Below are 57,671 nucleotides of genomic sequence, written 5' to 3' on the forward strand. Positions count from 1 at the left end.
TGAACCATATAATGCTATCCCCTGTATTTCATTCTGCTCTAACCTTTCAATATATAGCTCTTTCTCTAATGCTTTTCCGAATTCTTTTTTCTTATGCTCAAAATATTTCGCGAGCTCTATTACAGCAGCGTATCTGCACTTCTGATTTTGCGAGCAGGACAGTTTTTCCCAAAGCGGCACTGCATCTTCCAAGCGGTTTTGTTTTTTGTACAGGAGCGATAAATCCAGTCGTGCACTGTCCTGATCCTCAAACGGTTTTTCTATAAGCCTTTCCAGCTGTTTGATCGCTTGATCCGTCTCTTTATGAGCCATAAACCATTTGGCCATGGCATAAGCTTCACTGTGTTCTTTTGGCGCATGTGATTCTGAAAGGATTTTTTTAGACATATGAATATACAATGAAATAAGCGATAGCACATCCATTTCATTATGCTGCAGGACGCCTTTTAGAAGATCCGGCTCTTGCGCCTTGATAAAATGAAAATAAAGCATCGGCGCCAAGTAGCCTGGTGTGTCTTCTAGTCTGCGGATGCCGAGCTCTTCTTTTTCAACCGTATCGAGGGATACACGGTCCATTTTATGTTTCCACAGGCGTCTAGCTCCATGTAAAAGGTCAAAGTGGCCGAATTCCGGAAGCTTCGGAAGTCTGTCACGGATCAAGGTATGCCTTGTTTTCACCTGAGGCCAATCAAAGGCTTTGCCGTTGTAGGTCACAAGTGATGTAATGTCAACCTCGCTTAAAAAGCTTTGATACAAGGCGACTTCGTTCCCCGGCTTAGGCAAAAGATGCTGTTTGACTGTCACTCGGTCTTCATACACTCTCGCATGGCCAAGCAAAAAAATGGTATTCCCAGCTCCGCCTCCAAGACCGGTTGTTTCTGTATCAAAGAAAAAGAGATTGTTTTTGTTATACCCTTTTGCTGACAACGTATGAGACAGGCTGCTTTGGTTCCATAATTTGATCACATCCTCAAGCTCAGAAAAATGGTATAACCCATGGCGGTGAGAAAGCGGATATTCTACTTCTCTGATGAGGCAGTATTCATCTTCGAAAAAGAAAGGCTCCATGCCAAAAGCCTCCCACTCTTCTAAAAACGGGATGTCATCAAAGTGGTTTTCTTGTTTGCCAGCTTCTATTTTTTGTTCTCCTTCGTCGAGCACCATGTGCTTTTTCATACGCTGGAGTTTCCCTTTTAATGACATATCCAACCTCCCTCCTTACGACATCTGATCCAACATGCGCAAAATTCTTTCTTTTGCTTTTATCCCTTCTATTTCGGTACCTATACAAGACGGACAGCCGTCATCACAAGGACAATATGTAATCAGCTGTTTCGCCGCTTCATTAATGTCTGAAAAACGTTTAAAGACTTCCTCCGCCAAACCGATACCGCCCGGATAATGATCGTATAAAAATATGGTTGGCAATCCGGTATGGGCTGCTTTGATTTGAGAAACGACATGCACATCGTTTCGGTCACACATGATATACACAGGGACAATATGCTGCAGCACATTCGAAATGCCAAGAAGCAGCTGTTCCAGCGTCTTTTCCCCGATGTCTTCGTCTGCTGTTTTGATTTCGAGCCAAGCTGCACTTGTATGCAGTTCTTCTTCCGGCAAATGAATAGGACCAGAGCCAATATTTTCGAAAGTGGTCATTTTTATTTTTTTAAAAATGGTCGGCAGGGCATTGACAGTGACGTCACCATAGTGCAGTGACGTACGGCTGTTTTCTGTCGTTTTATCAACTTCTAATACTTTTAGCTGAACTGCCAAGTTGGCATCCGTATAATATTCAACATCGACTTTCCTGACATAAGCCTTTTTATGGTCCCAATCGAGTTTTTCTACTTGATACTGAACACCTTCATGCAAATAAATAGCTTCATCATGCAAAAGCGTCATCGCACTAAAACGGTCCATTTCACCGATAATCCTGACATTTGCAATATCCGACTGATCAACTATGACGACATTTTCCTGTGATGCGGAACGCAAACTGATGTTTGAAGCAGGGAACGACTCACTTGCCCAATGATACCGTTCGCCGTTGCGGTGAAGAACGGCCTCTTCCTGAAGATACTCAAGAATATCACTTACATCCATGGGCCCAAATTCTTCATCAGCTCTAAATGGAAGCTCATAAGCAGCACACTTTAAGTGGTCTACTAAAATAATCAAATTCTCCGGATTGATTCTTGCAGATTCCGGCGAACGATTAAAGAAGTATTCAGGATGCCGTACAATATATTGGTCGATCGGCGTCGAATTGGCTACCATGATGATTAAAGATTCACCGTGTCTTCTGCCGGCTCGTCCCGCCTGCTGCCAAGCACTTGCGACACTTCCGGGATAACCCGTCATCACACACACCTGCAGCTGGCCGATATCAACACCAAGCTCTAAGGCATTGGTACTGACCACTCCTAAAATGTCGCCTTCTCTCAGGCCTCTTTCGATTTCTCTCCGCTCTTTCGGAAGATAGCCTCCCCGATAGCCTCTGATTGACTTTGTCCCGATCTCTTTTTTCACAAGCTCCTGAATATGGCTTAAAATAATTTCCACCCGGACCCTGCTTCTGGCAAAAACAATGGTCTGCACTTTGTTTTTAAGAAACTCTTTCGCCAGTTCATTCACTTCTGCAGTTGCGCTCCTTCTAATATTCAGCGGTTTGTTTACAATTGGCGGATTATAAAATACGAAATGCTTGCGTCCGCTCGGGGCACCGTTGTCATCGACCAGCCGCATCGGTTTGCCTGTCAGCTGCTCTCCCAATTCCTTCGGGTTGGCAATCGTTGCAGAAGTGCAAATGAAAACCGGATCACTTCCATAAAACCGGCAGATCCGCTTCAGCCGACGGATCACATTTGCCACATGACTTCCGAACACCCCCCGATAAGTATGAAGCTCATCAATGACGATATACTTAAGGTTTTCAAACAAACTGACCCATTTCGTATGATGCGGAAGAATGGCAGAGTGCAGCATATCGGGATTTGTAATGACAATGTGACCTGCTTTTCTCACCTTTTGCCTGATTGCCGGAGACGTATCCCCGTCATATGTAAAGCTTTTAATGTCAATTCCCATTTCATCGATGATTTCATTTAGCTCGCTCTTTTGGTCCTGTGCCAGCGCTTTAGTCGGAAATAAATATAACGCCCGATTTGTTTCATCCTGGGCGATGGACTGCAGGACTGGGAGGTTGTAGCATAACGTTTTTCCTGACGCGGTTGGCGTAACGGTAACAATGCTTTCTCCTTTTTGCACATAATAAAAAGCGGAATATTGGTGGGTATATAGTTCATCAATGCCCCTTTTCGTAAGGGCAGCTTTGATCCTCTCATCTATACTTTCAGGCATGGGCCTTGTTTTTGCTTCACGAGGCTCAATTTCATGCCAATTCACAACGTTTTCATTTCCTTTAAAATCGGAAATGAGTTCAGTCAGTGATTTCTTTTTCATTCTTTACACCTCTTTGTCAAGTACAGTTTACCGAATATTTGTTTGCATGGCTAGGTGCAAATTTTATACAGTTGAATAAAAAAAGCAAGGCATACGCCCTGCTTATTTCGCTTTGATTGTAAGGAGCTTTGATTCGCCTTTACGGGCAGCCTTTTCGCCTGCCGGCACAATTGATCCTACAGCCTCACCATTCATAATAACGATCGGGATGACTGTGCTGCTCGCTTTTTCTTTTATTAATTCCAAATCACATGTAATCAGCGGGTCACCGACCTTCACTTTATCCCCTTCTTTAATGTGGGCAGTAAATCCTTCTCCGTTCATATTGACTGTCTCCAGCCCGACATGAATTAACAGCTCAATTCCCGAGCGAGTCCGAATGCCAACGGCGTGTTTGGTGTGGAAAATCTGAATGACTTCACCTTCAGCGGGAGAAACGATTTCACCGTTAGAGGGCTCCACCGCTATTCCTTCTCCCATCATTTTCTGTGAAAAAACTGGATCCGGCACATCTGACAGGTCCATTACTGTACCGTCTGCCGGAGAATAAATAACCTCTTCTGTCACTTTTTCTTGAGTTTTGCCCATTCCGAATAATTTTTTCAGCAATGTGTTTTCTCCCTTCTCATTCACTTCAACCGTTATCCCTTCATTCACCACTATTTAACCACACTTTCAATTTTGCTTCAATTTATAACAACATCTGGCATAGACGCATAATCTGGTTAAAAAAAGGCGGTGGCTAAAAGTGGAATTCTATGATGACAAAAAGAACGAACTGCAAAAGAAAGAGGAAATCATAACGGAGGCAATAGACACTCTTTTTCAATCCTCAGCATTCGGCAACCTTATAAACGGATTTCAGAACCTGATCAATTCGAGTTTAAAGGATGTGCAGACGACCATACATGTCAGAGAAAGAGATACTGGGCTTTATGTCGATATTACCATTCCGGCGACGTTTCGAGATGGCGAAATCATCGTTGATGTCAAATCGAGGTATCTCCATGTCACACTCCAAGAAAAACAGAAACACCAAAATGAGGCTACCTTTACAAGCATGACAAGAACGGTGCAGCTTCCTTATGAAGTTCGCCAAGAAGAGATGGAAACATCTTGGAACGAGCAGACAATGACACTATTCTTTCCAAAAAAATAAGCATGAATGAACGATTTATTCATGCTTCTATCATTTAAAAAAGCTGGTAAATCCCTTTATTAAAGATCCGACCTGATTCATTGCACTCATCACTTGACCTGTCGTATCCATCATTTTATTAAAATCAAATTGCCCATTGGCTTTTTTGAACTGCGACATAATGCTTTGAAATTGCGAAGGCTGCTGTTGATTAGGCCTTGGAATAGGATAAGGGTTGGAAAATACAGGCGGCTGCATAGGCATAGGCTGGATCGGAGCATAGGGCTGATAGTAATCCTGCTGTCCATAATGCTGCTGAGGCAGATGTTGCTCCAAATAACCGGGTGCAGCCTGCTGATAATATCCTTGCATTTGCTGAGGATCATAATAGCCCATTTGCCGAGGATAGCTTCGAGAGCTCCTGTTCATTGCGATTCCCCCTAAACTCAACATATTTCTCTTCTATATATGTATGAATGACTTCTATTGTTTGTGTCACGAGTAAAGATTAGTGTTTGTCAAATTGTGTCGAAAGTTTAAATTTTTTAAAAACAGAAAAAAGTCGAATCATTATGGTACCATATTTTCAATACAGATGAGAGGGGATGCACCATAATGAACGTATCATACTTAAGCAAACGTTTTGCAGAAATGAAGAAATATGAAACAGACTGTATGAATAAACTGATGGACTTTGCCAAGTTCCTCTATATTCAAGGACATCTCAGCATAACTGAGTTTCGTAACAGTATGAAGGTTCTCGAAGCAAATGGAGCAGAAAGCCCGGCATATGAGATGAATTAACGTCCGGCCCCCTATAACGAATTTAAAAGAAGACAGCCTTTACCGGCTGTCTTCTCTTGCAATTTCATCCTTTACTGCATGCAATGTATAAAGGACTGACTCAGTGATGTCCTTGAATCGTTTTTTATGAATATGATGAACATATGATTGAAGGACCAATTCCAGGAAATTATCTTTTGCGGTCTCAATTTGCTCTTTATGCACATATTTAGGGCGACGGGCTTTTATCAATTCAAGAGCACCCTCCGCCCAGCGAGCCGCCAGCTCATCATTCTCTTCAACTGCAGGCTTTATCGTCTCAAAAAAATCATAAGAATGATTACTGCTTTTTCCTTCCTGATACCGATCAGCGCCTTTTTCAGCAACTTCAATCATTTTCTCGGTCATTTCCAGCAATGTTTGTGATAGCAATACCTTTCACCTCAATGCCTATCGTACCAAATTTCACTCGTAAATTCAGCCGATGCGGTATACCTTCTCAAACGCATACCTGTGTTCAGGCGATTGATACAGCTCATTTATACAAATATGAAGATCTATGATTTCTTCTTCCAGCACACTCAGGCGATCGTTTTCCGCTTCCCGCATCTCAGCCTCTAATGCATTTACAGAATGATTCAGACTTTGTTCAGCTCGCGTTAATTCATCTTCTATATCAGAAAGCATACGGAGAATATCTGTCTTGCTTACATAACCGGACATTCGTGTACCTCCCTTTCCTCGTCTCTCCGGTTAACATTCTTTGCTCCCCAGGCTCTTTCCTTCTTCATGACAAAACTAGAAGCAAATCGCCAAACAAACAGGTATTCCACGAAAAGCTGAAGTTTTCGACAAAAACACCCGCAAAAATTGTATGATCCTCCTCCTTAATGCAAACGATACTTGTGAGGAGGTGCCGTATGAAAACTAGACCGAAAAAAGCCGGCCAACAAAAAAAGACTGAATCAAAAGCAATCGATTCTTTAGATAAAAAATTAGGCGGCCCGAACCGCCCTTCTACGTAAGAAGCAAGGAATTCCCTTGCTTCTTTATTTTTTCAGCCAATGTTCCACCGCAAAAAGCGCATGAAGCTGACGCTTTTTATGTAAATACCAGTCTGTCACTTCAATCTGCTTCGGCAATTCCTCGCGCCTAAAGAACGTTTTCTTTATCTTTCCATGAAACCAATCTGTTTTCGTTCCGTCTAATGAGTGGATTACCTCAGGGTAGCATGTCCTTAGCATAGGAGATGTTCTCTTTGTAATCCCGATCATCTTTTCCATATCAAAACGGGAACCTGTGTGCGGCACTGTGTGCAAAAAGTGATAAAAAGCGGAAAACAATTCTGGCTTGAACAGCAATTCAGACAGCTGCTTTCCCAGCCTTATCCTTTCCTCCGCCTTTGAAAAGCGTTTCACTGAAATGCCGTAAAGGAACCCGTCTGAGGAAGGAAAAATAACGGTGTTAAAATGAAACCAGTCACTTAAATAAAAAGGAATCGTGTCAAAAACATTCTTTTTAAACGAAGGATTTTGTATAATAGGTGTTTGGATAGTGTTTTGTTCATTTATAATGAGGGCATACATTAGCCGCTCTGTGTTTCGCTCATGCCAAAAACGGTCCCATTCTTCCGACATAAATTGTGAGACGCCAAACACATGCAGAAGATGAAACAGCGGTTTCCCGACTTTTTTTGACCAGTGGTACAAAAGAAGCTGCGGATAGGCATCCGAAAAAATAAGCCAGTTCGCTCTTTCGTAGGCTAAAAAGAACCATTCTTGCTGTCTCTCACGGAGTCCAAGCTGAAACAGACTGCCTTTTAAGTCAGTCATTGACCAGCCGGCATTACGAGAAACGAAAGAAGCCAAGAGTGACCATTTGATTTCCGGATGACGGTCATAAAATGCTTTATAAGCGTTCGTTCTTGAAATGTTATCCGCGTTTTTTGTTTTTGTTTGCTGCTCAATCCGGCTCAGAAGCTTACTGATGGTCTGTTGTTCTTGCACGTTCAATCACTTCCGTTATGAATAGTTTAATAAGGAGGATGAGAAAGTGATTCGGTATCCTAACGGAAAAACATTTCAGCCGAAACATTCGGTTTCATCCCAAAGCAGTCAGAAAAGGGCCCCGTCATACAGTAATCGCGGAATGACCCTCGAAGATGACTTAAACGAAACGAATAAGTATTATCTGACAAACCAAATTGCCGTTATACACAAAAAGCCGACACCTGTTCAAATTGTAAATGTCCATTATCCAAAAAGAAGTGCCGCAGTGATTAAAGAAGCTTATTTTAAACAATCATCGACAACAGACTACAATGGGATTTACAAAGGACGGTATATTGATTTTGAGGCGAAAGAAACGAAAAACAAGACCTCTTTCCCCCTGCAGAATTTCCATGACCATCAAATCGAACATATGAAGCAGGTAAAGGCTCAAGACGGTATTTGTTTTGTTATTATATCCGCTTTCGACCAGGTTTATTTTTTGGAAGCCGATAAGCTGTTTTATTTCTGGGACAGAAAAGAAAAAAACGGCAGAAAATCAATTCGAAAAGATGAGTTGGAAGAAGCGGCTTATCCGATTTCTCTTGGATACGCACCTAGAATTGATTATATTAGTATTATTGAACAGCTTTATTTTTCGCCATCATCTGGTGCGAAAGGTTGATTAACGAAAGGTTGAGATGTTATGTCAGATCAATTTAACAGCCGTGAAGCTCGACGAAAAGCGAACAGCAAGTCGAGTCCTTCACCAAAAAAAGGAAAAAAACGGAAAAAGGGCGGATTGTTTAAAAAGACCCTTCTCACTTTACTCATTCTGTTTGTTTTAGGCGTTGTCGGCGGTGCCGTTACATTTGCCGTCATGGTTTCAGATGCGCCAAAACTGGATGAAAGTAAATTGAAGACGCCTTATTCATCAACAATATACGATAAAAACGGAAAAGAAATCGCTGAAGTCGGCGCTGAAAAACGGACCTACGTGCCGATAGATCAAATACCCGATGTTGTGAAAGAAGCCTTTATCGCGACAGAAGACGCTCGTTTTTATGAGCACCACGGGATTGACCCTGTCCGTATCGGCGGCGCCTTAGTTGCCAACTTTACAGACGGCTTCGGAGCTGAAGGCGGAAGTACGATCACCCAGCAGGTCGTTAAAAACTCCCTTCTTTCACATCAGAAGACGTTAAAACGGAAGGTGCAGGAAGTTTGGCTTTCAATTCAGCTGGAGCGCAATTACTCTAAAGATGAAATTTTAGAAATGTATTTAAACCGGATTTATTTTTCTCCTAGAGCATACGGAATCGGAAAAGCGGCGGAAGAGTTTTTCGGCGTCACAGATTTAAGCAAATTGACTGTCGAACAGGCTGCCACACTGGCGGGCATGCCGCAGAGCCCAACAGCGTACAACCCGGTTAAAAACCCGGATAAAGCGGAAAAAAGACGGAACATCGTCCTCAGTCTGATGAAAAAACAAGGATTCATTTCTGATTCTCAATACAACAAAGCGAAAAAAGTGGCAGTGAAAGACGAAGGCATTGTGTCACAGAAGGAATATGAAAAAACAAACTCAAATAAATACAGCGCGTTTGTTGAAGAAGTCATGAAAGAAATTGATGAAAAATCTGATGTCGATCCATCTGCTGACGGATTAAAGATTTATACAACATTAGATACAAAAGCACAAGATAAACTAGATGAATTAATGGACGGAGACACTGTCGGATTTACTGAAGGTATGCAGGGCGGCGTGACGCTTCTCGATACAAAAACCGGAGAAGTCCGCGCGATTGGTGCGGGAAGAAATTCTACGGTTGGAGGCTACAATTACGCGACCCAAGCTAAGCGACAGCCTGGATCTACCATTAAACCTATTCTCGACTACGGTCCAGTTATTGAAAATAAAAAATGGTCAACTTATGAGCAAATTGATGACTCAGCTTACACGTATTCAGATGGAACACCTATTCGAGACTTTGACCGCAGATATAAAGGACCAATGTCTATGCGTGAAGCACTGGCACAATCTCGTAATATTCCAGCTTTAAAAGCATTCCAAGCAGTCGGAAAAGATACAGCGGTAGACTTTGCCAATGGACTTGGGCTGGGATTAGATAAAGATACTGTATATGAATCCTACTCTATTGGAGGATTCGGAGAAGGGAATGTCGGTGTCTCTTCACTTACAATGGCAGGAGCATACAGCGCCTTCGGAAATAACGGAACATATAATGAACCGCATTTTGTAAAGTCTATTGAATTTAACGATGGCACAAAGCTTGATTTAACACCAAAATCAAAGTCAGCCATGAGCGATTATACTGCGTTTATGATTACAGATATGCTGAAAACAGCTGTTAAGACAGGTACTGGACAGCTCGCCCAAGTTCCGGGAGTGGAAGTTGCAGGTAAAACAGGTACAACAAACTTTGATGAAACGGATATGCAAAAATACAATATCGCACAAGGCGGTGTACCAGATTCATGGTTTGTAGGATATACACCTCAATATACCGCTGCTGTTTGGACAGGTGTAGATTCTCAAAATAAGATAGGGAAAAAATCTTTAAATAAAACAGAGCAACAGATTGCAAAGCGCATCTTCGCCCAACTCATCGCCGATGTCGATGACGGAAGCGGATCATTTGAGAAGCCTGACAGTGTAGTGGAAGCCACTGTAGAAAAAGGCTCTAATCCGGCAAAACTGGCAGGGCCAAATACGCCAAGCGATAAGAAGCTCACAGAGTACTTTGTTAAAGGCACAGCTCCTTCTACTGTTTCTAAAACATATGAGAAAGAAGAAAAAGAGGAAACAGCTAAATTGTCTGGTTTAAACGTGAAATACGATAAAGACAATCAATCTCTAACGTTAAGCTGGAATTACGACGGAGATGCGACCTTTGCTGTTAAGCAATCTGTTGATGGCGGCAGCTACTCGGAAATTCAAAACAGCTCTGCAAAAGAAGCAGTCATTTCGGGTGTGCAGCCAGGATCTGTGTACAAATTCGAAGTAACAGCCGTCAGTGATGATGGCAAAAGCACAGCTTCCACATCCTATGAGGTGCCAAAAGCTGAAGACGATGAAGATAAAAAAGACCAGCAACAAACGGATGATGAAAAACAAGATGATGAGAAGACTCAGGATGATACACAAACTGATGATTCTCAAAAAGATGACGGTCAGACGGATCAAGATCAGACAGATGATTCAACAAACGATCAAGACAATAAACAAGACAACACGAACACCAATCCGTCCGACAACAGTAACCAAGACCAATCAAACGATAACGACAACAGTAACAACCAGGATACATCGGATGGTGATTCGAACTCTGGTAAAAATGATTCATCAGGTTCTGACACGAATAAAAATAAAACAGACACATCTAATAAAGCACAAACAAACTCATCATCAACTCAAAAAACAAATTAAACAAAAAAGCCGTCACCCTTCGGGTGATGGCTTTTTTTGTTCATAAATAAACCTCCCCTTTTAAGAGAAGGTTTTATCGATTCATCGCATGATATTTATAAAAATGCTTTTTCATTTCAGTAAACAGCTCATCCAGCTGAATAAAGCAATGATATTGAGTCGGCTTGAGGAGGATAAATTCCACTCGTTCGGCCCAATTGATCGGCATTACGGGGAATGATTTCTCCGTCAGTTCTGCCCAATCAAGAGATTTCACCCGCTCACCTGCTGTCCAATGAAACGAAGCAAGCAAACACACAATGCCCTTCAGCATGTCATTTTGATCGCATCTCGATTTTCGTGTTTGAAAGACAGGCAGAAGTGATTCTTTAATGTCTTCCCACACATTAAATAAAAGCGGAACATACTTACCTCTGTCCTCCCATGGCAAAACACCTTGAGATTCCGTGCTGAAATCAAAATACACAGGGCTAACCAGCAAGACATCTTTCATATCCGGGGAGATCACCGGGCCAAGACTGCGCAAGTATTCCTCATAGGAAGCCAACACTTCTTTCGCTTGCGTCATCGTTTCACCAGTCCTTTTTTATCTCTCTTCTGCCCTTCTCTGCATAAAGAAAGCAGCGGACATTCCGCACAGCGCGGAGATTGGGCTTTACAGTGATATCTGCCGAAGAAAATAAGGCGGTGATGCGTAACGGACCAGTCTTCTTTTGGAACCTTGCGCATCAGCGTCTTTTCAACTTCCAGCACTGAGTCCTTCCACCGGCAGATACCCAACCGTTTGCTGACCCTCTCCACATGGGTATCTACGGCGATGGCCGGCACACCAAAGGCAACCGATACCACTACGTTAGCAGTCTTTCTTCCGACCCCTGGCAGCTTAACAAGCTCATCACGGTCCCTCGGCACTTCTCCGCCGTACTCTTCAATAATCATTTTACTCAGTTTTTGAATATTTTTCGCTTTATTACGATATAAACCGATTGATTTAATATCTTGCTGAAGCTCTTCCAGCGGGACAGCCAAATAGTCTTCCGGCCGTTTATATTTTTGAAATAATGTTTTGGTCACTCTGTTTACAAGTGCATCTGTACATTGAGCAGATAAAGCGACAGCCACCACTAATTCAAAAGGATTGGAATGAACCAGTTCACACTCCGCATGAGGAAACATGTCACCTATCTTGTCCAAACAGAATTCAATTTGTTTTAGATTTAACACGATTGTCACCTTTTCACTTTATTGTTCAAGCCAATTGTAAAAAGGAACCTGCCTTTTATACTCTTTTTGCGGTTCATTCTGCTTTGCTTGTACCCGCCGGAATTTTTGGCTGTGTATTTTTGCCTGCTCCACAGTTTTCAGCCCGTTTTTCTTCCATTCAAACAAAATCCGGTCAATGTAGCGGAAACTGAGTTTTCCTGACAGTACAGCTTCTTTTAACGCGTGTTTGATCAGTTGTGCGTCATGCTGATCCTGGTCCTGCCAGATCGCCAGCGTTTCACACTCTAAAGGTGATAAGGGCCTTGCGAACTCTTCCTCAAAAATGGTATAAAGGCTTTTTTGTTCCCCTTCTGCTTTTCTTTCCTGTGTTTGATTCTGTACAAGCTGAATATACTCGTACAGCTTGCCCCATAAAGGCTGGAGAGAATACTTCTCAAATTTGATGCCGTTTTGATCCTCGCATTCTTCAATGAACAGAAAGCCTTTTTGAATAAACATGCGCAATCTGTTTGTACATTCCTCGACAGAAATTGACATACCTTCCTGCAGCTGATTCGGTGTAGGAAAATATGATCCTTTTTCTAAATGCATTTTAATTTTTAACAGCAGAATAAGTTCTGTTTCATTAAGCCCAAGCTGTTTATAATGCGTGAGCAGAAGATTGGGGATTGTTGATGTTCCATGCTCCTGCATATCAATAAATTGCTGTTTTTTCATCGTCACACCTCTTACTGTAAAGGATTGTGATTTCCCCTTTACTGTAAAAAGTCTCCCTTGCAGGAGACTCTTTTTTGTTTCATTTGAATGTATTACGGATACAGACGGTTTAACAGTCTTGGGAACGGGATCGTTTCACGAACGTGAGGCGCTCCGCTAATCCAAGCTACTGTCCGCTCTAATCCAAGACCGAAGCCTGAATGAGGAACTGATCCATATTTTCTAAGTTCAGCATACCATTTATATGCGTCAGAATCCAGTCCATGTTCTGTAAGACGCGATTCCAAAAGTTCCATATCGTGAATCCGTTCAGATCCGCCAATGATTTCTCCATAGCCTTCCGGTGCAATCAAGTCAGCGCAAAGCACGACGTCCTCACGGTCAGAAGCCGGCTGCATATAGAACGGTTTTAAAGACGTCGGATAGCGAGTGATGAATACCGGTTTGTCATAGTGTTCAGCAATTGCTGTTTCATGAGGCGCTCCGAAATCATCTCCCCACTCGATATCGTCAAAGCCTTTTTCTTTCAGAAATTCAATCGCTTCATCATACGTGATTCTTGGGAAAGGAGCTTTGATTTGCTCAAGTTTTGACGTGTCTCTTCCCAATGTGTTTAATTCAATTTTGCAATTCTTAAGAACGGATTGCACGATGAAAGAAACGTAATTTTCCTGTACTTGAAGGTTTTCTTCAAACTCTACAAACGCCATTTCCGGTTCAATCATCCAGAATTCGATTAAGTGGCGTTTTGTTTTAGACTTTTCCGCTCTGAATGTCGGTCCGAAAGAGAATACTTTTCCTAAAGCCATTGCCGCAGCTTCCATGTAAAGCTGGCCGCTTTGAGACAGATACGCATCTTCATCAAAGTACTTTGTCGCAAAGAGCTCTGTTGTTCCTTCAGGTGCACTTCCAGTCAGAATCGGCGGATCCACTTTTACAAAGCCTTCGTTATTAAAGAATTCGTAAGTCGCGCGAATGATTTCATTACGGATTTTCATGATCGCATGCTGGCGCTTTGAACGAAGCCATAAATGTCTGTGATCCATCAAAAATTCCGTACCATGTTCTTTTGGTGTAATTGGATAATCAGTCGCTTCGTGAATGACTTCAATATCTGTCACAGCTAGTTCATATCCAAGCGGGGAACGCTCGTCCTCTTTGACAATCCCTTTTATATAGAGTGACGTTTCTTGAGTCACTGATTTAGCTGTTTGGAAAATGCTTTCTTCCACTTCCGCTTTTACTACGACACCTTGAATAAAACCAGTACCGTCCCGAAGCTGTAAAAATGCAATTTTCCCGCTTGAACGCTTATTAGCGACCCAAGCTCCGATCGTTACTTCCTCACCTACGTGCTTGTACACTTGGTTGATTGTTGTTTTCAACATATTTCCCTCCAAAACAAGAAAGACATTCGGAAGCTTATTGCCCCGCGAACTCTTTTATCATCACTTTATTATACCCGCTCTTAACTAACCGGGTCAATGCAGATAAAAAGCGGCTTTCTGTCAGCCGCTTTTTTATCTATTAGCTATGTTTTTCGACAAAACGTTTGATTCTTTCAATCGCTTTTTCAAGAAGATCTAGCGAGGTGGCATAAGAAAGACGGACATTTTCAGGAGAGCCGAATCCGGATCCAGGAACAATCGCAACTTTTTCCTCCTCGAGAAGCGCTTTAACAAATTCATCTACATCTTTGAAACCGCAAGATTGAGCCGCTTCTTTTGCATTCGGGAACAAGTAAAAAGCACCCTCCGGCTTCACACAGCTGAACCCAGGGATTTCTACGAGCTTTGCATAGATCGTGTTTAATCTATGTTCAAAGGCTTCTCTCATTTCTTCCAATGGCTCAGAAGGTCCGTTATAAGCAGCAATCGCTCCGTACTGTGCGATTGATGTCGGATTTGATGTGCTGTGGCTAGCAAGGTTCGTCATTGCTTTTATAATGTCTTCAGCTCCAGCTGCATAGCCAATTCGCCAGCCCGTCATGCTGTGTGACTTCGATACGCCGTTTATAATGACCGTTTGCTCTTTCAGTCTGTCAGACAGCTGTGCAATGGAAACATGTTTCTTTCCGCCGTATGTAAGTTTTTCATAAATTTCGTCAGACACAATTAGGATGTCATGTTCAAGGCATACTTCACCAAGCGCAGACAGTTCTTCTTCCGTATACATGACTCCAGTCGGATTGCTTGGAGAGTTAATAACGATTGCTTTTGTTTTTTCCGTAATCGCATTTTTTAGCTGCTCAGGCGAAATTTTGAAGTGATTTTCTTCAAGCCCTTGTACATAAACAGGCTTTCCGCCAGCGAGTTTCACCTGCTCTGGATAGCTTACCCAGTAAGGCGTCGGAATAATGACTTCATCTTCTTCATCCAAAATCACTTGGAAAAGGGTGTACAGAGCATGTTTGGCACCAGTGCAGACAATAATTTGAGACGGTTTGTATTCAATATTCTGGTCACGTTTAAATTTCTCTGCAATGCTGTTTTTCAGTTCAGCCAAGCCACCTGAAGGCGTGTATTTCGTATGGCCCTCGTTCATCGAACGCACAGCGGCATCAATAATGTGCTGCGGTGTATTGAAGTCCGGCTCGCCTGCGCCTAAACCGATGACATCATGGCCCGCGGCTTTCAGTTCTTTCGCTTTCGCTGTGATTGCCAGTGTGGTTGATGGTGTTAATGCGGATACTCTTTTTGCCAGTTTCAACTTGAACTCCCCCTAATTCGTCTTAAGGCGTGATATTTTTAAGAATCTTTCCAGTTGTAAAGTCCACATAACTTAAACTGTATTGCCCTTCTTTGTCTAAGTACGTCACTTCCCATAGCAGAACGTTACCTTCTCTTGCCAGATGAACCTCTTTTTGTTTTGAAACCAGCCCTTCATCCTGTATGATTTTCGCCGCTTTGTCTTCCGAGATTCCCTCTTTTGCTTCTTTTGAGAGAATTTTTGCTTTTTTATTAGCAGGAACCCAGACATATAAGGCAGTGCCTTTTTTATCCGTACCCTTGACAACATAATATTTTTCTTTTCCGACAAATGTTTCGACTTGATCAACATTGGCGAGATCGGTTTCTTTTTTAGCTTCAGCAGCTGCTGCTTCGTGCCCCTCTTCCTTTTGTGCCATGGCTGATTTATAAATGCTTGCCGAGACAAGAAGTACTGCTAAAAAAATAATACCAAAAATGGCGGTAAATATTAATGCTTTTTTTCTCATCTTCTCACCTACGTACGATAAATGGTAAAAACGGCTTGGTTTTTGTTTTCTTCATCAAGTGCAAGACCGAACATCAGATTGTCTCTTTTCAGTGTCCGATTCAGTGTGTCCACAATTTTATACAAATCATCAGAATGCTCTACATTAATTGTTGAAAGAATCTCAATTTTACTTTCCATTTTTTCACCCTCCAGTTTGAACAAATATTGTTAGTCATACTCCATTTCAGGACACGCCATACTAGTATCACAGAGCGGGAATAACCGCTTTTAAATAAAACATCATCCTACTCCCACACCGCAAAAGCCGCTTTATGCGGCTTTTATTTATTTTTCCCTGCAACATAAGCTTCAAGCTCGCTGTCAGTCATTTCGAATACTGAGGTTGTCGGCAAGGCATCAAGAAACAGCCGGCCGTATCCAGCGGTTTTAATCCGTCTGTCCAATATCATAATCGTTCCTTTGTCTCCCGCAGTACGCAGCAAGCGTCCGACTCCTTGCCTGAAGGTCAGTACAGCCTCCGGTAATGACACTGTTTGAAATGGATTTTTTCCTTTTTTGCGGGCAAGCTCACATTTTGCAGCATGAAGCGGGTGATCTGGGGATCGGAATGGGAGCCTCACGATCATTACTGTTGTCAGCTCATCACCAGGGAAATCAACGCCTTCCCAAAAATGATTTGTTCCAAGCAGGATCGCCTGATTGGATGTTTTAAAAGTTTTCATAAGTTTGCCGGGACTTCCGCCTGTAATCCCTTGTGCCAAGAGCTGAATGCCGGAAGCACTCATGATATGCTTAAGCTCCTGGTGGACCTTTTTCAGCATCTCATGGGATGTAAACAGCACAAGGATTTTGGGCTGTTTTTCCTTTGCCATCAGTTCGATATAACGAGCCGTATCCTGAATAAATTCAGTTTGTCCTGTATCCTGAATTGACTTCATTTCCTTTGGAATCATCACCTGCATGCGCTCATCATAAGAAAAGGGCGACTCAATTCTCATTGTCCTCGGGAAAAAGTCACTCAGTCCCAGTCGTTCAATCATAAATTGAAAAGAGCCTTCGACTGTAAGGGTTGCTGATGTCAGCACCACACTATTTTTGCGCGCGAAAAACTGATCAGCCAGTAGTTCCCCCGGTTCAAGGGGCTGTGCGTAAATGGCCACTGCATTTTTTGCACCTTTAGCATCAATTTCAATCCAAACCGCTTCATCGTCATCGCACCCAAAGAACAGCTTCTGCAACGTCTGACAATAATACTGCAAACCTTTCATGCTTTTTTGGTATTCATCGGCCAAAAAGACGTTTTTGCTCTTCATACCCTTCAGATGTTTTTCTATCAGGGACGACTGTGCCTCAAAAAGCTGCTGCAGGTGTGTCAGCATGGAACAAAGCCTCTCCGCACCATCCGTTAAGATCGACCAGCTTTTATCCTGGCTTTCTTTGTTCACCTTAAAAACTAGACGGTTTAAGTCCTCTTTAGGTTTTCTTCGTTTGACAAAAGAATGAACAGAGCTGAAGAAAGCATCACTTTCTGCTTGAATGTGCTGAAGCCACTCTTCCAATTCGAAAAATGAATCAACCGGCAGGCTGTTTCGCTGGAATAGCTGTCTCATTTTTTTTAGAAGTCCCTGCTCCTTCAGAGTGCCGATTCTGCTCAATTTCGTATGCAATTCTATGTACGTGGCTCTTTTTCCTAAATGTTCACTTGCCGCTCGTTCAAAGTGATGTGCTTCATCAATAATAAATGTGCCGCTTTCGGGGAGCCTTTTTTTCTGGCTGCCTTCATCGGTCAGCAAAAGGGAATGATTGGTGATCACCAAATCGGAACGCATAGCGATCTGTTTGGCCCGCTCGTAAAAGCCGGTCACATGCTCATTGCGGCTTCTTTTATAGGAGTCATCGTCATAAGCCAATCTGTCCCACAGCAACTTTCCGCCTGAAGGCAAATTCAGTTCCGCTACATCCCCTGTATTTGTCTCTGTCAGCCAAACGAGAAGCTGTGCCTTTGTCAGTACCGCATCATAATTATCATCTTCTTCATGAAGCACCTGCTCGAATTTATACAGGCATAAATAATGCGATTGCCCTTTTAAAATCGCCGCTGTTACCGGAAATGGAAACAGTTCTTGGACAATCGGCAAATCCTTTGTTAGAATCTGCTGCTGTAAAAGCGTCGAATACGTGCTGATAATGACTGGCTTTTTTGATTTCTTGGCAAAAAGCGCAGCCGGAATAAGATAGCCAATCGTTTTTCCGATTCCCGGAGGAGCTTCAATCAGCGCATGCTCACGATTGGCAAACGCTTCAGCCACCTCTTTCATCATCATCATTTGGCCGTCTCTTTTTTCATACCCGGGCATTAACTCTGACAGCGCTTTTTCATTTTCCGCTTCCCATCGTTCGATCTCAAATGAAAAGTTCCCGTCCTCATTCATACGAACATCGATCGATTCAGGTTCTCTGACAGAAAAGGAAGAAAAGCGTGTATAGCCCGGTATCTCGGTTTGTCTGTTTTCATTAATGAACATATCCAACAAATGCGTCAGATCACTGATGAAATGCTGCGAAAGCCTTCTTAACTGCTTTAATGTCGGATAAGGAAGCTGCCGCAGCTTTTCAAGGATTTCCAAAAAAATAAGCCCTGTCACTTCAGCATCGCTGTCAGCCCGGTGCGGCTGATCATGCCGCAGCTGAAGCTCTTCGCTTAATTCCGTCAGCTTATACCCTTCCAATCCCGGAAAAACAATCCGTGAAAGTTCGACAGTATCCAGCACTTCACAATCTGGGAGCTGAAACCCCGCCTTATGCAGCTCATACTTGACAAATCCAAGGTCAAAATGAATATTGTGAGCGACAAAATAAGCGCCCTCAAGCAATTGGAAGACTTCTTCAGCGACTGCTTCAAATGGCTGTTCATTCTCTACCATTTGACTAGAGATCCCAGTAAGCTGCTCAATAAAAGCAGGGATTGGTTTATTTGGATTAATGTATTTTGAAAACCGCTCAGTAATTTGTCCATTTTCAATTACAACCGCTGCGATTTGTATGATTTTATCGCCTTTCTTCGGCGAATTCCCTGTTGTCTCTACGTCTATTACAACGAACCGTTGCTTATTCATTAAAATGGACACCTCAATTCTTGCATACGACAAAAGTGTAACACGTTTTGTACGGAAATGGAGCGGCAAAACCGTTTTACTCTCAAAATCTTAAAAGAAAACCCCCGATAAAGGGGGCTTTTCTTCTACAAAATTGTACGGGCTGGTTCGTTCCCCAGCATTTGTTCAATTTTGTTTTGATCATTGAGAACAGCCACTTTTGGCTCGTGGCTTTCCGCTTCTTGATCAGACATCATTTTGTAGGAAATAATAATAACCTTATCTCCTTCCTGCACAAGGCGTGCGGCTGCACCGTTTAAGCATATGACGCCGCTTCCCCGTTTACCAGGAATAATATACGTTTCAAGACGTGCTCCATTATTATTATTCACAATTTGTACTTTTTCATTAGGAAGCATTCCCACCGCATCAATGAGATCTTCATCAATTGTAATGCTTCCCACATAGTTCAGGTTTGCTTCCGTAACAGTTGCCCTGTGAAGCTTGCCGCTCATCATTGTTCGATACATATTATATTCTCTCCATTTCTCGAATATCAATAATGATATTATCTATTAAACGCGCTTTTGAAAAAGCAACTGCAACAGCGAGAATCATTTTTCCGGCAATTTCATTTACAGGTTCGAGTTCCGGATAGGAATAAAGCCCTATATAATCTATCGCTCCGCTTGTCGTTTCAATGATTTCTTTTGCAGCTTTTATCACCGCTTCCGGGTCTCTTTCACCGGCTTGGATCAGCTCCGCACTGGTTTGCAGGGCCCGATACAGCTTAGGCGCTTCCTTTCTTTCCTCAGCTGTTAAGTATACATTGCGGGAGCTTTTGGCTAAGCCGTCTTCCTCTCTGACCGTATCGACTGCAACCAATTCAATATCCATGAAAAAGTCGCTGATTAAGCCATCAACAACAGCTACCTGCTGCGCATCCTTTAAACCGAAATAGGCACGGGTCGGCTGAACAAGATTGAACAGCTTCGTCAGTACGATCGCAACACCGTCAAAATGTCCCTCTCTTGAGCGCCCGCATAACACGTCTGTGCGTCTTTCTACATGAATCGTGACATTCCTTTCACCGGGATACATATCATGAGCATCAGGCGTAAAAAGAATATCGACTCCCGCGTTTTCCGCAAGAGCTGCATCCCGCTCAATATCGCGTGGATATGCTTCAAAATCTTCATTAGGGCCGAATTGTGCAGGATTGACAAAAATACTCATAATAACAGTGTCGTTTTCTTGTCTAGCTTTGTCTGCTAAGGTTAAATGCCCCTCATGCAGAAACCCCATCGTCGGAACAAATCCGATTGACCTGCCCTCTGATTGGTATTGTTTTATCGCTTCTTTCAGCTGTGAAATATCAGTAATCTGTCTCATCTTATTTTCCCCCGTACAAGCCGTCCAGAACTGTCTGGTTCATTTGAAAGGAATGCTTTTGTTCAGGGAAAGCACGATGTCGTACATCCTGAACATATCCGCTGATTGCTGTTTCGATGGTTTCGTCAATGCGCGTATATTGCTTTACGAATTTAGGTGTTCTCTCAACACCGTGGCCGATTATATCATGATAAACGAGAACTTGTCCGTCCGCTTTCACACCAGCCCCGATTCCGATGACCGGGATGTTTAGCGTCTCGGCAATTTTGGCTGTGAGTTCCGCCGGTACACATTCCAGCACAAGCATCATAGCTCCTGCCTCTTCGCATTTTATACTGTCTTCTATTAATTTTTTGGCGCTTTGTTCATCTTTGCCCTGTACTTTATATCCACCCAATACGCCGACTGACTGCGGAGTTAAACCTAAGTGACTGACTACTGGAATGCCTCCAAGCGTCAATGCGCGAATGGATTCAAATACGCCTTCTCCGCCTTCAAGCTTTAGTGCGTCTGCTCCGCTTTCCTGAACGATAGCCGCTGCATTTTTCAGCGTATCTTCCTTGGAAAGATGATAAGACATAAAAGGCATATCTGTCACAATAAAGGTATTCGGCGCTCCCCTTTTAACGGCTTTTGTATGATGAATCATGTCCGCTACTGTCACACCGACAGTTGAATCAAGGCCGAGAACGACCATTCCGAGTGAATCACCAACTAAAATCATGTCAACTCCCGCTTGTTCAGCAAGCTTAGCTGCCGGATAATCATAAGCGGTCAGCATGACGATCGGTTCTTCAGACTCCTTCATTTTTAGAAAATCCAGTTTTGTTTTCATGTTTTCTCCTCCTCATGTTTAGAGGAGATGAGCTGCCGTTTTCTTCTGCAAGCCAAAAAACCTTCCGTTACAACGAGAAGGATCCTTCACTTTCTAAAGTTCGGCGAGTTTCATCCCTCTGTCCCAGTCCTTTTTTGGATCAAGGCAGACTGCTGCAATGTCTATCTATTTTAATAATAGGTGCAGTTCGCAGGCGATACTGCCCAATGGAAGTATACCAAAATCAACGGGCTTGTACCAACACATTAGCCCAATTCAATATCGGCAGAATAGATTTTTTTCATGCCTTCATTCGTTTCTAAAAGCAGAACGCCTTCATCATCTATACCTAACGCCTTCCCGTAAAAGGTTCCGTTTAACGTTCTGGCTCTCATATTAGCGCCAATTCCGAGCGCATAGCTTTCCCACAAAAGCTTAATCGGCGTAAATCCGTGTGTCATATAATCCCGGTACCGTTTCTCAAAGCAAAGTAAAATTTGCTGGATGACGCCAGCCCGATCGACTTTTTCTCCAGCGGCTTGGCTGAGGCTTGTCGCGATGTCCTTCAATTCATCTGGAAAATCATCGGGCTGCTGGTTAACGTTAATGCCGATTCCAATGATCACTGAACGTACGCGGTCTTCTTCAGCCTGCATTTCTGTTAGGATGCCGACTGTTTTTTTTCCGTTAATTAAAATATCATTAGGCCATTTAATATCCGTTTGGATGCCTGCTGCCTCTTCTATTCCCTGCACAACAGCTACTGCAGCAAGCAGTGTGAGCTGGGGTGTTTTTTGGAGCGGGATATCTGGACGCAAAATCAGGCTCATCCAAATGCCGTTCCCTTCTTGAGAATGCCATACCCTAGACATTCGGCCCCTTCCGGCTGTTTGTTTGTCAGCCACCACGAGGGTGCCTTCCGGTGCATTATTATTCGCAAGCTCATGAGCCGATTTTTGCGTGCTTGAAAGAACGTCATGATAAATAAGATGCTGCCCCATCATGTCCGTTTTTAATCCAAAGCGAATTTCGCTTTCACTGAGTTTCCCGGGCTTTTTGATGAGCCGATATCCTTTTCTTCTTACGGCTTCTACTTCATAGCCCTCTTTTCGAAGCTCTTCTATATGCTTCCATACAGCAGTTCTAGAACAGCCGAGTGCATCACTGATTTTTTGGCCGGAAATAAATTCTTTGCCGGCCTGAGCAAATAATTCAATAAGGTCTTTTCTTAATGTTGACCGCATGTCTTCAGCCACTCCTCTATGTGTTTCTTTTGATTGGAGAGCTTTCCTGTCACAACAGCCTGCTCGATCCTCTGTAATTCTTCCGACACCCATTTTCCGGCCGGCCGGTTTCGAAGCGCAAGCAAATCCTTACCCGTGAGATCAAGATCCTTAAGGCTTTTGATCGGCAGGTTTTGATAAGCGTATTGAATGTCCTTCAGTTTTTTTTCATCCAGTGTTTTGTTTTGCCGCAGCTGCGATATTTTGGCCGCTGAGAGCAGTGATTTTTCCCCAGCTCTGTACATTGACATTGCGTCAAGGCTCTGGCCAAACGTATCGGCAATGTGAATGGCTTCCTTCATCACTTTTCCCGGGAGCTTCCAGGCTTTCAGGAAAAGAGGCGCGTCTTTCAAGACGATGTCGAGGTCAATTAAAAGAGCTGCCCAAAGCTCCTCACGTGATGTTAAAGAGAAGAACGGAAACTCACTCGCTGAAATCAAGTTTTCTCGTTTATGATACAAACCAGGCAGCTCTTCATACAGCCTCGTTTGAATAAGCGTTTGAAGCGCCTGGCGGGAAGCTCTTCCCTGCAGCAATTTCTCGAACTCTATTGTTTTTCGTTCGACTGAAACATGGGAGAGGAGAGATTTTTCTATCGAAATGGCTTTTTCTGTTTCCGGTGAAAGCGTAAAGCCAAGCTGGCTCATAAAGCGTACGGCTCTCAGCATACGAAGCGCATCTTCTTGAAATCTGTCCTCGGGCTTTCCAACGGTTCGAATCACTTTCTGATCAATATCTTTCCTGCCGCCAAAATAATCAAGCACCTTCCCGTCCGCTGTCATGGCCATCGCATTGATCGTCAAATCTCTGCGTTTTAAATCCTCTTCTAATGATGAGATAAATTGCACTTCTGACGGTCTTCTGTAATCCACGTAATCAGACTCAGTCCGGAATGTCGTGACTTCATAGGTTTCATCTTCCCAGAGCACAATGATGGTCCCGTGCTCTTTGCCTACATCAACAGTCCGCTGAAACAGCCGTTCTACTTGATCAGGTGCCGCATCTGTCGCGATATCGACATCTCCGATCGTTCGTTTCATATAACTGTCACGAACTGCGCCCCCGACAAAATAAGCCTGATGGCCCGCTTCGATTAAGGTGCGGAGCACGGGAAGTGCTTTGATAAAAACTTTTTCCATGTGATCACTCCGGTTCTGCTAAATCGGCATAAATCTGTTCATACTGGCTGACAATTTTCTTGGAGGAAAATTCATTTTCAAGCATCTCTATTGCCGCCTTTGTAAAACGACTGCTTAGCTGTTCATCTTCTAAAATGCTCATCGCGCGGGCTGTTGCGCCTGCAACATCACCGACATCCACCAAAAATCCGCTCACATTGTTTTTAATAACCTCCGGGATACCGCCAATGTTCGTTCCGATACAAGGCACCCCGCAAGCCATCGCTTCCAGAAGGACAAGGCCAAAACTTTCTTTTTCAGACAGCAGCAGCTTCAAATCGCTAATAGAATAAAGTTCTTCAACACGGTCTTGATTACCAAGCATTAAGACTTGGTCTTCCAAGCCATATTTTCTGATAAGCTCGCAGGCTGTCGATTTTTCCGGACCGTCTCCGACTAAAAGCAGCTTCGCTTTCGTTTTACCGGCGATATTACGGAACACACGAATGACATCCTGCACGCGTTTGACCTTTCTGAAGTTGGACACATGGATGACGACTTTTTCATCTGGTAAGATTCCATGTTTCTCTTTAATTGTTGCTGTGTTTTTCTTCAGATACACGCGCTCGTCTATAAAGTTATAAATCGTTTCGATTTTTTTCTCCGGTTTAATTAAATCATATGTTTCAGCTGCAAGCGCTGAAGAGACGGCAGTTACCCTGTCTGATGACTCGATGGCAAAACGGATCAGATCTTTTAGAGACGGGTCATAACCTAATACCGTGATATCCGTGCCGTGCAAAGTTGTGACGATGCCGATATTGCGTTTCAGCATCTGTTTTGCAAGATAGGCGCAAACAGCATGCGGGAGAGCATAGTGAGCATGGATAATGTCTAAATTCTCCCGCTCCGCCACCTCAGCGATTTTGCTTGCCAATGTCAAATCATACGGAGGATACTTGAAAACAGCATATTGATTAACCTCAACTTCATGAAAATGAATATTGGGATGATATGTATTCAGTCTAAACGGAATGCTTGATGTGATGAAATGGATTTCATGTCCCTTTTCAGCAAGCTGCTTCCCCAGTTCTGTCGCAATGATACCTGAGCCTCCGACGCTCGGATAGCATGTGATCCCTATTTTTAGTTTTTTCATTGTTCGCCCCCAAGAACATCATGATCTAGCATCAGCATCCGTTTGGAAAAGAAACCTTCGGCATACTCCACGCCCGCTTCTTTACCGTAAAGCTTTTCTCTCGCTTCGACGATCTCGATATAACCATTCGTCAGTGGAGTAGAAACTGAATCCTTTGACGGGATAAACTGGCTTTTATAGGCATTGAGGCTTTGTTTTTTTGCCTCTATTGTATCCGAGATATCAATGACAAAATCCGGCTGATGAAAACCATTTATCATATAATAGTAAACCTTGCTGACTTTATGCGCCGGAAGGCTTTTTTCGTCTTTATATTTATGGATTCCAGCGGAAAAGATCGCTTCTTCCACCAGTGCAGCCGCATTGCCGTGATCCGGATGGCGATCCTTTTTATACGGCATAAAAACCGCTTTTGGCCGGTTGGTTCTGATCACTGTAACAATCGACCGAATTGCCTGATCGCTCATCATTAGGCCGCGGTCCGGAAGCGTCAGCTGAATTCTTTTATCTGCGCCTAATATGCGTGCTGCTTCAGCTGCTTCTTCTCTACGCAAACTGATCGTACCGTTAGAAGAGAGTTCCGCTTCTGTCAAATCGCATATCATTACTTTTTTTCCCTGTTTGACAAACTTCGCTATTGTGCCGCCCATTCCGATCTCGACATCATCACTGTGGGCGCCGAAAGCAAGAACGTCAGCATTATACATTCGGCTCTTCTCCCCGAAGAAGGTCGCGGAATTCGAAAACACCTTCATCAAGTGTCCGGACAAGAATTTCCGCAGTACCCATATTTGTGGCGAGCGGAATGGAATACACATCACACAACCGGATTAATGCCGAGACATCCGGTTCATGCGGCTGCGCGGTCAGCGGGTCGCGCAAAAAAATGACAAGATCGAGTGCATTAGCCGCGATCAATGCTCCGATTTGCTGGTCTCCCCCTAGAGGACCGGATTGAAAACGTTCAATTTGAAGGCCTGTCGCCTCTTGAATTTTCAACCCTGTGGTTCCGGTCGCGTACAGATCATGATGCTTCAAAATATCCCGATAGGCAGTCGTAAATTGAACCATATCCTGTTTTTTCTTGTCATGCGCGATTAAAGCAATTTTCATCGTTTCTCCCCCCGTCTAATCAATGATATTTTCTAGTCCGTACACAAGCTGATCAATCTTCATGACTTGTTCGACTGACAGCTTAACACCTGACATGAAAGAAGCGCGATTATAAGAATCGTGTCGGATCTGAAGCGTTTGGCCATCCATGCCGAACATGACCTCTTGATGTGCGATCAGCCCCGGAAGACGGACGCTGTGCAAGCGAATACCGTTTTGCTCCGCTCCTCTAGCTCCTGGGAGAATTTCTTTTTCATCTGGATGTCCTTGCTGCTTTTCTTTACGGACTTCTGAAATCATTTCCGCTGTTTTAAGCGCAGTTCCGCTTGGTGCGTCAAGCTTCTGGTCATGATGAAGCTCAATAATCTCTACATCTTCAAAATAGTTGGCAGCCATTTTTGAAAATTTCATCATCAGCACCGCGCCAAGCGCAAAGTTTGGAGCAATGATGGCTCCGATCCCCTTTTCTTCTGTTAAGGACGTGAGCTCTTTTAAATCAGCTTCTGAGAAACCGGTTGTTCCGACAACTGGACGGACGCCGTGCTCTAATGCAATTTTTGTATGTACTTTTCCGATTTCGGGCGTTGTTAAATCAATCAAGACATCCGGTTGTGTTTCTGTAAAGCAGGCATGGATATCTGTGTAAATTAAAGCATCTGACTCAACAGGCATCACATCAGATAATTTTTGCTGATCGTATGTATGGTCTATAGCACCGACTAGGTCAAAATGAGGTGTTCGTTCTGCCAATTTAACAGCTTCCTGCCCCATTCTTCCACGCGGTCCTGCAATGACTACTTTAATTGTTTCGTTTGACATCTTGATCTCCTCTACTTTCCTTCTTCTTTTCTGGTCCAGCGATCTTTATCTCTTGTATTAAATTTATGCATGACTCGGTCGTGGGCTTCCTCTAAAGAGATATCAAGAGAGTTGGCTAAACAAACCAATACAAATAGCACATCGCCCATTTCCTCTTCCATGCTTTTATCGTCTTCAGTCGCTTTTTTTGGTTTTTCTCCGTAGCGGTGATTGACTTCTCTGGCAAGCTCGCCCAGTTCTTCAGTCAGCCTTGCCACCATGGCTAGCGGGCTGAAATATCCTTCTTTAAACTGGCCGATGTAACGGTCTACTTCAGCCTGTATGTCTTTCATTGTTTTATCACTCACTGAAACGAAACCTCCTATCATCCTCTTACATGTTAGCTAATTCAGATACGTTTGACAAATGTTTAAGCACGTTTGCTGTTTTCTTTTTCATCCACTATAATATAAACGCTATCTAATGGAAGGAAAAGGGGTTTTGTGTGATGCTTGGAGAAATTAGATTAAAAAACATATTTTTCATTTTAATCGGAGCGGCAATTTTTTCATTTGGCTTGGTTCATTTCAATATGCAGAACAATCTGGCTGAGGGCGGTTTTACAGGTATTACACTTTTGCTTTATGCTCTTTTCCACATCAGCCCCTCTATCTCGAACCTGGTGTTAAACATTCCGATTTTTTTTATTGGCTGGCGTTTGCTCGGCAGGACAATGTTTGTTTATACCTTTGTCGGCACTGTGGCCTTGTCTTTGTTCCTCAGCATCTTTCAGCGATATGAAATCCATATGCCCCTTCAGCACGACTTAGCGCTCGCCGCTTTATTTGCCGGCGTATTCATTGGAGCCGGACTGGGAATTATTTTCAAGTTCGGCGGTACGACAGGCGGTGTTGATATCATCGCACGTTTAGTGAATAAGTATTTTGGAATCCCGATGGGCAGAACGATGTTTGCTTTCGATGCCTGCGTCATCATTTTGTCTTTGCTTACTTATCTCTCCTATAAAGAAGCGATGTATACGCTGGTAGCTGTATTTGTAGCGGCAAGATTAATCGATTTTATTCAGGAAGGCGGCTACGCTGCTAAAGGCGCTACGATCATCTCTTCGAAAAACGACCTGATTCAGAAAAAGATCCTTGAAGAAATGGAACGGGGCGTCACTATTTTGAAAGGACAAGGTTCCTACACAAAAGAGGATATAGATGTACTTTATTGTGTGGTGCCGAAAAACGAATTGGTGATGCTGAAAAGCGTGATTAACTCCATTGACCCTCATGCCTTTGTAGCCGTAAGCGATGTCCACGATGTGCTCGGAGAAGGATTTACGCTTGATGAAAATAAAAATCCGCTTCCACGCTGACATGTAATAGAAAAAAGGCGGCTGACGCCGCCCCTCATCCTTATTTAGGGTAGTCCCGTTTTTTCAGCTTGTTTTTTTCCGCCTTGTACTTTCTGTAGCCGACATAGGTGAGGGCTGTAATGATGATACTGCCGGTTGTAATCATCACCCAGAGTAAAGACGGATCGGCATCATCCTCCTCCGCCCTGTCAAACAAATTTTTCAGGTCATGCTGAAGAAGGGAAAGCCGTTCAAGCTTCGTGCTCTCTGTCATTTGTTGAAATTCCCCTTGTTCAATAACATCTATATGTTTTCCGACTGTTTCAAGCTTTTCCTCTGATACATCGATTGTAAGACTTGGGTAAATCAAATCATATAAACTGATAAATTCATTCCATTTTTCATGGAAGCTAGTGCTTTCATTCTTTTGGACATCTCGCTTCAGCTCAGTAAAGGCTTCCATAATCGGTTTTTCCAGTGAACCCCAAAGCGGGTCAGACCGGTTGTCAACCGCATCCATCAGCATTCTGAACTGCGCGGCTGCTCTGAGTTTTTGCGTGTCTGATGTATCAGCCTGCTTTAAACTTCGAACCATATCATTATAGCCCAGTGTGATTTGACGGATTTGGGCTCCTGTTAGCATGGAATCTTGCTGTTTTTTCTCAGCGGATTTTAATGTTTTCTCAAAATAACCCAAGACTTGCAGCGCCTCTTCATATTTCGACTGACGGGTCATTTGAAAGACCGTATCGGATAAATCATTCAATTCCTCGAGGCTTCCCCGCTCTGCAGCCTTGGCATTTCCATTATAAAAAATAAGAGCAATCAACAAACAGATCGTCAGCTTTCGTTTCATGCAGGTCCCTCCCACTCTCTCTCCTTACAGAATATGAAGAAAGGGACAAGGATAGACCAACATTGTCTTTACATCAGCTTAAGCTTCGTTTGCTTTTTCGAGATCACAAGGAAGTAAGCAAGCCCGATTGAAAAGATGCTTAGCCAAAATGTTCCGTACCCTATTTCAGTCATATAATTAGAAAGCATAGAGTACTGCGGCATCATATCAAACAAGTAGTCAATGACATCGTTATGCAGTGTCCAGACTGCAGCAATTGCAAGATGCCAAAATGAAAAACGAAAATACGGACTGTATAATACGCCTTGCACTGCCATTGCAAAATGCGAAGCAATTAGCATGTAGCCCTCCCAAGGCAAGTCACCAGTTACTGCAAGCACAAGAAAATTCATAGCGACCGCCCATAGGCCATACTTTACGAGAGTAACTAGCGCAAGCGCTTCAAAGAGCGGAGCATTCCGTTTCATGATAAAGGCAAGCAGCACAAACAGAAAGAAAAACGTTGCTGTCGGACTATCTGGAACAAAAACCAGGAAACGGGCCGGTGTCTCTAGGAGCTGCGGCAAGTACCAATAGTAGCCGTAAACCGTTCCCAGAAAATTAATGGCTAAGACAAGAATAAGCATCGGCCGCTGTCCTAATACATATTGAAACCATTTCACATCAAATCAACTCTCAGTCTGTAAAAATAATGTGTCCATATAAAAAAGCTGACGCCGGGTCAGCTTTTGATAATAAAAGTATATCCTTCCATTTGACAATTCACAATACGTTATTTTGCGGTTGTTTCAGAAATAAATTTCGCAAGTTCTTCGAGCTGCTTATCATTTCCTTTGAACACACCCGCCGGCATTTTGCCTTTCCCTTCTACTGCGATCTTTTTGATTTCTTCCGGTTTCAGCCCGCTGTCAACCAATGAAGGTCCAGCCGCTCCTCCCTGAAGGTTATCCCCATGGCAAGAAATACAGCCTTGTTCCTTAAAAATCTTATATCCTTCTGTATTGGTGTCAATGTCGGCCTCTTTTGTGATTTTCCCCTGTTCCTCTGCCTTGGCCCAGTCATGAGTAGCCACTGACTGCCACGTCAAAAATACAGCTGCGGAAATGGCCAGAAGCATCATACCGACAGCGACCGGACGCTTCCACGGCCTTCTTTCTGCCCCTCTGTCTAAGAATGGAGCCAAAAGCAGGGCTCCAAAAGCGAGACCTGGCATAATCATGGCGCCGACCACTGTAAAGCTTCCGGCGGCGTATTCATACTTCAACAGCTGGTATAAGAAAAGAAAATACCAATCCGGCAGCGGAATATAACCAGTATCAGTCGGGTCAGCCATCCGCTCTAAAGGCGGCTGATGCACAATCGTCAAAACAAGAAAACCGATGAGAAAGACAGCTCCAACCATCCATTCCTTTAACAAGAAATTTGGCCAGAAAGCCTCTGTTTTACCGGGATACTCCGAATAATCCTTCGGTATATTCGGCTTTTTTTCAGCCGGTATCCTTGAGTCGCCTACAAATTTCATCCCTTTGCCCCGGTGCATGTCATTCCCTCCCTTTTATTCGCAGATCAAGAGTTTAAAGCGGTCCTGAAATCCCCTGCTTCCGGATCATAATAAAATGTGCTGCCATCAGCCCGAACAATGCGGCAGGAAGAAAGAATACATGGATCGCAAAAAATCTAGTCAGCGTTTGGGCGCCTACAATATCCGGATGCCCTGCAAGGAGCGTTTTAACTTGCGTCCCGATCAAAGGTGTGGCTTCGGCGATCTGCAGCCCGACTTTTGTTGCAAACAGTGCCTTCATATCCCAAGGAAGCAAGTAGCCTGTAAAACCAAGACCGAGCATGACAAAAAAGATCAGCACACCGACAATCCAGTTCAGCTCGCGCGGCTTTTTGTACGCACCTTGGAAAAAGACCCTCAGCGTATGTAAAAACATCATCACAATGACCAAGCTCGCACCCCAATGGTGCATCCCCCTGACAATCTGGCCGAAAGCCACTTCATTTTGCAAATAATATACCGATTCCCAGGCATTTTTGATATCAGGCACATAATACATCGTTAAAAACATTCCAGATAATACTTGGATAACGGTTACAAAAAACGTCAGTCCCCCAAAGCAATACACAAACGCAGAGAAATGATGGGCGGGATTCACATGTTCCGGTACTTCGTGATCGGCAATATCCCTCCACATCGGTGTAATATCAAGCCGCTCATCTACCCAGTCATAAATTTTGTTCAGCATGTCACCCTTCCCCCTTAGGCTTTGCTTTTCCAAGATACAGGAAGCCGTCTTTTACTTCTTGCTCGTAATGATCAAGAGGCGAAAGCGGCGGCGTGCCAGGGACATTGGTGCCGTCCTTTTCATAGAGTCCGTAATGGCATGGACAAAAGAATTTATTCGGGTTTTTAGGATCACTATTCCAGTTCACCGTACACCCTAAATGTTTACAAATTGGCGAAAGTGCTACAATTTCATCCCCGTTTTTGAAGACCCAGGCTGATCTTGACTCTTCGGACTCATACCAGGCATCGACTTGATTAATTTTGAAATCAAAGCGCTGCGGCTCTTTTGTCAACTCATCAACGCTGACAACCTGAACCATGTCCTGCTTCCCTGTCGATTTTAATACCGGGTCGAGTGCAAAGCGAACCATAGGCATGAGCATACTAGCCGCCATAAAACCTCCTACGCCTGTGAGCGTATAATTCAAAAATTGACGTCTGGATATATCATGTTTTCCGCCCATCTCTTCTCCCCCCTCTAGGTCACCCCTGCAAACTGACTAAAATAGAAAATATTGCAATAACTCTAGACACCCTCATAATATATGAATCTCTCAGCAAGGTCAATATAGCCAAAATATTGTTTATGAGGAAATGTAAGTGTTTTTATGAAGTGCTCCATAACTGTAACAAAACGTTCAAAATTTCAGCAGTGCGTTCATCCAATATTTTTCTTTTTAAAGAGTCATTTAAATGCTCTAATGGAACAGACGGTGTTACAATCATTTTGCCTAACGTATCCTCAGTTCTCCAATTTTCGTCAGATGTGAGCAGGACAACATGCGAAAATTCCGTTAGCAGCTCTTCCCGCAAATCCTTAAGCCCTTGAACGGTTATGTCATTTCTATCAACATATGTATAAGGAGGCAGTAAATATACCCGTCCCTTTAACTGCCTTTCCAATTCCTCTGAGAGAAGCTGTGTAAACTCGCCTTTCTCCGCCGCCATTTTAAAATGGTTATCCACCTTTATGTTAATTAATGGAATAACAGCGGTATCAATGTAATCCTTAGCTTGTAAATAGTCCTTGGCATCAGTGATTCTCCACCTCATTGTTCTCCCCCTTTACGGCAACAAGCCTTGCAATACGCTGCAAGGCTGGTCATATTATGTGAGCTGATTCAATTGGCGCGATAATTGTTCAAATGCTTCTTTATCATGACGATCTAACGCGTCGTCAATGTCTTTTAATAATTTTTCTCTTTGGAAGGTGGAAATGGCGTGCTCCAAAATCTGTTCCGCCAACCCCTGGTCTTTTTTATTCTCAAAAAGATCTTTCGGCATATGCGGATTGGACTCCAGCACCGCCGCATACTCAGGTGAGCTGTAGGCCGAACGGAAATTAAGCTGGATAAACAAATCCTGCTGTTTATTTAATCTAATATCATGAAAAGATTTTTCCGCGTCGGTAGTCATGACATTCTCTTTATAGAACCGAAACGGAACTTCTTCAACACAATGTGTTGACATTATAATGCCTCTCGGGCAAAATTCAGCCTGCTCCACAAAATGAACCTTTTCCATGAGAGAATCATGGCTCATTAAGTAGTTCAAGATCCAAACGCACTCTCGGCGCTTTAACTGATAATGGTTTAAAAACCAACGGATAAAATCCTTTTTCTCATTGACAGAAACAGGGGTCTGCATGTAATTCCCTCCTCTATCGTTCGTATAATCTATATACTTATATGTTCCACATGAACGGTTAATATTCCTGCTTATCTCGAAAATTCATCCTCGATTCGCAAAATCGTTTCTTCCAGCTCTTCATTGGCTCCGTCCATTTCAAGAACCTTTTTCAAAAGCGGCAGCGCTTCTTTTTGAAGGCCTTCTTCTAATAGGAAGCTTGCGTATTCATATAAGAAATCTCTATCCTCCCGGTAATGAAGATAGGCAGCCTCAAAGGATTGTTTTGCTTCCTCGTATTGCTCTAATTCAGTATATGCGCTTGCAAGATACCAATTGTATTTCGGATCTTCTTCACCGTAGCTGCGAACCTCTTGAATAAGATCAATGATCTGTTCATAATCCTCTTCTTTATGATACACGGCAAGAAGTGTATGAAGCGCTTCGACGAATCCCGGATCAAGCGCAAGCGCCTCCTGAAGCAGCTTTTTCCCCTCTTCTGACTTCCCGATTTTCAGGGCCATTTTGGCGGCATAAAGGAAAAGTTCTTTGTTATATTCATCATATCTGATACCCTCTTTTGCCGTTTTTAATGCCTCTTCATACATTCCTTCAGCTTCATAGCTTTTTGAGAGCGGCATATATAGTGAAGAATAAGATGGATCAAGCTCCTTTAAATCAGACAGCTGCTTAATAGCCGTTTTTACAAGCCCCGCCTGTAAGGCTGTAAACCCATAGCCGAAAATCGTATTAGGATCAGGACTCTCATCAACAGCTTTCTCGTACCATGGAATGGCATCCTCAAATTCACCTGAGGCACTTAACGATTCTGCCAGTCTTTGATGGACATTAACGCCTCCGATCTCATTCTTCTCCTCAGCCGTTGTTTTAAAATATTGAACCGCTTTTGCATAGGCTCCCTGAGTAAAGTAAAGTTCCCCCAGTGCAAAATCAATAACGGGTTCATTGGCCAGAATGAACTTTGCCTGTAAAAGCTTTTGTTCACTGACTTCGAATAATCCCTGCATCTGATAAAGATCCGCCATAAGCAGCAAACTTTCCGGATATGATGGATCTGTTTCCGGAATAGTCTCCAGCACAGCAAGAGCTTTTTCTTCTTCGTCAATATCTATTAAAAGTTCAGCGTAGAAATTCGTCAGTTCTGTTTCATTTGGGTATAAATCATGTAAATCACTAATCAGTGAAATGGCTTTTTCTACATCGCCCCACTCGTAATAAAGCTGGGCTGCAATCGCTTTATCTTCATCATGCAGCTGTTTTTCGGCTTTCGAGAGCGTATTGAGACCTTTTTCTGTTTCACCTGCTTCAACTAATTTTATGGCTTCTTGAATTAATGTATTCAAATCGGACCGGTCCTTTCTTTTCCTATACAACATCAACCATACAAAAAAGCTTTATTTGTTCGGGTTAATCTTATCATAATTCAGACGAATGCCCCCGGCAAATAAGATGCTTGCTGTACGGAAGGGAATTATTGAGTCTTATTAGTTTACCAAAAGATCTTGAGATAGAAAATGAAAAAAAGGAAGATCGCCCTCTGTACAGTAAAGCAGCTCTTTGACCTGCCGGCTTGTCAGTAAAGCGCATCCCCCCTTTTCGTTTTTCTTTCCTCTCTATAAGACAAGCTATGTTTTTTTGCCTCGAATTATGATTCTTCCAGTCAATCTGCAAAAAAAATCCTGAAGTAAAACTTCAGGATTTTTTGGAAAGCTTATTTAAATGTTCGAAGAAGGTTGGATAAGAAACGTGAATGGCATCCGTGTGCTCGATGTCAATCGGCTCCTCTGTTATACAGGAAGCAATACCAAGCATCATTCCGATTCGATGATCTCCGTGGCTGGACACTGCTGCGCCGCCTTTCAGCGTTTGTTTGCCATAAACCTTCATTCCATCTGCTGTCGGTTCAATTTCAGCACCTAGCTTGCGAAGTTCAGAAACAACAGTGTCAATGCGGTTTGTTTCTTTCACTTTAAGCTCTGCCGCGTCCTTAATAACGGTCGTTCCTTCCGCCTGAGTCGCAAGAAGCGCGATAATAGGGATTTCATCAATTAAACGCGGAATGATATCTCCTCCGATTTCAACTGCTTTGAGAGATGACGTTTCTATAATCAAATCTCCATAAGGCTCTGCACTGCTGTCAGCAGATGGTTTAATTTCAAGTTTTGCCCCCATGTTTTGAAGGACATCAATAATACCTGTCCGAGTCGGATTTAACCCAACGTTTTTCAATACAATTCTGCTGTTTGGAACCATTGCGCCAGCAGCAAGGAAAAACGCGGCTGAAGAAATGTCTCCAGGAACAAAAATATCAGCAGCTGTCAGTTTCTGGCCTCCATCAATGGAAACACTTGTTTGATCTTCAGAAAGCTTAACGCCAAAAGCAGAGAGCATCCGCTCAGTGTGGTCGCGGGATTTATGGGGCTCTGTGACAGTTGTTGTGCCCGCAGCCTGTAATCCGGCCAGCAAAACAGCAGATTTAATTTGCGCGCTTGCAACAGGTGATACATACTCAATGCCTTTTAATGAGGCGCCGCTCACTGACAGCGGTGTAAATTCTCCACCGGCTCTGCCGTCGATTTTAGCCCCCATTTTTTTCAAAGGCTCAGTAACACGCTTCATTGGACGCTTCGCAATGCTCTCATCTCCTGCTACCGCGCTGTAAAAAGGACGACCCGCCAATATTCCGAGCATCAGGCGAATTGTTGTCCCTGAATTTCCGACATCTAAAAGGCTTTCTGGCTCTTTCAGGGCATCGATTCCTTTTCCGTGAATCACGACATCGCTGCCGCTTTGCTCAATTTGAACACCCATTTTTCTAAAACAATCGATTGTGCTCAGACAATCTGCTCCCGGCAGAAAGTTTTTAACTGTTGTTGTGCCTGTCGCTAACGCGCCAAACATAACAGAGCGGTGAGAAATGGATTTATCACCGGGAATATGTATTTCTCCGTGTAAAGCCTGCACCTTTTCTAGTTTCATTTTTTTCCACCTCAATCAGCATAAAAAGTTTCATATTCCGCCCGGGCTTCAATGCATTGTTCTGCCCGTTTGCGGTCGTCATCAGACTGAAAACTGATCCTTAAAATCCCGTTAATATCCTCTCGTGTTTCAATAATGCGGATATTCGTGATGCTGATGCGCTCCGCAGCTAAGATCGCCGTTATCTCGGATATCACACCCGGATGATCGGGAACATCCACGTATAAATCATAAAATGCCGGTATCGCTCCCTTCTGCCGAAGCGGCAGCCCGTCGCGATAATCCTTAGCTGTTTTAAAATAACGAAATAGATTTTCTGCATCTTCTTGTTCTACATATGTACGGATCTTGTCAATTTCACGAATCCACTCATCAAAACGATCCAAAATTTTATCTTTATTATGTAGCAGAATATCCCGCCACATGGCCGGGCTGCTCGATGCAATCCTTGTAATATCTCTGAACCCGCCGGCAGCAAAACGCTTAACAAGCGGATAAAGGTCTTCGGAATGATGGGTTTGGTGAACAAGGCTTGCTGCAACAATATGCGGAAAATGACTAATAACACTCGTGACGCCATCATGTTCCTCTGGTGACATTTCCACAAAATGGGCATTTGTCCCCTTCAGCAGGTTTTTCAATCGTTCTACCGCTCGTCTATCCGTTTTCTGGCCTGGTGTTAAAATATAAAATGCATTTTCAAATAGGAATTCTTTCGCAGCGGCCACCCCTGATTTATGTGAACCCGCCATCGGATGCCCTCCGACAAATTGATAGCTGCTAGGCAGCACTTGATCAGCATAATCAACCACTTTTTGCTTTGTGCTTCCCACATCTGTAATCAAAAGCTCGTGTTCAATTCCTGAATGAGCCAGCTCTTCAAGCATAACCAGCGTTTGTTCGACTGGTGTCGCAATGATGACTGTAGACGACTCTTTCGCACCGCTAATAAACGAATCAGCACGATCGTCTATCACACCTAACTTTAATGCCGCAACCGCCTGTTCATCAGAGATATCGATTCCGATAATCCGTTTGCCGGGGTGATTTTTTTTGATCGCTAGCGCAATCGAACCGCCTATCAATCCGAGACCGGCGAGCAATATTGTATCTTTCATTCGATTCATACGTCATCACCTGGTTTATAGACTAAAGAGGTGACATTTGATCACCTCTTATAAAATTTCAGCTAAAATGGCAAGTATTTCTTCGTTTTGCTCTTTTGTTCCGATCGTAATCCGGAGTGATGTCGGGAAACCTAACGCATTTCCTGACCGGACGATATAGCCTTTTTCAAGCAGAGCCTGAAACAGTTCATCAGCAGGGCGTTTAAAGTCCATTAACACAAAATTTGTCTGTGAAGGGTAGCACTTTAAACCATGAGTCTTCGCAAAATCATAATACTGCTGAAGGCCTGCATTGTTTTGCTCGACACATGAAGCAATAAACGCTTGATCATCAAGTGCTGCGATCGCCGCAGCCTGGCCCAGACGGCTCGTATTAAACGGCTCTCTCGCCGGCTCAATCTGGCGAATCAGGTTCTCGTCAGCAATTCCGTATCCGACTCTGAGCGCTGCCAGACCATATGCTTTTGAAAATGTGCGCAAAATCATCAAATTGGAATACTTGCTTAAGAGCGGCACGGTTTCCGGGTAATCCTCGGCTGTTACATATTCATAATATGCTTCGTCAAGAACGACAAGGACACGTGAAGGAACGCACTCCAGAAATGCGAGTAATTCTCCTTCAGATGTATAAGTGCCAGTCGGATTATTCGGGCTGCATATCCAAACGACTTGTGTCTGTTCGTCGATCGCTTCTAACATGGCGTCTAGATCATGTGAGCCGTCAGGACGAAGTGCGATTTCACGTACTTCAGCACCTTCAATGACCGCATTATGTTTATATTGCGGAAAAGTGGGGGCAGCAGTAACCGTGTTTGTTTTATCGTTTAAAAATGCCCGGCAGATGATTTGAATGATTTCATCAGAACCGTTGCCGAAAATAAGTGATGTTTCGCTGACATTGAGGTGCTTACTGAGCCTTGTCCGCAAAGCGGCGCTATACCCGTCTGGGTAAAGGGCAAGCTGTTGAATCTCATGATGAAGCGCCTCTTTTGCAGCCTCCGAACAGCCGTACGGATTCTCGTTTGAAGCAAGCTTCACAACTTTATCCAAGCCATATTCTGATTTCACTGCTTCGATCGGCTTACCGGGCTGATAAGGCTTCAGCTGTTTTAAATGTTCTTTGATACGCAAATCAGTCACCTCATTTTAAACTGTACAAGCCGCCAAACGCCATTGCGTACTCCTCAAATTCCTGCAGCGCTTGTTTTCTCTTTTCAGCGCTGGTGAGCCGGTCCTTTAATTCTTCTATCTTTCTGACGAGCGCACTTCCTACTACGACACCGTCACAAATTTCATTCATCTTTAGGACCTGTTCACGGTTTGATATACCGAACCCTACAGCGACCGGAACAGTGCTGAGATCCTTCACAGTCCGAATGAACGGGTACACGGATGAATTGAACTCATTGCGGACACCGGTCACACCCAGAGAAGATACACAGTAGACGAAACCCTCGGCTTGTTCAATAATGGTTTTCAAACGGCTTTCACTTGTCGGCGCAACCAAAGAAATATACGTCACCTCATGGCTTTTACACTCCTCTTGAAGGCTGGCGCTTTCTTCTAGTGGCAGATCCGGAACAAGCAGACCGTCAATATGATTTTCCCGCAGTAAAGCGAAAAAGTATTCTTTGTTCAATTGTAACACAGGATTATAATACGTAAAGAGGATAATCGGAATATTCACTCCGTTTTTTTTCATTTCTCCGCCTAATTGGATTGCCTTTACGATATTCATTCCTTGATCAAGCGCCCGCTTTGAAGCCCGCTGTATCACCGGGCCGTCTGCAAGCGGGTCAGAGTATGGAACACCAAGCTCCAGTGCTGTGGCGCCTGCTTTTTGGAGAGACTTCGCCAGTTCAATCGAAACCTCAGGCACTGGATCGCCAGCCGTAATAAACGGGATAAACAATTTTTCTGATGGTTGAAGATCTAATTTAAACATGGGCTTTCACCTCATTTTTCATTACATTCATTAATGTGTTGACATCCTTATCTCCCCGTCCTGATAAACAAACGAGAATGATTTGACCGCGATCCATTCCTTTGGCGAGTTTGAATGCCTTCGCTAACGCATGGGCAGATTCGATTGCCGGCAAAATCCCCTCTTTTTCTGACAAGAGCTTTAATGCATTCACCGCTTCTTCATCTGTGATACTGTCATAAGTGACACGGCCGCTCTTATGCAAGTAAGCGTGCTCAGGACCGATCCCCGGATAGTCGAGACCTGCTGAAATAGAGTAAGGCTCAATTATCTGCCCGAACTCATCCTGAATGAGATATGTCAATGAACCGTGAATAACCCCTACGGTACCTTTCGAAATAGTAGCGGCATGAAGAGGAGTATCTATTCCTTTTCCTGCAGCTTCAGCTCCGATCAGTTCAACATCTTCGTTTAAAAATGCCTGAAACATACCCATCGCATTGCTTCCTCCGCCTACACATGCCACTACTTTATCAGGCAGAGTGCCTTCAATACGTTTCAGCTGATCCTTCGCTTCCTCTCCGATCATTTTTTGAAATTCGCGGACCACTTGCGGATAAGGGTGCGGACCGACAACTGATCCAATCATGTAAAAATGATCCTCGCAATGCTGAACCCAGTAACGGATCGCCTCATTTGTAGCATCCTTCAATGTTCCGTTCCCGCTTGTTACAGGCACTACTTCCGCACCAAGAAGCTTCATGCGAAAAACGTTCAGAGACTGGCGGGCAACATCCTCTTCGCCCATAAACACAATGCACGAAAAACCGAATTTGGCTGCGACTGTTGCAGCGGCAACGCCGTGCTGTCCGGCGCCCGTTTCAGCAATGATTTTCGTTTTGCCCATTTTTTTAGCAAGCAGCGCTTGGCCTAACGCATTATTGATTTTATGGGAACCTGTATGGTTTAAATCTTCTCGTTTCAAATAGATTTTCGCGCCGCCTAAGTATTCAGTGACTCGATCAGCATATGTTAATGCAGTCGGCCGTCCGGAATAGTCCTTTAACAGCTTATAATATTCTTCACGAAAAACAGGATCATCCTTGATTTGTTTAAATGCTGTCTCTATTTCATCTAACGGCTGCATGAGTGTTTCCGGAACAAACTTCCCGCCAAAATCACCGTATCTGCCTATTTCATTCGGATATGGATACATATCGGTTCATCCTTTCTTCTAAAAGCCTCATCAGATTTTTATCTTTTTGCCCATTTTTTTCAATTCCGCTGGCAAGGTCAATTCCTGCCGGCTGCCATTTCAATAGTCCTGTGACGCTATCCGGATTCACGCCGCCAGCGATAAAGCAGCGTTTACCAATCACCGCCCGCTGATATTCCGGAACACAATCCCATGAAAATGCAACACCAGTTCCGCCTCTAGCCCCTTTTACAGATGAATCAATCACAAAGCCGTCCACATTATCTATAAAGCGGGCTATTTCTTGAGTTGTATTATGATGATGGTGAAGCGCCTTCCAAATTTCACAATCTGTCAGCTTGCGAAGCGCATCAGCATCCGCCGGGTTTTCATCACCATGAAGTTGAATGACGTCAAGCTTCAAGTCCTTAGCAATGCGTGACATCCTCTCTATTGATTCATTAACAAAAACACCTGCAACTTTTTTTTCGACACGAACCTGGTTCAGCCACTTTTTCACATCTTGCGGAGATACTTTTCGTTTGCTTTCAGCAAATATAAAGCCAAGATAGTCAGCCTGTGATTGCGCCGCAAGCTGCAAATCCTTTAGTGACCGAATACCGCAATATTTTAATGCCGGTTTCTCCACAACCTCACTCCCCAAACAAAGCATGGATTGCTTTTCGCTGAGAAGTTTGTCTCATCAATGATTCACCGATAAGTACAGCTCGCGCCCCATGTTCGTTGACAAATGTTAAATGTTCTAAAGAACCGATTCCGCTTTCGCTGACAAGCAGAGATTCTTTCGGAACGAGAGATGCGATTTGTTCTGTCTGCTTTACAGATGTTTCAAACGTCTTTAGGTTTCGGTTATTTACACCGAGAATATCAGGTGTGAACACTTTCAATATTTGTTCTAGCGTTGATGCATCATGAACCTCCACTAACACGTCCATCCCCTTTTCGCCTGCTTCAAGATATAATTCATAGAGGTGTAAAGGGTCAAGCACCTCGCCGATTAACAATATGGCATCCGCACCGATTCTTCTTGATTCCTCCACTTGAAGAGAATCAATAATAAAATCTTTTCTGAGTACAGGAATCGAAACAGCGCGCTTTACATCTGATAAATAGCTGTTTTCCCCTTGAAAAAACGGGGTGTCTGTTAAAACGGAAAGCGCATCTGCCTTCGCAGCTTCATAGTCTTTTGCAATCCGCACAGGGACAAAATCCTCTTTAATCAGCCCTTTTGACGGTGATGCTTTTTTCACTTCGGCAATCAGCCCGATAAACCGATTCGGGCTTGCCAACGCATCTTTAAATGAACGTTTTTCGAAAGGCTGCTCTACCGGCAGAACCAGCGTTTTCACTTCTTCTTTCTTTTGTTTGATGATATTTTCAAGCATAGATCTCTTCCTCTTTCTGTTTTAGTCGTTCAAGCTGCGCAGCTGCGCCTCCGCTTGTAATCGTCTCTAAGGCCAGCTCCGTTCCTTCCTTCAGTGAGTCGGTAATTCCCGCCGTGTAAATCGCAGCACCCGCATTAAAAGCCGTTATAGATAAAGCGGAACTGCTGCTTTTATTTTCAAAAATATTCTGAATGAGACAAGCGCTCTCTTTCGGTGACTGCACCTGTAAATCTTCAAGTCTGCCATTTGCGAAACCAAAATCTTCGGGTGAAACCGTATATTCCCGGCGCTCTCCATCCTTTAATTCAATCACGTCAGTCGGTGCTGTAATTGAAAGCTCATCTAAACCGTCACGGCTTGATACGAACATGACATGCTTCGGCTGAAATGACTCTAGTGCGCTTGCCATCAGTCCAGCTTTTTCAACGGAATAGACCCCGATCACCTGACGCTGCGCCTGCAAAGGATTGCTTAGCGGTCCGAGCAGATTAAATACCGTTCTGAAACCTAGCTCTTTTCTAGTACCTGCTACATGTTTCATAGACGAATGATAAAGCGGCGCAAATAGAAATCCCATATTATTTGTTTCAATGCTTGATTTGACCTTCTCAGGAGTAGTTTGAATTGAAACCTCTAGCTCCTCTAAAACATCAGCGCTCCCGCTTTTAGAAGAGACAGAGCGATTGCCATGCTTAGCGATTTTCGCGCCAGCTGCCGAGGCAACAATTGCCGATGCCGTTGAGATATTAAAAGTGGAAATACCGTCTCCCCCGGTTCCGCATGTATCAACGACATCAGGAAGTCCATCGACTGTAAGAGCGTGTGCCCGCATTGCCTTCATAAAACCCGTAAGCTCTTCTGGCGTCTCGCCCCGATAAGCAAGAATAGACAATATACCGCCCATTTCAGAAGGAGTCATTTCCGCTGCCATCATCATATTCATCAGCGCTTCAGCCTCACCGGCTGTAAGGGTTTTTCCGTCAACGCACAATTGTAGAAATTTGTTCATCAGCTTTATCCTCCTTGCTATGAAACATGTCTTCTGCAATATGAATCGTTTTCAGCAGCGCACCGGCTTTATTACAGCTTTCTTCGTATTCGGTTTCCGGGACAGAATCAGCAACAATGCCAGCACCTGCCTGTATCGATGCAACACCGTTCTTTACACTCATCGTGCGAATCGTAATACAAGAGTCGATATTCCCGTCAAACCCAATGTAGGCAATACACCCTCCGTATGTCTCTCTCGGTGTTGGTTCGAGCTCTTGCAAAAGCTGCATGGCACGGATTTTAGGTGCTCCTGTTAATGTCCCCGCCGGGAAAGCAGACATCAGTGCATCAACGGGATGGACCCCTTTTTTCAGTTGGCCTGTAACCACCGAGATAATGTGCATGACATGTGAAAAGGAGACAATTTTTGTGAACTCCGGCACAGAAACAGACCCATACTCTGCTACTCTGCCGATATCGTTTCGGGCAAGATCAACGAGCATGTAATGCTCCGCCTTTTCTTTTTCATCCTTCATCAGCTCAACTTTCAGTCTCTCATCTTCGGCTTTGTCTGCACCGCGTTTTCTCGTACCGGCAATCGGATGGATTTCCAAGTGCCCGTCCTGAACGTGGATTAACCGTTCCGGAGAACTGCCGACTATTTCTCTGTCTTGCAGTTTCATATAATACATATACGGAGAAGGATTGACGATCCTAAGCACTCGGTATAACTCAAAAGCATCTGCTTTTATCGGAACCTCAAATTTCTGTGACAAAACGCCCTGAAAGATATCTCCTGCTTTTATATAGCCTTTGATTTTTTCTACATCAGCCATAAAAGCAGATTTTTCATAATTAGAAGATACTGTCTCAAAGCTGGGTGTCTTGTATGAATCAACAGAGAGAAACAGCTCTTTTATGTTTTTTTGGTCCATCATTTTTTCGACGAGATGTTGGAGCTCTTGATGATTTTGATGGAACACATCAATTTTTTCGTTTTCTGTTTCCTCTCCATTGAGCCTTGCATACTGGATAAAGTGGACGTTTTTGGTTTCATGATCATACGCAATTAATGTCCGGCAAACAAACAGCATACACTTTTCCATTTCTGTTTCTTTTGTATGCGAAGGAACAGAAGGCTCAATCAGCGGGATCATATCATAACTTAAGTACCCGACAGCTCCGCCGACAAAAGGAATGCCAAGCTCAGGTGTTTTGATTTTGTATGTGGCATTCATCCAGTTCAGTACGTCTTTTAGTTCATTTCCCGTGTAAAGAGATTTGCTGTCCTGATCAGCGGCAGCAAAACGGCACTGCTCTTCTTTAATTGTGAGAAATGGATTCAGGCCGATAAACGAATATCTTGACCAAGCGGATGTATCGTCCTTGCTTTCAAGAAGATACGTAATCTCCCTGTCAAGCTTCTCTATCATTTGAATGGGTGTCAGTGTATCGACTGTGAAGGTCTCCACAATCGGTATCGTGTGGTGGGACAAGCTGTCCTCTAAAAATGCGGAAATGTTTGATTGGAAATTCAATGTTCTCACTCCTTATGGCAAGGAGAATGAGAAGATGGCATGAGAGGATAAAATATTATATAACAAATAAACCCAAAAGAAAGACTTCTTTTGGGTAGAATAAACATGCATGTCTCAGCTCAACTAAACTCATTCTCTGCTACCCTATTCTCTAACTCAACTCATTCTAATCGCTTTATACACACTCTTGTGTATTTCTAAGCTGTTCTTATCGTATTACAATTCAGTATTTTTTGTCAATGATAAATCGGGCCTCAATACGACGGCTTTTTCTAAATATACATGTCTGATCTGATCCTGAGGGACATCTGTCTGGACCGTCATCATAACTCTTATGCACTTTTTCAGACCGCCTGTTACGTCCATTTCCTGCATACATGTTACCGGTACATACTGCCATCCTGAAAGCTCGCGAACAGCTTTTGCCGGGAAAACAGAGTGCAAATCAGGTGTAGCCGAAAGAAGCATTTGAACAACATCTTCCGGTTTTGTTTGATTTTCTTCTATGATTTTCTCTAACAGCTGTTTTGTTTTTTGTAAAATTTCTTCTTCGGTATCCCGTTCAACTGTAGTTGCTCCGCGAATTCCGCGAATCATCATGATGTCTCCTCCAATCGCCATTTGTTCAGCCAGCTCTCAAGTTCATTTCTTGAAAATGTGTGATCAGCAACTTTCCCTAATTCGTTGAGCACAATAAACTGAATCTTGCCGCCTCGGGTTTTCTTATCATTCATCATACGGTCCAAGAGAACCGAAGTTTCCGTCTCTATTCTGATTTGACTTGGATAACCCAAACGTTTTAGCCAGCTGACCAAACGTTTTCTGTCCATTTCACAGCCTGCAGTCTTTTCGCTTATATATAAAGCAAACTGCATTCCGAGGGCTACTGCATCACCGTGAGTGATTTGCCCGTAGCCATATTCCGCCTCAACGGCATGGCCGAGCGTATGCCCAAAGTTTAAGTAAGCTCTTATCCCCTCTTCTTTTTCATCCTGCTGAACGACAGACGCTTTAATTGAAATGCCTTTAAAAATCATGTCATTCAGCTGATCATTAGTGATATCAAGAAGTGAGCGGACATTCAGAAGCTCTTCCAGAAACGCTCTGTCATAGATAAAAGCGTGTTTTATCACTTCTGCCATTCCGGACCGAAGTTCTTTTTCAGGCAGAGAACGCAGGAATTCTGTATCGTAGAGCACGGCTTTCGGCTGGTAAAACGCACCGATTAGATTTTTTCCAAGCGGATGGTTTACGGCTACTTTTCCTCCGACTGCGCTGTCATGCGCCAAGAGCGTCGTAGGCATTTGGATGAAATCAATGCCGCGCATAAAAGTGGCAGCCACAAAACCGGCAAGATCCCCTACAACACCGCCACCGAATGCGATGATACAAGAGGAGCGATCCAGATGAAAACGAATCGCTTCACTCTGCAATTTCGTATACATGTCCATGGATTTCGCCTGCTCTCCACTCGGTACCGTCACTTTTTTCACAGGCCACTTTTCTTGCAGCAAATGAAGCATTTCATCGCCATACAGGCGGTCCACCTCTTCATCCGTAACAAGCATGATCCTTGTTAAAGGCCTGTTTAAGGAGGTTAATAGATCGCAAGCCTTTTTTCTGATGCCTTGTCCGATAAAAACAGGATACGACGAAGAAGCAGTTTGAACATGCAGTGTCTTCATTAAAATTCCCTCGACAGTTTTCTCATATTCTCCACATTTTCTCTAATGCGGTCGATTTGATCTAAGCCGAATTGTTCAACGACTGCGTTCGCAATTTCCCAAGCGACAGCCGCTTCAGCTACTACACTTGCCGCAGGAACAGCACAGCTGTCAGAACGTTCAATGCTGGCGGAAAACGGTTCTTTCGTTTCAATATCGACACTTTTAAGCGGTTTATACAAAGTCGGAATCGGCTTCATGACTCCGCGGACAACAATCGGCATCCCTGTTGTCATGCCGCCTTCTAGTCCTCCAAGTCTGTTGGTGGCACGGGTGTAGCCTTTTTCCTCGTCCCAAATGATCTCGTCATGGACTTCACTTCCATTTCGGCCTGCCGCCTCAAATCCGATCCCGAATTCAACACCTTTAAATGCGTTAATTGACAGTACAGCTGCAGCAAGCTTGCTGTCCAGTTTGCGGTCATAATGGACATAGCTGCCCACACCTACTGGCATTCCCTCGACAATGACTTCCACAATTCCGCCGATCGAATCTCCGTTTGCCTTCGCTTCATCAATGGCAGCCATCATTTTTTTGCCTGCCTCTTCATCGTAGCATCTGACAGGAGACTCCTCCGTTACACGCTGCAGGTCTTCAATTGACGTATATGCTGTTTTTTCAGCTTTAACTGCGCTAATTTGCAACACGTGGCCCGCCACCTTAATGCCGAGCTCAGAAAGAATCTTTTTAGCAACAGCCCCTGCCGCCACTCTGACAGTTGTTTCCCTTGCTGAAGAGCGCTCAAGCACATTTCTCATATCACGATGATTATATTTAATCGCGCCATTTAAGTCAGCGTGCCCAGGTCTCGGTCTGGAAATTTGGCGCTTCATTTCCTTCTCTTCATCTTCTGTAATCGGAGCGGCACCCATGATTTTTGTCCAATGCTTCCAATCGTTATTTTCAACAACGAGAGCAATTGGTGAGCCGAGTGTACGCGCATGGCGCACCCCACTCATAATTTTGGCCTGGTCTTTTTCGATCTGCATGCGACGGCCGCGCCCGTGGCCTTTTTGGCGTCTGGCAAGCTCAAAATTGATATCTTCCTCCGTTATGTAAAGCCCGGCAGGCACACCTTCAATAATGGTTGTCAGTTGGGGGCCGTGTGATTCTCCGGCTGTTAAATATCTCATGACTTCTTCTCCCTTCATCGCATTAACGCTTTTAAGTAAGACTACTATAACATATTTTTCAGCAAAAAGTCAGTCTATCTTTTTTGATAAAAGAATGTATCGGCTGGAGCCAGACCGAATTTCTCAGGGTTGAAGATTTGTTCGGTGCTGCCGACAAAAAGAACTCCATTCTTTTTCAAGCTTTGTGCCATTTTTAAATAAAGCTCTTCCTTCGCGCTTTCTGTAAAGTAAATAAATACATTGCGGCACACGATTAAGTCAAAGTCTTGTTCATAACGATCCGCCAGTAGATTGTGCTTTTTGAATGTAATATTCTTTTTGATTCCCGGTTTTACTTCATAACTTCCATTTGTGTTTTGAGTAAAATAACGATCCTTCACTGATAACGGCACTTCCTGTAAAGACCGCTCCTGATAAACGCCTTTTTTCGCTTTTTCCAATGCTTTTTCATCAATATCCGTTGCCAAAATCTGATAGCCCGGAAGACCTTTTTGCTGGTCCAAAAGCATGGCAAGCGTGTATGGCTCCTCACCTGTTGAGCAGGCGGCACTCCAAATCTTTAAAGGTCTAGAGGTCTTGATTAACGGCAGAATTGCAGTCTCAAGAACTTCCCATCTTTTATAATTACGATAAAATTCTGAAACATTGATCGTCATTCTGTCCAATGTTTCATTTAAGAGAGCTTGATCCTTTTCCAATGCCGCCGCAAAGTCCTTAAAGCTTTGGAACCCCTTTTTCTCATAAAGTGATGTTAGCCTTCTCTTCATTTGTGACTCTTTATATAGTGTCAAATCGACTCCGGTTAATTGTTTCCATTTCGTTGTAAAAACGCTGTATGTATCCATCTCTACTCTCCCAGTCTCGCTGTCTTTTTGTCCTAGTATAGCTTGTTTTATCAGGAAATTGTATTAATTCAATAAAAAAATCAGCTTTTCAGCTGATTTTAGATCATTGGGAAAGGCAGAGGTCTGATGCACACTGCCATTGAACCCTTTATTCACTTTAATGTAAACCTTTACAAAAAAGTTCAAAAACCGGCGGCGTTCAATAATGCCGGCTCTGTTACATATTTTCACAATGATTAATAGATCCAGCCTGCCATAAGCTGCTGATATGACACTAATTCTTCATTCTTAAAGAAAATGTTAATCTCGCGTTCTGCACTTTCGAGAGAATCAGAGCCGTGGATGATGTTTTTCCCGACAAACATGCCATAATCTCCCCGAATCGTACCAGGTAAAGCTTCTTTAGGATTTGTCTTTCCGATCAGCTGTCTCGTCACTTCAATGACATTTTCGCCTTCCCACACCATTGCGAATACAGGTCCTGAAGTAATAAACTCAACGAGCTCTCCGAAGAAAGGCTTCCCTTGATGTTCGGCGTAGTGTTTCTCAGCCATTTGTTCAGTCACTCTCATTAACTTGGCACCAGCTAATTGTAAGCCCTTACGTTCGAATCTAGATAAAATGTCCCCAATGAGCTGACGTTGGACACCGTCTGGTTTCACCATGATAAAAGTCTTTTCCATCATATTCTCCACCCCATCATTATGTATGTATAGGCTTTCACACTGCACACCGAAATCGTAACATCTTTCTGATAATTAATCAATCCGGGGCGGAGAAATTTCTTAATATCTACAAAAATTAAAATTTTCTTTTACCAATATATTTTGCGATGGCTGCAAGAGACGAGCGCGCGCGGCCTCTGGGAAGCGTATTTAATTTCTGGAAAGCTTTCTGCAAATACATTTCGCTTACTGCCATAGATGCTTCAATGGCATCCGTTTTTTTGATTTCTTCAATGATTGGTTCAAGCTGTTCCTGCGTTGTCTCACTGTTAATCAATTTAAGCTGGTTCTTTAATGTTGGATTTTTCAGGGCATACAGCACTGGCAATGTGACGTTCCCTTGAAGCAAATCTCCTCCAACGGGTTTGCCCAGCTCTTCTTCAGTTGAAGTGAAATCAAGAATATCATCAATAATTTGGTAAGACATACCGACGTAATATCCAAACCAGTACAGCGCCTTATGAATCTTCTCATCAGCGCCAGACGCAATGGCACCGAGCTGGCAGCTGACCGCGATCAAGAGAGCCGTTTTTCTTTTGATACGGCGGAGATATGTTCTGAGATTTTGTTCCATGTTGTATTTGTCTTTGATCTGCTCGATTTCTCCTAGACAAACTTCAACGATCGTCTGCGATAAAATCCTATGGGCTTTCGGTTCGTTAATTCTCGTCATCATTTCAAGAGATCCCGCAAGCATATAATCGCCTGTGTACATCGCAATACGATTGTCCCACTTTGCTTTGATTGTCGGTTTCCCTCGGCGAAGCTCCGCATCATCAATGACATCATCATGAACCAGAGATGCCATGTGAATCATTTCCAGAGTGACAGCCACATATTTAATCTTATTAATATCGTAATCGCCAAACATGCCTGAAAGCAGTACGAAAACAGGCCGAATACGTTTCCCTCCGGCCTGCAGCAGGTGAAGCCCCGCCTCGCTTAAAAGCGGATAATCGGAACGTACGGTTTGTTCAAGTTCTCTTTCGATTACATCAATATCGTCATTTAAAAAAGAGTAGGCCATTTTAAATTTCATATCATTCACCCAAACATCTGTGTTTTCATTTCCATCCGATATGCGTGGCAGCGACTCCGCCAGTAAACGAATGATATTTAACATTTTTCAAGCCCGCCTCTTCAAACAGGCCTGCCAGTTCCTTCATTCCAGGGAATTCTCTGGCTGATTCTTGAAGCCAAGAATATTCTTTATAGCTCTTCGCAAACAGTTTTCCGAAAAACGGCATAATGTACTTAAAGTACATAAAGTAAGCCTGTCTGAATCCGAACATTTCCGGTTGAGACGTTTCCAGACATACAACCTGGCCGCCCGGCTTCACTACACGTCTCATCTCTTTCAATACAGTTAAGTAATCAGGGACGTTGCGGAGTCCGAAGCCAATGGTGACATAATCAAATGTATCATCATCAAAAGGAAGCTCCATCGCATTTCCATGCAGCAGTTCGATTTGGCTGAATCCGCCGTCTTTTACTTTCTGCTGGCCGACACTCAGCATATTTTCACTGAAATCCAAGCCCTTGATCTCGCCGCTTTTGCCGGCCGCTTTTGCAAGAGCGATCGTCCAGTCAGCCGTTCCGCAGCATACATCGAGTGCTTTGGCGCCTTCTTTTACATCCATGATGCGCATCGTTTTATCGCGCCATTTTTTATGCTGCTGAAAACTGATGACAGAGTTCATTTGGTCATAGTTTTTATATATTTTTTCAAATACTCCGTGTACGCGCTGTTCTTTTGAGTCCTGCATAATGGTTTACCCTTCTTCCACTTTCTGATGATAGGTTTGATCTTGGCTGATTGTCTTCAGACGGTTTAATAAAATGTTCTGAATAGGAGAATTTAGAGGCAAAAGTGACTCAACGCTGTTTTTCGCTTTTTTAAAACAATCTTCTAATATCTCTTCTTTTGTTTTTCCAAGCTGTATAAAACTGCCGATCACGTCCAGAAATGTATCATTCCCGTTCATAAGCCGCTTAAATACAAAAAAATCACTCGCCAGCTTTTTCCAGCGCGGAAGGTTGAAGTGTTCTGCCACACGATGGAATAAAGCTGATTCAACGATGCCGACACTTTCGAAAAAATCGTTTTCGTCCTTGAAAGAACGGTCATATAGGCGGATTTTATGTTCATTGATTTCTTTGATAGCTGTAGCAAGCGTCCGAATCATGTAGATATCCTTCATTTCAGATAGTAAAGAGTAGTACAGCCCGCTGAAATAATCGCCCGCGAGAACAGTCAATTGGCGGTTTTTGTTTTCGTCTCGTTTTATGACTCTAGCTGTCGTCACTTCATCATGGGTATCAAGGGCGCTTTGTACAAGCATCGCTGTTACAATATAATTTTCTCTGTCGTTGTTTTTTATGTCTGCTTCTTCAAATAAAGCATGAAAAAGAAGAAGCTTATCCTCATCAATTTTCGGCGCAGAAATATGCTTCGCTAAATAAGGATGAGACAGCTTTTGTTTTAATTTTGTGTTCAAATTGGCTAAAGTTCCGTAGATGTCTTGCAAAAATATCACCCTTGTCCCCAAATTCACATTTATTTCTTAATCTATGTAAGAGTCTTATCTTTTCATTCGCTTACGCAGATATCATTATAGCATAAAAAAAAGAAATTGGCTGTATCCTCCCGCTGTTTGCGAGCATTTGCTTTTAACAGCGGGGACAGCCAGCTTATTTTTTTTCGCTTTTCATTTCTCCGTACGCGGTTTGAATCAGTGCCTCTCCTCTGACTTTGATGGCAGAAGTATGTTCTGTAAACTGAGCGATGATCACTTCTCCCTTGTCGAGTTTTTCGGAATGGTGAAACTTTGTGTCTGTTCCTCTTGTCAGGCCGATCACATTTACTCCATCCTCAACCGCTTTAATGACGACAAAATCACTTGAATGCTTTTGATTCATTTATAGCACCCTCTATCTTTATTAGTCCTGACGTTTAATATGCTCCAGTACTTCTGCACGGGCAGCGGCATCATCTTTAAAAACGCCTCTGACTGCTGAAGTGACAGTTTTTGCACCCGGTTTTCTTACACCGCGCATCGTCATACACATGTGTTCTGCTTCAACCACAACCATTACGCCATGCGGGTCAAGCGTTTCTACGATGCTTTCCGCGATTGTCGAAGTGATGCGTTCCTGAAGCTGCGGACGCTTTGCAACGGCTTCAACGGCACGTGCCAGCTTGCTGAGTCCTGTGACCTTTCCGCCTCGCGGTATATATGCAACATGTGCTTTTCCATAAAAGGGAACCAGGTGATGCTCACACATAGAATGAAACGCGATATCTTTTACAAGAACAAGCTCCTCATGGTTTTCACCGAAGATAGTCTGGAAATGTTCTTTTGGATCTTCATTCAAGCCGGAGAATACTTCGGCATACATCTTTGCGACTCTTTTCGGAGTATCAAGAAGCCCTTCTCTATTCGGGTCTTCTCCGATCGCTTCTAAAATTTGACGAACAGCTTGTTCGATTTGCTCTTTATTAACTTCTTTCATGTTCTATGTCCTCCACCAATGAATACATTTAATTTCGATTCTAGCACACATGCCCCGCTAAAAGCAAAGTGAATGCCCTGTCAGGAAGCCCATGCTCTTGAAATATGAAAAGCCCCTTAGAAAGGGGCTTTTCTGTGAAGAAATAAAGTGTATGTAAGCTAGATGCATACACGATCTATATTCACAATTATTTTCCGGCAACTGCGTCTTTAAGCGCTTTACCTGGTTTGAAAGCAGGTACTTTGCTTGCAGGAATTTCGATTTCTTCACCTGTTTGAGGGTTGCGTCCTTTACGTGCAGAACGTTCACGCACCTCGAAGTTACCAAAACCGATCAGTTGGATTTTATCACCGTTTTTAAGTGCATCTAAGATCGTATCAAAAACAGAGTCAACTGCTTTTGTAGCGTCTTTTTTAGACAATTCGCTTGCTTCTGCAACCGCATTGATAAGTTCTGTTTTGTTCATGCCTTTCACCTCCTCCCAAAAGGAATACATTCAGTTCGTTTATTATCATTTCTTCACAGTTCAGTCTGATTCTAAACCTGTCTCAGAAAAAAATAAGAGCAGGCAAGAGAAAGACAATTAAACGGCTTTTTAAGAAAAACTGCACTCTGAGGAATGTTTGTCCAACAAAGTGAAGAATTTCTGTATGTAGAGTAACACATATAAAAAGCCATATCAAGCATTTTAAAGCGTCAATCCCTTGCTCGTCAAGGATTTAACGTGATTTATCGAACAAATATTCCTTTTTTTACTTTTTTCATCCTATTCCTTGATCCTTTTCCATTATTAAGAGCAAAGAAAAAAGACCTCCCATTCTATAAAGAGGTCTACCGGTATTACAGGATAATGGCGATTAAGCCGCCAGAGCCTTCGTTGATGATTCTTTCTAACGTTTCTTTTAATTTATACCGTGCGTTTTCAGGCATGAGTGACAGCTTCGCCTGAATCCCTTCTCTCACAATTGAGCTCAGTGACCTTCCGAATATATCGGAATTCCAAATGGAGAGCGGATCATCCTCAAAGTCCTGCATTAAATAACGTACAAGCTCTTCACTTTGTTTTTCCGTTCCAATAATCGGGGCGAATTCGCTTTCGACGTCAACTTTGATCATATGGATCGACGGAGCGACAGCTTTCAGCCTCACACCGAATCGCGAGCCCTGTCTTATAATTTCCGGCTCATCAAGACTCATATCAGCTAAAGCAGGCGCTGCGATGCCGTATCCCGTCTGTTTGACCATTTTTAAGGCCTCAGACACTTGATCATATTCTGTTTTCGCATGGGCGAAGTCTTGCATGAGCTCAAGCAGATGGTCTCTTCCTCTGATTTCAACGCCCACAACTTCTTTCAGGATTTGATCATATAGATGATCAGGCGCATACAAATCAATTTCTGCCACCCCTTGGCCCAGCTCAATTCCGGCTAAGCCGGCACTTTCAATGAACTCAAACTCGCTAAATTGGCCGACAACCCTGTCTACGTCCCGGAGCCGTTTAATATCCTTAACCGTTTCCTTCACGGACTCCTGATAGCTTTCACGCAGCCAATGGTTTTCTTTCAGCACCATTACCCAGCTTGGGAGATTGACATTCACTTCAAGCACCGGAAACTCGTAGAGGGCCTCTCTGAGCACACTCAGCACATCTGATTCCCGCATGCTCTCTACACTCATTGCCAATACCGGGATATCATATTTTTCGCTTAAATCCTGGCGCATAGCCTCCGTTTCCGGGTGATATGGCCTGACTGAGTTGATGACCATAATAAAGGGTTTGCCAACCTCTTTCAGCTCTTCAATGACTCTTTCTTCAGCCTCTATATAGTCACTTCTGGCGATATCTCCAATGGTGCCGTCTGTCGTAATGACAACTCCTATGGTCGAGTGTTCTTGAATGACTTTTCGTGTGCCGATTTCAGCAGCCTCATGAAATGGGATCGGTTCTTCGTACCAAGGCGTGTTGATCATCCGCGGCCCGTTTTCATCTTCATACCCTTTAGCGCCGGGCACTGTGTAACCTACACAATCTACTAATCTTATATTCACATCGAGTCCGTCTGACACATGAACAGACATCGCCTGATTCGGAACAAATTTAGGCTCTGTAGTCATAATTGTTTTGCCGGCTGCGCTTTGCGGCAGTTCATCCTGCGCTCGGGCCCGGTCTGCTTCGTTACTGATATTCGGGAGCACCACAAGCTCCATAAATTTTTTAATAAACGTGGATTTTCCTGTACGGACAGCACCTACGACTCCTAAGTATATATCGCCTCCTGTTCGTTCAGCGATATCCTTGAAAATATCGACCTTTTCCAAGTGATCCCCTCCCGGACTTCCTATCCTTATCAATTTTATTAAGCTCTTTCAATCAAACACAGGACACTATATGTGTATGACGTTGTCCTATTTGAATATGACATCTTTAGAAAATTTCTCATCCTCAATCTATTAAAGTATAAAAAAACCTTTCTCCCTATTTGTATGCAAGGGAGAAAGGTTCATTCCTTTTTCATATCATTTTCTAAAAAAACAGGTTCCTGCTTGTCATTTACCGTATATTTCACAGAAAACGCGGGGACAAAGGGGGTTTCTTGCCAAATTATATCCTGGATTTCAGTCCCGGGTTTAAACGTTTTTTTGTTTTTTTTCAGGCAAGAAGCCAGCTCAGTCCGGTAATCGGCATATATTTCTCCGTCTCCATCAATCATAAGCGGCAAGGAATCCCCTGAGATTGGGCTTGTCACTGTAAGAGAGCTTCCATCCCCCAGCTTCTTCTCATCGAGTGTAAATAAATCATGTGATAGCACATCCTTGTAAGGCGGATATTGATGCTCCTGACGGTACATTTGGATACGCAATTTCACATCGCGAATTTTTTCAGCCATCTTCAGATCAATTAATTTAACAGTCGGATCGTTCTCTACGTCAACAAGCACGTATTGATAGTCTCCCCCGCTTTCATATGCCGTACTCGGAGGTTCAGCTATGTATCTTGGCGCTAACCGGTTAAAGTCTATCGGATATTTTTGATATAGCGGTGTCGACATATCTTTGGTTTGAATTGGAAGCAGCCCTCCATTTGCCTTTTGAAATTCATCAACAGCAGACTGAACCTGCTGCAGCTGGTCTTGATAAGGAATGGCATGCACACTGCTTTTCCGTTCATCCGGATACAAACAACCGGATAAAAACACGACTGCCGCAAAAATGATAGCGCACTTCAGTTTACCCATACAGCACTTCCTTTTACAGCTTTATTCATTGACAGGGCCGCTAAAAACCACGACAAACACAATAATTCCAGATATGAGCATACACATGTAAGCGAATGATGAAATCGTAATCTTCAAAAAACGGTTTTGGCACTTAAAGCGACTGAAATAGATGGAAGCGACAGCCAGAAACATCAAACCCATGGACCCTAGAGCAAACCACATTTTCATCAATGCCAGATTCAATGACGTGCGCCTCCCCGATATGTATGATGTAAGCGTTATATTTTATTTTAATATACAGCACCGGAAAAGATCAACCAGATTTTCCATCCTTTGATAGAACAAAAAAACTGAAGCAAAGAGGGGGACCTTCGCTTCAGTCAACTTGACTATATTCACCTGCACGTTTAAGAAACACTCTCTTGGACTTCGATGCTATAGTATGCGACTTGGCATACAGATGCATCCTCTATTGCCTAAATCGGCAAAATGTTTCAGGAGATCCCAAGACTTGGGTATTCTTCTGTTTTTCGGGCTTTCGTTCAATTAAGATATGCGATTCATTATACGATTGACACTTTTACTTCACTTGATTTTCAAACGTATTTACTAAATCCTCCATCTCGTGGGTTTTCCCTCTCGCCATTAAAGATTCAACAGCGGTTTCCACTTTTTGTCCGTTGAATAGAACCTGATGGAGCGCCTCTGTAATCGGCATTTTGACATCATATTTCTTCGAAAGCTGGTAAGCCGCTTTCGTCGTTCGGACGCCTTCGACTACCATTCCCATCTCTTCAAGAACGTCTTCAAGCTTGTACCCTTTTCCGAGCAAATTGCCCGCACGCCAGTTTCTGGAATGAACACTTGTGCATGTCACAATTAGATCGCCTACTCCTGTCAATCCAGAGAACGTCAAGGGATTCCCGCCCATTTTCGTTCCAAGTCTCGCGATTTCGGCAAGTCCGCGTGTAATCAAGGCAGCTTTGGCGTTGTCGCCGTACCCTAAACCGTCTGTAATTCCTGCAGCAAGGGCGATAATATTTTTTAAAGCCCCTCCGATTTCAACTCCGATAACGTCAGGATTTGTGTACACCCGAAAATTATGATTAATAAATAAATCCTGCACCTCTTCCGCTGCTTTCATGCTTTTTGAAGATGCAGTAACAGTTGTGGGGTGCCGCAGCCCTACTTCTTCCGCATGACTCGGACCAGAAAGGACAACGATATCTTTTCTGACATCACTCGGAAGCTCTACTTCCATAATTTCAGAAATGCGCAGGAGTGAATCCGGCTCTATCCCCTTGCTGACATGGACAAAGACTGCCTTTTTCGTTATAAAAGGGACAGCCTGCCTCAGCACTTCCCGAATCGCTTTTGTCGGAACCGCAACGATAATGACATCTGCGTCTGAAACAGCCTCTTTCATATCTGTTGTTCCTTTAATGGATGTAGACAGCTTAACATTCGGCAAATAATCCTTGTTTTCATGCAACTCATTAATTTGATGAATTAAATCTGCACGGTGAGCCCACACACACACTTCATTTCCATTATCAGTTAGAACTAAAGCCAGTGCTGTTCCCCAACTCCCCGCTCCAAGCATTGTGACTTTTTTCATGTTTGATTCACACCTTTTTATTTTCTAGCTCTTGCAAATATTTTGATTGGTGTCCCCTCAAAACCGAACGCGTCTCTGATTCGGTTTTCTAAAAACCGTTCGTATGAAAAATGCATCAATTCCGGATCATTTACAAACACAACGAAGCTTGGCGGCTTCACCGACACTTGGGTCGCATAGTAAATTTTCAAACGCGAACCGTTATGAGTCGGTGTCGGATTCATTGCCACAGCATCCATGATGACATCATTTAAGACATTCGTTTGAACTCGAAGTGAATGATTTTCACTTGCTTTGATAATCGCAGGCATCAGCGTATGGATCCGTTTTTTCGTTAAGGCAGACATAAATAGGATTGGCGCATAATCCAGAAATTGAAAATGATCGCGAATATTTTCTTCAAATTCTTTCATCGTGCTCTCATCTTTGTCAACAGCATCCCATTTGTTTACGACGATTACGACGGCCTTGCCCGCTTCGTGTGCATAACCGGCGATACGCTTGTCCTGTTCAATAATGCCTTCTTCGCCATCAAGCACAACCGCCACGACTTCTGAGCGGTCAATCGCTTTCAGCGCCCGCAGTACACTATACTTCTCAGTCGTTTCATAGACTTTCCCTTTTTTTCGCATACCTGCAGTATCGACAATGACAAACTCCTGCTGGTTGTAAGTAAATGACGTATCAACAGCATCTCTTGTCGTTCCAGCCACGTTGCTGACAATAACGCGTTCTTCGCCAAGCATGGCGTTCACAAGTGAGGACTTTCCGACATTCGGACGTCCGATCAGACAGAATTGAACAACTTCCTCATTGTATTTCG

General features: G+C 43.4%; 63 protein-coding genes and 1 pseudogene (1 of these 64 only partly in view). 6 read left to right on the plus strand and 58 right to left on the minus strand.

What is annotated here, in order from left to right; all coding sequences use genetic code 11:
• The 3 genes from mrfB to C1T29_RS12700 all read right to left on the minus strand — a co-directional run.
• The coding region (gene mrfB / locus C1T29_RS12690) for a metal-dependent exonucleaseMrfB (protein WP_231516495.1) at nucleotides 1-1,203 on the minus strand (1,203 nt) is incomplete at its 3' end.
• Between the two features lie 15 nt (nucleotides 1,204-1,218).
• Nucleotides 1,219-3,468, minus strand: coding sequence for an ATP-dependent helicase MrfA (gene mrfA, locus C1T29_RS12695; RefSeq protein WP_103749633.1), 2,250 nt, complete (start codon nucleotides 3,466-3,468; stop codon nucleotides 1,219-1,221).
• A 102-nt stretch (nucleotides 3,469-3,570) separates the two neighbouring features.
• Nucleotides 3,571-4,077, minus strand: a complete 507-nt coding sequence (locus tag C1T29_RS12700) for a PTS sugar transporter subunit IIA (RefSeq protein WP_024571849.1) — start codon at nucleotides 4,075-4,077, stop codon at nucleotides 3,571-3,573.
• A gap of 139 nt (nucleotides 4,078-4,216) precedes the next feature.
• On the opposite strand from C1T29_RS12700, the pseudogene C1T29_RS12705 reads away from it, so the two are divergent.
• Nucleotides 4,217-4,637: pseudogene (locus C1T29_RS12705) on the plus strand (Hsp20/alpha crystallin family protein).
• Between the two features lie 20 nt (nucleotides 4,638-4,657).
• On the opposite strand, the gene C1T29_RS12710 reads toward C1T29_RS12705, so the two are convergent.
• Complete coding sequence (locus tag C1T29_RS12710) at nucleotides 4,658-5,035, minus strand: YppG family protein (RefSeq protein ID WP_014664370.1); 378 nt, start codon at nucleotides 5,033-5,035, stop codon at nucleotides 4,658-4,660.
• 186 nt (nucleotides 5,036-5,221) lie between these two features.
• Here C1T29_RS12710 and C1T29_RS12715 point away from each other — a divergent pair, with 186 nt between their 5' ends.
• Nucleotides 5,222-5,410 carry a YppF family protein gene (locus C1T29_RS12715; RefSeq protein WP_003230690.1) on the plus strand — a complete coding sequence of 63 codons (189 nt, stop codon included), beginning with the start codon at nucleotides 5,222-5,224 and terminating at the stop codon, nucleotides 5,408-5,410.
• Nucleotides 5,411-5,449: 39 nt separating this feature from the next.
• Here the strand turns inward: C1T29_RS12715 and C1T29_RS12720 are convergent, their stop codons facing one another.
• Nucleotides 5,450-5,821, minus strand: a complete 372-nt coding sequence (locus tag C1T29_RS12720) for a YppE family protein (RefSeq protein ID WP_014664371.1) — start codon at nucleotides 5,819-5,821, stop codon at nucleotides 5,450-5,452.
• A 45-nt stretch (nucleotides 5,822-5,866) separates the two neighbouring features.
• Nucleotides 5,867-6,112, minus strand: coding sequence for a DUF5446 family protein (locus C1T29_RS12725; protein ID WP_014664372.1), 246 nt, complete (start codon nucleotides 6,110-6,112; stop codon nucleotides 5,867-5,869).
• A 197-nt stretch (nucleotides 6,113-6,309) separates the two neighbouring features.
• On the opposite strand from C1T29_RS12725, the gene sspM reads away from it, so the two are divergent.
• A complete protein-coding gene (gene sspM / locus C1T29_RS12730; RefSeq protein WP_003225606.1) occupies nucleotides 6,310-6,414 on the plus strand; it encodes an acid-soluble spore protein SspM in 105 nt (34 codons plus the stop codon).
• 24 nt (nucleotides 6,415-6,438) lie between these two features.
• Here sspM and C1T29_RS12735 read toward each other — a convergent pair whose 3' ends face one another.
• Nucleotides 6,439-7,401 carry a DUF2515 domain-containing protein gene (locus C1T29_RS12735; RefSeq protein WP_103749631.1) on the minus strand — a complete coding sequence of 321 codons (963 nt, stop codon included), beginning with the start codon at nucleotides 7,399-7,401 and terminating at the stop codon, nucleotides 6,439-6,441.
• 40 nt (nucleotides 7,402-7,441) lie between these two features.
• On the opposite strand from C1T29_RS12735, the gene recU reads away from it, so the two are divergent.
• On the plus strand, nucleotides 7,442-8,062 hold the full coding sequence (gene recU / locus C1T29_RS12740) for a Holliday junction resolvase RecU (RefSeq protein ID WP_014664374.1): 621 nt from the start codon (nucleotides 7,442-7,444) through the stop codon (nucleotides 8,060-8,062).
• A gap of 21 nt (nucleotides 8,063-8,083) precedes the next feature.
• Nucleotides 8,084-10,828 (plus strand): PBP1A family penicillin-binding protein, encoded by a 2,745-nt coding sequence (locus C1T29_RS12745; protein WP_095431528.1) that lies wholly within the window; start codon nucleotides 8,084-8,086, stop codon nucleotides 10,826-10,828.
• A 73-nt stretch (nucleotides 10,829-10,901) separates the two neighbouring features.
• Here the strand turns inward: C1T29_RS12745 and C1T29_RS12750 are convergent, their stop codons facing one another.
• The 18 genes from C1T29_RS12750 to C1T29_RS12835 form a co-directional block, all read right to left on the minus strand.
• Nucleotides 10,902-11,396: a YpoC family protein gene (locus C1T29_RS12750; protein WP_095431527.1), complete on the minus strand. Its 495-nt coding sequence runs from the start codon at nucleotides 11,394-11,396 to the stop codon at nucleotides 10,902-10,904.
• Nucleotides 11,393-12,052, minus strand: a complete 660-nt coding sequence (gene nth / locus C1T29_RS12755) for an endonuclease III (protein WP_014664377.1) — start codon at nucleotides 12,050-12,052, stop codon at nucleotides 11,393-11,395. The genes C1T29_RS12750 and nth overlap by 4 nt, the downstream gene beginning before the upstream one ends.
• An 18-nt stretch (nucleotides 12,053-12,070) precedes the next feature.
• Entirely contained in the window at nucleotides 12,071-12,769 is a 699-nt protein-coding gene (dnaD, locus tag C1T29_RS12760; protein WP_014664378.1) for a DNA replication protein DnaD, read from the minus strand.
• 92 nt (nucleotides 12,770-12,861) lie between these two features.
• Nucleotides 12,862-14,154 (minus strand): asparagine--tRNA ligase, encoded by a 1,293-nt coding sequence (asnS, locus tag C1T29_RS12765; protein ID WP_040083776.1) that lies wholly within the window; start codon nucleotides 14,152-14,154, stop codon nucleotides 12,862-12,864.
• Between the two features lie 142 nt (nucleotides 14,155-14,296).
• Nucleotides 14,297-15,478, minus strand: a complete 1,182-nt coding sequence (gene aspB, locus C1T29_RS12770; RefSeq protein ID WP_014664380.1) for an aspartate transaminase AspB — start codon at nucleotides 15,476-15,478, stop codon at nucleotides 14,297-14,299.
• 22 nt (nucleotides 15,479-15,500) lie between these two features.
• The gene (gene tseB / locus C1T29_RS12775; protein ID WP_040082796.1) at nucleotides 15,501-15,986 is read right to left on the minus strand and encodes a cell wall elongation/penicillin-binding protein regulator TseB; all 486 of its coding nucleotides are present in this window, start codon (nucleotides 15,984-15,986) and stop codon (nucleotides 15,501-15,503) included.
• An 8-nt stretch (nucleotides 15,987-15,994) separates the two neighbouring features.
• Nucleotides 15,995-16,165, minus strand: coding sequence for a YpmA family protein (locus tag C1T29_RS12780; protein WP_003225588.1), 171 nt, complete (start codon nucleotides 16,163-16,165; stop codon nucleotides 15,995-15,997).
• Nucleotides 16,166-16,308: 143 nt separating this feature from the next.
• The gene (gene dinG, locus C1T29_RS12785; RefSeq protein WP_103749630.1) at nucleotides 16,309-19,104 is read right to left on the minus strand and encodes an ATP-dependent DNA helicase DinG; all 2,796 of its coding nucleotides are present in this window, start codon (nucleotides 19,102-19,104) and stop codon (nucleotides 16,309-16,311) included.
• 125 nt (nucleotides 19,105-19,229) lie between these two features.
• On the minus strand, nucleotides 19,230-19,613 hold the full coding sequence (panD, locus tag C1T29_RS12790; RefSeq protein ID WP_014664383.1) for an aspartate 1-decarboxylase: 384 nt from the start codon (nucleotides 19,611-19,613) through the stop codon (nucleotides 19,230-19,232).
• A 1-nt stretch (nucleotide 19,614) separates the two neighbouring features.
• On the minus strand, nucleotides 19,615-20,475 hold the full coding sequence (gene panC, locus C1T29_RS12795; RefSeq protein ID WP_103749629.1) for a pantoate--beta-alanine ligase: 861 nt from the start codon (nucleotides 20,473-20,475) through the stop codon (nucleotides 19,615-19,617).
• 1 nt (nucleotide 20,476) lies between these two features.
• Complete coding sequence (panB, locus tag C1T29_RS12800) at nucleotides 20,477-21,310, minus strand: 3-methyl-2-oxobutanoate hydroxymethyltransferase (RefSeq protein ID WP_103749628.1); 834 nt, start codon at nucleotides 21,308-21,310, stop codon at nucleotides 20,477-20,479.
• Between the two features lie 245 nt (nucleotides 21,311-21,555).
• Nucleotides 21,556-22,533 carry a bifunctional biotin--[acetyl-CoA-carboxylase] synthetase/biotin operon repressor gene (locus tag C1T29_RS12805; protein ID WP_040082793.1) on the minus strand — a complete coding sequence of 326 codons (978 nt, stop codon included), beginning with the start codon at nucleotides 22,531-22,533 and terminating at the stop codon, nucleotides 21,556-21,558.
• Nucleotides 22,518-23,711, minus strand: a complete 1,194-nt coding sequence (locus tag C1T29_RS12810; RefSeq protein ID WP_071580477.1) for a CCA tRNA nucleotidyltransferase — start codon at nucleotides 23,709-23,711, stop codon at nucleotides 22,518-22,520. Before C1T29_RS12810 ends, C1T29_RS12805 begins: the two co-directional genes overlap by 16 nt.
• A 4-nt stretch (nucleotides 23,712-23,715) precedes the next feature.
• Nucleotides 23,716-24,849: an N-acetyl-alpha-D-glucosaminyl L-malate synthase BshA gene (gene bshA, locus C1T29_RS12815; RefSeq protein ID WP_103749627.1), complete on the minus strand. Its 1,134-nt coding sequence runs from the start codon at nucleotides 24,847-24,849 to the stop codon at nucleotides 23,716-23,718.
• Nucleotides 24,846-25,556 (minus strand): bacillithiol biosynthesis deacetylase BshB1, encoded by a 711-nt coding sequence (bshB1, locus tag C1T29_RS12820; protein WP_095431524.1) that lies wholly within the window; start codon nucleotides 25,554-25,556, stop codon nucleotides 24,846-24,848. Before bshB1 ends, bshA begins: the two co-directional genes overlap by 4 nt.
• Nucleotides 25,549-25,962, minus strand: a complete 414-nt coding sequence (mgsA, locus tag C1T29_RS12825) for a methylglyoxal synthase (RefSeq protein ID WP_014664390.1) — start codon at nucleotides 25,960-25,962, stop codon at nucleotides 25,549-25,551. Before mgsA ends, bshB1 begins: the two co-directional genes overlap by 8 nt.
• 15 nt (nucleotides 25,963-25,977) lie before the next feature.
• On the minus strand, nucleotides 25,978-26,781 hold the full coding sequence (gene dapB, locus C1T29_RS12830; RefSeq protein WP_014664391.1) for a 4-hydroxy-tetrahydrodipicolinate reductase: 804 nt from the start codon (nucleotides 26,779-26,781) through the stop codon (nucleotides 25,978-25,980).
• 11 nt (nucleotides 26,782-26,792) lie between these two features.
• Nucleotides 26,793-27,128, minus strand: coding sequence for a nucleotide pyrophosphohydrolase (locus C1T29_RS12835; RefSeq protein WP_014664392.1), 336 nt, complete (start codon nucleotides 27,126-27,128; stop codon nucleotides 26,793-26,795).
• A gap of 140 nt (nucleotides 27,129-27,268) precedes the next feature.
• On the opposite strand from C1T29_RS12835, the gene C1T29_RS12840 reads away from it, so the two are divergent.
• A complete protein-coding gene (locus C1T29_RS12840; RefSeq protein WP_103749626.1) occupies nucleotides 27,269-28,141 on the plus strand; it encodes a YitT family protein in 873 nt (290 codons plus the stop codon).
• A gap of 40 nt (nucleotides 28,142-28,181) precedes the next feature.
• Here C1T29_RS12840 and ypjB read toward each other — a convergent pair whose 3' ends face one another.
• The 33 genes from ypjB to engA all read right to left on the minus strand — a co-directional run.
• Nucleotides 28,182-28,976 carry a sporulation protein YpjB gene (ypjB, locus tag C1T29_RS12845; protein ID WP_071578019.1) on the minus strand — a complete coding sequence of 265 codons (795 nt, stop codon included), beginning with the start codon at nucleotides 28,974-28,976 and terminating at the stop codon, nucleotides 28,182-28,184.
• A gap of 68 nt (nucleotides 28,977-29,044) precedes the next feature.
• Nucleotides 29,045-29,638, minus strand: coding sequence for a lipoprotein heptaprenylglyceryl N-acetyltransferase LhaT (locus C1T29_RS12850; RefSeq protein ID WP_187360240.1), 594 nt, complete (start codon nucleotides 29,636-29,638; stop codon nucleotides 29,045-29,047).
• A gap of 110 nt (nucleotides 29,639-29,748) precedes the next feature.
• On the minus strand, nucleotides 29,749-30,516 hold the full coding sequence (locus tag C1T29_RS12855; RefSeq protein ID WP_014664395.1) for a menaquinol-cytochrome c reductase cytochrome b/c subunit: 768 nt from the start codon (nucleotides 30,514-30,516) through the stop codon (nucleotides 29,749-29,751).
• 34 nt (nucleotides 30,517-30,550) lie between these two features.
• Entirely contained in the window at nucleotides 30,551-31,225 is a 675-nt protein-coding gene (qcrB, locus tag C1T29_RS12860) for a menaquinol-cytochrome c reductase cytochrome b subunit (protein ID WP_003225560.1), read from the minus strand.
• Nucleotide 31,226: 1 nt separating this feature from the next.
• On the minus strand, nucleotides 31,227-31,730 hold the full coding sequence (locus C1T29_RS12865) for a Rieske (2Fe-2S) protein (protein ID WP_004398062.1): 504 nt from the start codon (nucleotides 31,728-31,730) through the stop codon (nucleotides 31,227-31,229).
• Between the two features lie 142 nt (nucleotides 31,731-31,872).
• Nucleotides 31,873-32,319 carry a YpiF family protein gene (locus C1T29_RS12870; protein ID WP_069839229.1) on the minus strand — a complete coding sequence of 149 codons (447 nt, stop codon included), beginning with the start codon at nucleotides 32,317-32,319 and terminating at the stop codon, nucleotides 31,873-31,875.
• A gap of 54 nt (nucleotides 32,320-32,373) precedes the next feature.
• On the minus strand, nucleotides 32,374-32,913 hold the full coding sequence (locus tag C1T29_RS12875) for a ReoY family proteolytic degradation factor (protein ID WP_014664397.1): 540 nt from the start codon (nucleotides 32,911-32,913) through the stop codon (nucleotides 32,374-32,376).
• A 71-nt stretch (nucleotides 32,914-32,984) separates the two neighbouring features.
• Entirely contained in the window at nucleotides 32,985-34,256 is a 1,272-nt protein-coding gene (locus C1T29_RS12880) for a tetratricopeptide repeat protein (protein ID WP_069839228.1), read from the minus strand.
• 349 nt (nucleotides 34,257-34,605) lie between these two features.
• A complete protein-coding gene (aroA, locus tag C1T29_RS12885; RefSeq protein WP_103749625.1) occupies nucleotides 34,606-35,892 on the minus strand; it encodes a 3-phosphoshikimate 1-carboxyvinyltransferase in 1,287 nt (428 codons plus the stop codon).
• 11 nt (nucleotides 35,893-35,903) lie between these two features.
• Complete coding sequence (locus C1T29_RS12890; protein ID WP_103749624.1) at nucleotides 35,904-37,019, minus strand: prephenate dehydrogenase; 1,116 nt, start codon at nucleotides 37,017-37,019, stop codon at nucleotides 35,904-35,906.
• Between the two features lie 48 nt (nucleotides 37,020-37,067).
• Entirely contained in the window at nucleotides 37,068-38,150 is a 1,083-nt protein-coding gene (gene hisC / locus C1T29_RS12895; protein WP_103749623.1) for a histidinol-phosphate transaminase, read from the minus strand.
• Nucleotides 38,151-38,160: 10 nt separating this feature from the next.
• Complete coding sequence (gene trpA / locus C1T29_RS12900; RefSeq protein ID WP_014664403.1) at nucleotides 38,161-38,964, minus strand: tryptophan synthase subunit alpha; 804 nt, start codon at nucleotides 38,962-38,964, stop codon at nucleotides 38,161-38,163.
• A complete protein-coding gene (gene trpB, locus C1T29_RS12905; RefSeq protein ID WP_103749622.1) occupies nucleotides 38,957-40,159 on the minus strand; it encodes a tryptophan synthase subunit beta in 1,203 nt (400 codons plus the stop codon). The genes trpA and trpB overlap by 8 nt, the downstream gene beginning before the upstream one ends.
• Nucleotides 40,140-40,787 carry a phosphoribosylanthranilate isomerase gene (locus C1T29_RS12910; protein ID WP_014664405.1) on the minus strand — a complete coding sequence of 216 codons (648 nt, stop codon included), beginning with the start codon at nucleotides 40,785-40,787 and terminating at the stop codon, nucleotides 40,140-40,142. The genes trpB and C1T29_RS12910 overlap by 20 nt, the downstream gene beginning before the upstream one ends.
• A 4-nt stretch (nucleotides 40,788-40,791) precedes the next feature.
• A complete protein-coding gene (gene trpC / locus C1T29_RS12915) occupies nucleotides 40,792-41,544 on the minus strand; it encodes an indole-3-glycerol phosphate synthase TrpC (RefSeq protein ID WP_040082771.1) in 753 nt (250 codons plus the stop codon).
• On the minus strand, nucleotides 41,537-42,553 hold the full coding sequence (gene trpD, locus C1T29_RS12920; RefSeq protein ID WP_103749621.1) for an anthranilate phosphoribosyltransferase: 1,017 nt from the start codon (nucleotides 42,551-42,553) through the stop codon (nucleotides 41,537-41,539). The genes trpC and trpD overlap by 8 nt, the downstream gene beginning before the upstream one ends.
• Entirely contained in the window at nucleotides 42,525-44,072 is a 1,548-nt protein-coding gene (gene trpE, locus C1T29_RS12925; protein WP_071580466.1) for an anthranilate synthase component I, read from the minus strand. Before trpE ends, trpD begins: the two co-directional genes overlap by 29 nt.
• Nucleotides 44,073-44,288: 216 nt before the next feature.
• Nucleotides 44,289-44,672 carry a chorismate mutase gene (gene aroH / locus C1T29_RS12930; RefSeq protein WP_014664409.1) on the minus strand — a complete coding sequence of 128 codons (384 nt, stop codon included), beginning with the start codon at nucleotides 44,670-44,672 and terminating at the stop codon, nucleotides 44,289-44,291.
• Nucleotides 44,669-45,757, minus strand: coding sequence for a 3-dehydroquinate synthase (aroB, locus tag C1T29_RS12935; protein ID WP_069839220.1), 1,089 nt, complete (start codon nucleotides 45,755-45,757; stop codon nucleotides 44,669-44,671). The genes aroH and aroB overlap by 4 nt, the downstream gene beginning before the upstream one ends.
• Nucleotides 45,757-46,929, minus strand: a complete 1,173-nt coding sequence (gene aroC / locus C1T29_RS12940; protein WP_069839219.1) for a chorismate synthase — start codon at nucleotides 46,927-46,929, stop codon at nucleotides 45,757-45,759. The genes aroB and aroC overlap by 1 nt, the downstream gene beginning before the upstream one ends.
• 74 nt (nucleotides 46,930-47,003) lie before the next feature.
• On the minus strand, nucleotides 47,004-47,774 hold the full coding sequence (cheR, locus tag C1T29_RS12945) for a protein-glutamate O-methyltransferase CheR (RefSeq protein WP_103749620.1): 771 nt from the start codon (nucleotides 47,772-47,774) through the stop codon (nucleotides 47,004-47,006).
• A gap of 236 nt (nucleotides 47,775-48,010) precedes the next feature.
• Nucleotides 48,011-48,460, minus strand: coding sequence for a nucleoside-diphosphate kinase (gene ndk / locus C1T29_RS12950; protein WP_010886554.1), 450 nt, complete (start codon nucleotides 48,458-48,460; stop codon nucleotides 48,011-48,013).
• Nucleotides 48,461-48,575: 115 nt separating this feature from the next.
• Complete coding sequence (gene hepT, locus C1T29_RS12955) at nucleotides 48,576-49,538, minus strand: heptaprenyl diphosphate synthase component II (protein WP_069839438.1); 963 nt, start codon at nucleotides 49,536-49,538, stop codon at nucleotides 48,576-48,578.
• A gap of 25 nt (nucleotides 49,539-49,563) precedes the next feature.
• A complete protein-coding gene (gene menG, locus C1T29_RS12960; RefSeq protein WP_071580461.1) occupies nucleotides 49,564-50,265 on the minus strand; it encodes a demethylmenaquinone methyltransferase in 702 nt (233 codons plus the stop codon).
• Nucleotides 50,266-50,271: 6 nt separating this feature from the next.
• The gene (gene hepS, locus C1T29_RS12965; RefSeq protein WP_069839215.1) at nucleotides 50,272-51,027 is read right to left on the minus strand and encodes a heptaprenyl diphosphate synthase component 1; all 756 of its coding nucleotides are present in this window, start codon (nucleotides 51,025-51,027) and stop codon (nucleotides 50,272-50,274) included.
• A 163-nt stretch (nucleotides 51,028-51,190) separates the two neighbouring features.
• Nucleotides 51,191-51,418, minus strand: coding sequence for a trp RNA-binding attenuation protein MtrB (gene mtrB, locus C1T29_RS12970; protein ID WP_003230576.1), 228 nt, complete (start codon nucleotides 51,416-51,418; stop codon nucleotides 51,191-51,193).
• Nucleotides 51,419-51,439: 21 nt separating this feature from the next.
• Nucleotides 51,440-52,012: a GTP cyclohydrolase I FolE gene (folE, locus tag C1T29_RS12975; protein WP_003225516.1), complete on the minus strand. Its 573-nt coding sequence runs from the start codon at nucleotides 52,010-52,012 to the stop codon at nucleotides 51,440-51,442.
• A gap of 187 nt (nucleotides 52,013-52,199) precedes the next feature.
• Nucleotides 52,200-52,478 (minus strand): non-specific DNA-binding protein Hbs, encoded by a 279-nt coding sequence (hbs, locus tag C1T29_RS12980; protein WP_003153447.1) that lies wholly within the window; start codon nucleotides 52,476-52,478, stop codon nucleotides 52,200-52,202.
• A gap of 374 nt (nucleotides 52,479-52,852) precedes the next feature.
• Entirely contained in the window at nucleotides 52,853-54,331 is a 1,479-nt protein-coding gene (gene spoIVA, locus C1T29_RS12985; RefSeq protein ID WP_014664418.1) for a stage IV sporulation protein A, read from the minus strand.
• A 182-nt stretch (nucleotides 54,332-54,513) separates the two neighbouring features.
• Nucleotides 54,514-55,248 carry a hypothetical protein gene (locus tag C1T29_RS12990; RefSeq protein ID WP_069839214.1) on the minus strand — a complete coding sequence of 245 codons (735 nt, stop codon included), beginning with the start codon at nucleotides 55,246-55,248 and terminating at the stop codon, nucleotides 54,514-54,516.
• A 21-nt stretch (nucleotides 55,249-55,269) separates the two neighbouring features.
• The gene (locus C1T29_RS12995; RefSeq protein ID WP_014664420.1) at nucleotides 55,270-55,473 is read right to left on the minus strand and encodes a DUF2768 domain-containing protein; all 204 of its coding nucleotides are present in this window, start codon (nucleotides 55,471-55,473) and stop codon (nucleotides 55,270-55,272) included.
• 337 nt (nucleotides 55,474-55,810) lie between these two features.
• The gene (locus C1T29_RS13000; RefSeq protein WP_095431510.1) at nucleotides 55,811-56,848 is read right to left on the minus strand and encodes an NAD(P)H-dependent glycerol-3-phosphate dehydrogenase; all 1,038 of its coding nucleotides are present in this window, start codon (nucleotides 56,846-56,848) and stop codon (nucleotides 55,811-55,813) included.
• Between the two features lie 17 nt (nucleotides 56,849-56,865).
• Nucleotides 56,866-57,671 carry the 3' portion of a ribosome biogenesis GTPase Der gene (gene engA, locus C1T29_RS13005; protein WP_014480134.1) on the minus strand. The gene runs 505 nt beyond the window's last position, so only the last 806 of its 1,311 coding nucleotides appear in the window; the start codon falls outside the window, past its right edge — the gene reads right to left on this strand; it ends in the stop codon at nucleotides 56,866-56,868.

Source organism: Bacillus sp. MBGLi79 (genome assembly GCF_002953915.1).

Bases quoted from the DNA above. Each gene is read 5' to 3' on its own strand.
- mrfA (WP_103749633.1), bottom strand. From the start codon at position 3,468: ATGAAAAAGAAATCACTGACTGAACTCATTTCCGATTTTAAAGGAAAT.
- C1T29_RS12710 (WP_014664370.1), bottom strand. From the start codon at position 5,035: ATGAACAGGAGCTCTCGAAGCTATCCTCGGCAAATGGGCTATTATGAT.
- C1T29_RS12715 (WP_003230690.1), top strand. From the start codon at position 5,222: ATGAACGTATCATACTTAAGCAAACGTTTTGCAGAAATGAAGAAATAT.
- C1T29_RS12725 (WP_014664372.1), bottom strand. From the start codon at position 6,112: ATGTCCGGTTATGTAAGCAAGACAGATATTCTCCGTATGCTTTCTGAT.
- sspM (WP_003225606.1), top strand. From the start codon at position 6,310: ATGAAAACTAGACCGAAAAAAGCCGGCCAACAAAAAAAGACTGAATCA.
- C1T29_RS12745 (WP_095431528.1), top strand. From the start codon at position 8,084: ATGTCAGATCAATTTAACAGCCGTGAAGCTCGACGAAAAGCGAACAGC.
- C1T29_RS12750 (WP_095431527.1), bottom strand. From the start codon at position 11,396: ATGACGCAAGCGAAAGAAGTGTTGGCTTCCTATGAGGAATACTTGCGC.
- dnaD (WP_014664378.1), bottom strand. From the start codon at position 12,769: ATGAAAAAACAGCAATTTATTGATATGCAGGAGCATGGAACATCAACA.
- tseB (WP_040082796.1), bottom strand. From the start codon at position 15,986: ATGAGAAAAAAAGCATTAATATTTACCGCCATTTTTGGTATTATTTTT.
- C1T29_RS12780 (WP_003225588.1), bottom strand. From the start codon at position 16,165: ATGGAAAGTAAAATTGAGATTCTTTCAACAATTAATGTAGAGCATTCT.
- dinG (WP_103749630.1), bottom strand. From the start codon at position 19,104: ATGAATAAGCAACGGTTCGTTGTAATAGACGTAGAGACAACAGGGAAT.
- panD (WP_014664383.1), bottom strand. From the start codon at position 19,613: ATGTATCGAACAATGATGAGCGGCAAGCTTCACAGGGCAACTGTTACG.
- panC (WP_103749629.1), bottom strand. From the start codon at position 20,475: ATGAGACAGATTACTGATATTTCACAGCTGAAAGAAGCGATAAAACAA.
- panB (WP_103749628.1), bottom strand. From the start codon at position 21,310: ATGAAAACAAAACTGGATTTTCTAAAAATGAAGGAGTCTGAAGAACCG.
- C1T29_RS12805 (WP_040082793.1), bottom strand. From the start codon at position 22,533: ATGCGGTCAACATTAAGAAAAGACCTTATTGAATTATTTGCTCAGGCC.
- C1T29_RS12810 (WP_071580477.1), bottom strand. From the start codon at position 23,711: ATGGAAAAAGTTTTTATCAAAGCACTTCCCGTGCTCCGCACCTTAATC.
- bshA (WP_103749627.1), bottom strand. From the start codon at position 24,849: ATGAAAAAACTAAAAATAGGGATCACATGCTATCCGAGCGTCGGAGGC.
- bshB1 (WP_095431524.1), bottom strand. From the start codon at position 25,556: ATGTATAATGCTGACGTTCTTGCTTTCGGCGCCCACAGTGATGATGTC.
- mgsA (WP_014664390.1), bottom strand. From the start codon at position 25,962: ATGAAAATTGCTTTAATCGCGCATGACAAGAAAAAACAGGATATGGTT.
- dapB (WP_014664391.1), bottom strand. From the start codon at position 26,781: ATGTCAAACGAAACAATTAAAGTAGTCATTGCAGGACCGCGTGGAAGA.
- C1T29_RS12840 (WP_103749626.1), top strand. From the start codon at position 27,269: ATGCTTGGAGAAATTAGATTAAAAAACATATTTTTCATTTTAATCGGA.
- ypjB (WP_071578019.1), bottom strand. From the start codon at position 28,976: ATGAAACGAAAGCTGACGATCTGTTTGTTGATTGCTCTTATTTTTTAT.
- C1T29_RS12855 (WP_014664395.1), bottom strand. From the start codon at position 30,516: ATGCACCGGGGCAAAGGGATGAAATTTGTAGGCGACTCAAGGATACCG.
- qcrB (WP_003225560.1), bottom strand. From the start codon at position 31,225: ATGCTGAACAAAATTTATGACTGGGTAGATGAGCGGCTTGATATTACA.
- C1T29_RS12865 (WP_004398062.1), bottom strand. From the start codon at position 31,730: ATGGGCGGAAAACATGATATATCCAGACGTCAATTTTTGAATTATACG.
- C1T29_RS12870 (WP_069839229.1), bottom strand. From the start codon at position 32,319: ATGAGGTGGAGAATCACTGATGCCAAGGACTATTTACAAGCTAAGGAT.
- C1T29_RS12875 (WP_014664397.1), bottom strand. From the start codon at position 32,913: ATGCAGACCCCTGTTTCTGTCAATGAGAAAAAGGATTTTATCCGTTGG.
- aroA (WP_103749625.1), bottom strand. From the start codon at position 35,892: ATGAAACTAGAAAAGGTGCAGGCTTTACACGGAGAAATACATATTCCC.
- C1T29_RS12890 (WP_103749624.1), bottom strand. From the start codon at position 37,019: ATGAATCGAATGAAAGATACAATATTGCTCGCCGGTCTCGGATTGATA.
- trpA (WP_014664403.1), bottom strand. From the start codon at position 38,964: ATGTTTAAATTAGATCTTCAACCATCAGAAAAATTGTTTATCCCGTTT.
- trpB (WP_103749622.1), bottom strand. From the start codon at position 40,159: ATGTATCCATATCCGAATGAAATAGGCAGATACGGTGATTTTGGCGGG.
- trpC (WP_040082771.1), bottom strand. From the start codon at position 41,544: ATGCTTGAAAATATCATCAAACAAAAGAAAGAAGAAGTGAAAACGCTG.
- trpD (WP_103749621.1), bottom strand. From the start codon at position 42,553: ATGAACAAATTTCTACAATTGTGCGTTGACGGAAAAACCCTTACAGCC.
- aroH (WP_014664409.1), bottom strand. From the start codon at position 44,672: ATGATGATTCGCGGAATTCGCGGAGCAACTACAGTTGAACGGGATACC.
- aroB (WP_069839220.1), bottom strand. From the start codon at position 45,757: ATGAAGACACTGCATGTTCAAACTGCTTCTTCGTCGTATCCTGTTTTT.
- aroC (WP_069839219.1), bottom strand. From the start codon at position 46,929: ATGAGATATTTAACAGCCGGAGAATCACACGGCCCCCAACTGACAACC.
- cheR (WP_103749620.1), bottom strand. From the start codon at position 47,774: ATGGATACATACAGCGTTTTTACAACGAAATGGAAACAATTAACCGGA.
- ndk (WP_010886554.1), bottom strand. From the start codon at position 48,460: ATGATGGAAAAGACTTTTATCATGGTGAAACCAGACGGTGTCCAACGT.
- hepT (WP_069839438.1), bottom strand. From the start codon at position 49,538: ATGAAATTTAAAATGGCCTACTCTTTTTTAAATGACGATATTGATGTA.
- menG (WP_071580461.1), bottom strand. From the start codon at position 50,265: ATGCAGGACTCAAAAGAACAGCGCGTACACGGAGTATTTGAAAAAATA.
- mtrB (WP_003230576.1), bottom strand. From the start codon at position 51,418: ATGAATCAAAAGCATTCAAGTGATTTTGTCGTCATTAAAGCGGTTGAG.
- folE (WP_003225516.1), bottom strand. From the start codon at position 52,012: ATGAAAGAAGTTAATAAAGAGCAAATCGAACAAGCTGTTCGTCAAATT.
- hbs (WP_003153447.1), bottom strand. From the start codon at position 52,478: ATGAACAAAACAGAACTTATCAATGCGGTTGCAGAAGCAAGCGAATTG.
- C1T29_RS12990 (WP_069839214.1), bottom strand. From the start codon at position 55,248: ATGGGTAAACTGAAGTGCGCTATCATTTTTGCGGCAGTCGTGTTTTTA.
- C1T29_RS13000 (WP_095431510.1), bottom strand. From the start codon at position 56,848: ATGAAAAAAGTCACAATGCTTGGAGCGGGGAGTTGGGGAACAGCACTG.